The sequence below is a fragment of the Neobacillus niacini genome (assembly GCF_023715785.1).
Taxonomy (GTDB): domain Bacteria; phylum Bacillota; class Bacilli; order Bacillales; family Cytobacillaceae; genus Neobacillus; species Neobacillus niacini_E.
In genome coordinates this window covers 115,344-171,662 of record NZ_JAMBOX010000006.1, presented here as the reverse complement: position 1 = coordinate 171,662, position 56,319 = coordinate 115,344, and the positions used below count along the sequence as shown (strand labels likewise).

The 56,319-nt window shown below is 43.9% G+C and carries 66 protein-coding genes (2 of these 66 running past the window's edge); 16 read left to right on the top strand and 50 right to left on the bottom strand.

Annotated elements, in window-relative coordinates:
* The 3 genes from M3234_RS13315 to M3234_RS13305 all read right to left on the bottom strand — a co-directional run.
* Nucleotides 1–425: the start of a magnesium transporter CorA family protein gene (locus tag M3234_RS13315; RefSeq protein WP_262305178.1), read on the bottom strand. The gene continues 514 nt to the left of window position 1, outside the view; the window shows 425 of its 939 coding nt (coding positions 1–425); it begins with the start codon at nt 423–425; its stop codon lies off the left edge, out of view.
* A 288-nt stretch (nt 426–713) separates the two neighbouring features.
* Nucleotides 714–1,610, bottom strand: coding sequence for a cation diffusion facilitator family transporter (locus M3234_RS13310; RefSeq protein ID WP_262305177.1), 897 nt, complete (start codon nt 1,608–1,610; stop codon nt 714–716).
* 31 nt (nt 1,611–1,641) lie between these two features.
* Complete coding sequence (locus M3234_RS13305; RefSeq protein ID WP_262305176.1) at nt 1,642–1,779, bottom strand: hypothetical protein; 138 nt, start codon at nt 1,777–1,779, stop codon at nt 1,642–1,644.
* 99 nt (nt 1,780–1,878) lie between these two features.
* Here M3234_RS13305 and M3234_RS13300 point away from each other — a divergent pair, with 99 nt between their 5' ends.
* A complete protein-coding gene (locus tag M3234_RS13300; protein WP_262305175.1) occupies nt 1,879–2,091 on the top strand; it encodes a YozQ family protein in 213 nt (70 codons plus the stop codon).
* A gap of 54 nt (nt 2,092–2,145) precedes the next feature.
* On the opposite strand, the gene M3234_RS13295 is transcribed toward M3234_RS13300, so the two are convergent.
* Nucleotides 2,146–2,901, bottom strand: a complete 756-nt coding sequence (locus M3234_RS13295) for a TraR/DksA C4-type zinc finger protein (protein WP_262305174.1) — start codon at nt 2,899–2,901, stop codon at nt 2,146–2,148.
* A gap of 202 nt (nt 2,902–3,103) precedes the next feature.
* Between M3234_RS13295 and M3234_RS13290 the strand changes: the two genes are divergently transcribed.
* Nucleotides 3,104–3,265 (top strand): hypothetical protein, encoded by a 162-nt coding sequence (locus M3234_RS13290; RefSeq protein WP_156431306.1) that lies wholly within the window; start codon nt 3,104–3,106, stop codon nt 3,263–3,265.
* Nucleotides 3,266–3,335: 70 nt separating this feature from the next.
* Nucleotides 3,336–4,682 carry an amino acid permease gene (locus M3234_RS13285; RefSeq protein ID WP_262305173.1) on the top strand — a complete coding sequence of 449 codons (1,347 nt, stop codon included), beginning with the start codon at nt 3,336–3,338 and terminating at the stop codon, nt 4,680–4,682.
* 28 nt (nt 4,683–4,710) lie between these two features.
* Here M3234_RS13285 and M3234_RS13280 read toward each other — a convergent pair whose 3' ends face one another.
* The 4 genes from M3234_RS13280 to M3234_RS13265 form a co-directional block, all read right to left on the bottom strand.
* A complete protein-coding gene (locus tag M3234_RS13280; RefSeq protein WP_262305172.1) occupies nt 4,711–5,337 on the bottom strand; it encodes a LysE family translocator in 627 nt (208 codons plus the stop codon).
* A gap of 162 nt (nt 5,338–5,499) precedes the next feature.
* Nucleotides 5,500–6,519, bottom strand: coding sequence for a glycosyltransferase (locus tag M3234_RS13275; protein WP_262305171.1), 1,020 nt, complete (start codon nt 6,517–6,519; stop codon nt 5,500–5,502).
* Nucleotides 6,520–6,538: 19 nt separating this feature from the next.
* Complete coding sequence (locus M3234_RS13270; RefSeq protein ID WP_262305170.1) at nt 6,539–8,215, bottom strand: DUF6044 family protein; 1,677 nt, start codon at nt 8,213–8,215, stop codon at nt 6,539–6,541.
* Between the two features lie 95 nt (nt 8,216–8,310).
* Nucleotides 8,311–8,484 (bottom strand): aspartyl-phosphate phosphatase Spo0E family protein, encoded by a 174-nt coding sequence (locus tag M3234_RS13265; RefSeq protein WP_262305169.1) that lies wholly within the window; start codon nt 8,482–8,484, stop codon nt 8,311–8,313.
* 210 nt (nt 8,485–8,694) lie between these two features.
* Between M3234_RS13265 and M3234_RS13260 the strand changes: the two genes are divergently transcribed.
* Nucleotides 8,695–9,681: a potassium channel family protein gene (locus M3234_RS13260; protein ID WP_262305168.1), complete on the top strand. Its 987-nt coding sequence runs from the start codon at nt 8,695–8,697 to the stop codon at nt 9,679–9,681.
* Between the two features lie 154 nt (nt 9,682–9,835).
* On the opposite strand, the gene M3234_RS13255 is transcribed toward M3234_RS13260, so the two are convergent.
* From M3234_RS13255 to yugI, 6 genes are all read right to left on the bottom strand, one after another.
* Nucleotides 9,836–10,243: a YugN-like family protein gene (locus tag M3234_RS13255; RefSeq protein ID WP_262305270.1), complete on the bottom strand. Its 408-nt coding sequence runs from the start codon at nt 10,241–10,243 to the stop codon at nt 9,836–9,838.
* 98 nt (nt 10,244–10,341) lie between these two features.
* Nucleotides 10,342–11,691, bottom strand: a complete 1,350-nt coding sequence (locus M3234_RS13250; protein ID WP_262305167.1) for a glucose-6-phosphate isomerase — start codon at nt 11,689–11,691, stop codon at nt 10,342–10,344.
* Nucleotides 11,692–12,022: 331 nt separating this feature from the next.
* Nucleotides 12,023–13,186, bottom strand: a complete 1,164-nt coding sequence (locus M3234_RS13245) for an iron-containing alcohol dehydrogenase (RefSeq protein WP_262305166.1) — start codon at nt 13,184–13,186, stop codon at nt 12,023–12,025.
* 48 nt (nt 13,187–13,234) lie between these two features.
* A complete protein-coding gene (locus M3234_RS13240) occupies nt 13,235–14,506 on the bottom strand; it encodes a Glu/Leu/Phe/Val family dehydrogenase (RefSeq protein WP_262305165.1) in 1,272 nt (423 codons plus the stop codon).
* Between the two features lie 65 nt (nt 14,507–14,571).
* Entirely contained in the window at nt 14,572–15,771 is a 1,200-nt protein-coding gene (locus M3234_RS13235) for an ornithine--oxo-acid transaminase (protein WP_262305164.1), read from the bottom strand.
* 273 nt (nt 15,772–16,044) lie between these two features.
* The gene (gene yugI / locus M3234_RS13230) at nt 16,045–16,446 is read right to left on the bottom strand and encodes a S1 domain-containing post-transcriptional regulator GSP13 (RefSeq protein ID WP_262305163.1); all 402 of its coding nucleotides are present in this window, start codon (nt 16,444–16,446) and stop codon (nt 16,045–16,047) included.
* A 221-nt stretch (nt 16,447–16,667) separates the two neighbouring features.
* On the opposite strand from yugI, the gene M3234_RS13225 reads away from it, so the two are divergent.
* Nucleotides 16,668–16,889 (top strand): helix-turn-helix domain-containing protein, encoded by a 222-nt coding sequence (locus M3234_RS13225; RefSeq protein ID WP_262305162.1) that lies wholly within the window; start codon nt 16,668–16,670, stop codon nt 16,887–16,889.
* Between the two features lie 239 nt (nt 16,890–17,128).
* Nucleotides 17,129–18,292 carry a MalY/PatB family protein gene (locus M3234_RS13220; protein WP_262305161.1) on the top strand — a complete coding sequence of 388 codons (1,164 nt, stop codon included), beginning with the start codon at nt 17,129–17,131 and terminating at the stop codon, nt 18,290–18,292.
* 47 nt (nt 18,293–18,339) lie between these two features.
* On the opposite strand, the gene gndA is transcribed toward M3234_RS13220, so the two are convergent.
* The 6 genes from gndA to M3234_RS13190 all read right to left on the bottom strand — a co-directional run bounded on the left by gndA (nt 18,340) and on the right by M3234_RS13190 (nt 24,032).
* Nucleotides 18,340–19,752, bottom strand: coding sequence for an NADP-dependent phosphogluconate dehydrogenase (gene gndA / locus M3234_RS13215; protein ID WP_262305160.1), 1,413 nt, complete (start codon nt 19,750–19,752; stop codon nt 18,340–18,342).
* Nucleotides 19,753–19,881: 129 nt separating this feature from the next.
* Nucleotides 19,882–21,096, bottom strand: coding sequence for an alanyl-tRNA editing protein (locus tag M3234_RS13210; protein WP_262305159.1), 1,215 nt, complete (start codon nt 21,094–21,096; stop codon nt 19,882–19,884).
* Between the two features lie 124 nt (nt 21,097–21,220).
* Entirely contained in the window at nt 21,221–21,490 is a 270-nt protein-coding gene (locus tag M3234_RS13205; protein WP_262305158.1) for a hypothetical protein, read from the bottom strand.
* Between the two features lie 118 nt (nt 21,491–21,608).
* Nucleotides 21,609–22,118: a superoxide dismutase family protein gene (locus M3234_RS13200; RefSeq protein ID WP_262305157.1), complete on the bottom strand. Its 510-nt coding sequence runs from the start codon at nt 22,116–22,118 to the stop codon at nt 21,609–21,611.
* A gap of 892 nt (nt 22,119–23,010) precedes the next feature.
* Entirely contained in the window at nt 23,011–23,220 is a 210-nt protein-coding gene (locus M3234_RS13195; RefSeq protein ID WP_262305156.1) for a hypothetical protein, read from the bottom strand.
* Nucleotides 23,221–23,288: 68 nt separating this feature from the next.
* A complete protein-coding gene (locus M3234_RS13190) occupies nt 23,289–24,032 on the bottom strand; it encodes a peptidylprolyl isomerase (protein ID WP_262305155.1) in 744 nt (247 codons plus the stop codon).
* A gap of 114 nt (nt 24,033–24,146) precedes the next feature.
* Between M3234_RS13190 and kapB the strand changes: the two genes are divergently transcribed.
* Nucleotides 24,147–24,530, top strand: coding sequence for a kinase-associated lipoprotein KapB (gene kapB / locus M3234_RS13185; RefSeq protein WP_285858442.1), 384 nt, complete (start codon nt 24,147–24,149; stop codon nt 24,528–24,530).
* A 36-nt stretch (nt 24,531–24,566) separates the two neighbouring features.
* On the opposite strand, the gene kapD is transcribed toward kapB, so the two are convergent.
* The 9 genes from kapD to M3234_RS13140 all read right to left on the bottom strand — a co-directional run bounded on the left by kapD (nt 24,567) and on the right by M3234_RS13140 (nt 30,959).
* Nucleotides 24,567–25,187, bottom strand: coding sequence for a 3'-5' exonuclease KapD (kapD, locus tag M3234_RS13180; RefSeq protein WP_262305153.1), 621 nt, complete (start codon nt 25,185–25,187; stop codon nt 24,567–24,569).
* A gap of 171 nt (nt 25,188–25,358) precedes the next feature.
* A complete protein-coding gene (locus M3234_RS13175; protein WP_262305152.1) occupies nt 25,359–25,742 on the bottom strand; it encodes a hotdog fold thioesterase in 384 nt (127 codons plus the stop codon).
* Nucleotides 25,743–25,865: 123 nt separating this feature from the next.
* Nucleotides 25,866–26,138, bottom strand: coding sequence for a hypothetical protein (locus M3234_RS13170; RefSeq protein WP_262305151.1), 273 nt, complete (start codon nt 26,136–26,138; stop codon nt 25,866–25,868).
* Between the two features lie 98 nt (nt 26,139–26,236).
* Nucleotides 26,237–27,745 carry a leucyl aminopeptidase gene (locus M3234_RS13165; RefSeq protein WP_262305150.1) on the bottom strand — a complete coding sequence of 503 codons (1,509 nt, stop codon included), beginning with the start codon at nt 27,743–27,745 and terminating at the stop codon, nt 26,237–26,239.
* A gap of 66 nt (nt 27,746–27,811) precedes the next feature.
* The gene (locus tag M3234_RS13160) at nt 27,812–28,189 is read right to left on the bottom strand and encodes a DUF309 domain-containing protein (RefSeq protein WP_066314217.1); all 378 of its coding nucleotides are present in this window, start codon (nt 28,187–28,189) and stop codon (nt 27,812–27,814) included.
* Between the two features lie 71 nt (nt 28,190–28,260).
* On the bottom strand, nt 28,261–28,869 hold the full coding sequence (locus tag M3234_RS13155; RefSeq protein ID WP_262305149.1) for a 3D domain-containing protein: 609 nt from the start codon (nt 28,867–28,869) through the stop codon (nt 28,261–28,263).
* A 135-nt stretch (nt 28,870–29,004) separates the two neighbouring features.
* Entirely contained in the window at nt 29,005–29,328 is a 324-nt protein-coding gene (locus tag M3234_RS13150; RefSeq protein ID WP_262305148.1) for a YuiB family protein, read from the bottom strand.
* Nucleotides 29,329–29,400: 72 nt separating this feature from the next.
* Nucleotides 29,401–29,526 carry a YuiA family protein gene (locus M3234_RS13145; protein ID WP_262305147.1) on the bottom strand — a complete coding sequence of 42 codons (126 nt, stop codon included), beginning with the start codon at nt 29,524–29,526 and terminating at the stop codon, nt 29,401–29,403.
* Between the two features lie 215 nt (nt 29,527–29,741).
* A complete protein-coding gene (locus tag M3234_RS13140) occupies nt 29,742–30,959 on the bottom strand; it encodes an NAD(P)/FAD-dependent oxidoreductase (protein WP_262305146.1) in 1,218 nt (405 codons plus the stop codon).
* 426 nt (nt 30,960–31,385) lie between these two features.
* Here M3234_RS13140 and M3234_RS13135 point away from each other — a divergent pair, with 426 nt between their 5' ends.
* On the top strand, nt 31,386–32,381 hold the full coding sequence (locus M3234_RS13135) for an NAD(P)/FAD-dependent oxidoreductase (protein ID WP_262305145.1): 996 nt from the start codon (nt 31,386–31,388) through the stop codon (nt 32,379–32,381).
* Between the two features lie 56 nt (nt 32,382–32,437).
* Here the strand turns inward: M3234_RS13135 and M3234_RS13130 are convergent, their stop codons facing one another.
* On the bottom strand, nt 32,438–33,505 hold the full coding sequence (locus tag M3234_RS13130) for an NAD(P)/FAD-dependent oxidoreductase (protein WP_262305144.1): 1,068 nt from the start codon (nt 33,503–33,505) through the stop codon (nt 32,438–32,440).
* A gap of 234 nt (nt 33,506–33,739) precedes the next feature.
* Here M3234_RS13130 and M3234_RS13125 point away from each other — a divergent pair, with 234 nt between their 5' ends.
* Together M3234_RS13125 and M3234_RS13120 are read left to right on the top strand one after the other, a co-directional pair.
* Entirely contained in the window at nt 33,740–33,979 is a 240-nt protein-coding gene (locus M3234_RS13125; RefSeq protein WP_262305143.1) for a YuzB family protein, read from the top strand.
* 139 nt (nt 33,980–34,118) lie between these two features.
* The gene (locus M3234_RS13120; protein WP_262305142.1) at nt 34,119–34,484 is read left to right on the top strand and encodes a HesB/IscA family protein; all 366 of its coding nucleotides are present in this window, start codon (nt 34,119–34,121) and stop codon (nt 34,482–34,484) included.
* Between the two features lie 43 nt (nt 34,485–34,527).
* On the opposite strand, the gene M3234_RS13115 is transcribed toward M3234_RS13120, so the two are convergent.
* The gene (locus M3234_RS13115) at nt 34,528–34,854 is read right to left on the bottom strand and encodes a YuzD family protein (RefSeq protein ID WP_262305141.1); all 327 of its coding nucleotides are present in this window, start codon (nt 34,852–34,854) and stop codon (nt 34,528–34,530) included.
* A 148-nt stretch (nt 34,855–35,002) separates the two neighbouring features.
* Between M3234_RS13115 and M3234_RS13110 the strand changes: the two genes are divergently transcribed.
* A complete protein-coding gene (locus tag M3234_RS13110) occupies nt 35,003–35,239 on the top strand; it encodes a NifU family protein (RefSeq protein ID WP_066314247.1) in 237 nt (78 codons plus the stop codon).
* A 147-nt stretch (nt 35,240–35,386) separates the two neighbouring features.
* On the opposite strand, the gene M3234_RS13105 is transcribed toward M3234_RS13110, so the two are convergent.
* On the bottom strand, nt 35,387–36,376 hold the full coding sequence (locus M3234_RS13105; RefSeq protein ID WP_262305140.1) for a 2-hydroxyacid dehydrogenase: 990 nt from the start codon (nt 36,374–36,376) through the stop codon (nt 35,387–35,389).
* Between the two features lie 51 nt (nt 36,377–36,427).
* Entirely contained in the window at nt 36,428–37,435 is a 1,008-nt protein-coding gene (yutH, locus tag M3234_RS13100) for a spore coat putative kinase YutH (protein WP_262305139.1), read from the bottom strand.
* A gap of 180 nt (nt 37,436–37,615) precedes the next feature.
* Here yutH and M3234_RS13095 point away from each other — a divergent pair, with 180 nt between their 5' ends.
* Nucleotides 37,616–38,116, top strand: coding sequence for a phosphatidylglycerophosphatase A family protein (locus tag M3234_RS13095; protein ID WP_262305138.1), 501 nt, complete (start codon nt 37,616–37,618; stop codon nt 38,114–38,116).
* Between the two features lie 33 nt (nt 38,117–38,149).
* Here M3234_RS13095 and M3234_RS13090 read toward each other — a convergent pair whose 3' ends face one another.
* The 3 genes from M3234_RS13090 to M3234_RS13080 are packed head-to-tail and all read right to left on the bottom strand — an operon-like array spanning nt 38,150 to nt 40,739.
* The gene (locus tag M3234_RS13090) at nt 38,150–38,914 is read right to left on the bottom strand and encodes a TIGR01457 family HAD-type hydrolase (protein ID WP_262305137.1); all 765 of its coding nucleotides are present in this window, start codon (nt 38,912–38,914) and stop codon (nt 38,150–38,152) included.
* 57 nt (nt 38,915–38,971) lie between these two features.
* Complete coding sequence (locus M3234_RS13085) at nt 38,972–39,409, bottom strand: DUF86 domain-containing protein (protein WP_262305136.1); 438 nt, start codon at nt 39,407–39,409, stop codon at nt 38,972–38,974.
* 28 nt (nt 39,410–39,437) lie between these two features.
* Nucleotides 39,438–40,739 carry an EAL domain-containing protein gene (locus tag M3234_RS13080; protein WP_262305135.1) on the bottom strand — a complete coding sequence of 434 codons (1,302 nt, stop codon included), beginning with the start codon at nt 40,737–40,739 and terminating at the stop codon, nt 39,438–39,440.
* A 181-nt stretch (nt 40,740–40,920) separates the two neighbouring features.
* Here M3234_RS13080 and M3234_RS13075 point away from each other — a divergent pair, with 181 nt between their 5' ends.
* Nucleotides 40,921–41,187, top strand: coding sequence for a DUF3055 domain-containing protein (locus M3234_RS13075; protein ID WP_262305134.1), 267 nt, complete (start codon nt 40,921–40,923; stop codon nt 41,185–41,187).
* A gap of 57 nt (nt 41,188–41,244) precedes the next feature.
* Nucleotides 41,245–41,538: a cytosolic protein gene (locus M3234_RS13070; protein ID WP_262305133.1), complete on the top strand. Its 294-nt coding sequence runs from the start codon at nt 41,245–41,247 to the stop codon at nt 41,536–41,538.
* 27 nt (nt 41,539–41,565) lie between these two features.
* Here the strand turns inward: M3234_RS13070 and M3234_RS13065 are convergent, their stop codons facing one another.
* Nucleotides 41,566–41,841, bottom strand: a complete 276-nt coding sequence (locus M3234_RS13065) for a YutD family protein (protein ID WP_066314267.1) — start codon at nt 41,839–41,841, stop codon at nt 41,566–41,568.
* A gap of 117 nt (nt 41,842–41,958) precedes the next feature.
* Between M3234_RS13065 and M3234_RS13060 the strand changes: the two genes are divergently transcribed.
* A complete protein-coding gene (locus M3234_RS13060; protein WP_262305132.1) occupies nt 41,959–42,600 on the top strand; it encodes a YhcN/YlaJ family sporulation lipoprotein in 642 nt (213 codons plus the stop codon).
* 167 nt (nt 42,601–42,767) lie between these two features.
* Here M3234_RS13060 and lipA read toward each other — a convergent pair whose 3' ends face one another.
* Nucleotides 42,768–43,706 (bottom strand): lipoyl synthase, encoded by a 939-nt coding sequence (gene lipA / locus M3234_RS13055; protein WP_311315654.1) that lies wholly within the window; start codon nt 43,704–43,706, stop codon nt 42,768–42,770.
* Nucleotides 43,707–43,998: 292 nt separating this feature from the next.
* Between lipA and M3234_RS13050 the strand changes: the two genes are divergently transcribed.
* Nucleotides 43,999–44,991, top strand: coding sequence for a M23 family metallopeptidase (locus M3234_RS13050; protein WP_396953951.1), 993 nt, complete (start codon nt 43,999–44,001; stop codon nt 44,989–44,991).
* A gap of 27 nt (nt 44,992–45,018) precedes the next feature.
* Here M3234_RS13050 and yunB read toward each other — a convergent pair whose 3' ends face one another.
* The 12 genes from yunB to M3234_RS12990 form a co-directional block, all read right to left on the bottom strand.
* On the bottom strand, nt 45,019–45,810 hold the full coding sequence (yunB, locus tag M3234_RS13045; protein WP_262305130.1) for a sporulation protein YunB: 792 nt from the start codon (nt 45,808–45,810) through the stop codon (nt 45,019–45,021).
* A 106-nt stretch (nt 45,811–45,916) separates the two neighbouring features.
* Nucleotides 45,917–46,219: a YunC family protein gene (locus M3234_RS13040; protein ID WP_262305129.1), complete on the bottom strand. Its 303-nt coding sequence runs from the start codon at nt 46,217–46,219 to the stop codon at nt 45,917–45,919.
* Nucleotides 46,220–46,284: 65 nt separating this feature from the next.
* Nucleotides 46,285–47,637 (bottom strand): bifunctional metallophosphatase/5'-nucleotidase, encoded by a 1,353-nt coding sequence (locus tag M3234_RS13035; RefSeq protein ID WP_262305128.1) that lies wholly within the window; start codon nt 47,635–47,637, stop codon nt 46,285–46,287.
* Between the two features lie 487 nt (nt 47,638–48,124).
* The gene (locus M3234_RS13030; protein WP_262305268.1) at nt 48,125–48,970 is read right to left on the bottom strand and encodes a DUF72 domain-containing protein; all 846 of its coding nucleotides are present in this window, start codon (nt 48,968–48,970) and stop codon (nt 48,125–48,127) included.
* 211 nt (nt 48,971–49,181) lie between these two features.
* Entirely contained in the window at nt 49,182–50,579 is a 1,398-nt protein-coding gene (gene sufB / locus M3234_RS13025) for a Fe-S cluster assembly protein SufB (RefSeq protein WP_066314287.1), read from the bottom strand.
* 72 nt (nt 50,580–50,651) lie between these two features.
* Nucleotides 50,652–51,092: a Fe-S cluster assembly sulfur transfer protein SufU gene (sufU, locus tag M3234_RS13020; protein ID WP_262305127.1), complete on the bottom strand. Its 441-nt coding sequence runs from the start codon at nt 51,090–51,092 to the stop codon at nt 50,652–50,654.
* Nucleotides 51,082–52,311: a cysteine desulfurase gene (locus M3234_RS13015; RefSeq protein WP_262305126.1), complete on the bottom strand. Its 1,230-nt coding sequence runs from the start codon at nt 52,309–52,311 to the stop codon at nt 51,082–51,084. Before M3234_RS13015 ends, sufU begins: the two co-directional genes overlap by 11 nt.
* Nucleotides 52,311–53,612 carry a Fe-S cluster assembly protein SufD gene (gene sufD / locus M3234_RS13010; RefSeq protein WP_262305125.1) on the bottom strand — a complete coding sequence of 434 codons (1,302 nt, stop codon included), beginning with the start codon at nt 53,610–53,612 and terminating at the stop codon, nt 52,311–52,313. Before sufD ends, M3234_RS13015 begins: the two co-directional genes overlap by 1 nt.
* Before the next feature lie 22 nt (nt 53,613–53,634).
* Nucleotides 53,635–54,420 (bottom strand): Fe-S cluster assembly ATPase SufC, encoded by a 786-nt coding sequence (sufC, locus tag M3234_RS13005; protein ID WP_262305124.1) that lies wholly within the window; start codon nt 54,418–54,420, stop codon nt 53,635–53,637.
* Nucleotides 54,421–54,790: 370 nt separating this feature from the next.
* A complete protein-coding gene (locus tag M3234_RS13000; protein ID WP_262305123.1) occupies nt 54,791–55,621 on the bottom strand; it encodes a MetQ/NlpA family ABC transporter substrate-binding protein in 831 nt (276 codons plus the stop codon).
* Between the two features lie 15 nt (nt 55,622–55,636).
* Nucleotides 55,637–56,302 (bottom strand): methionine ABC transporter permease, encoded by a 666-nt coding sequence (locus tag M3234_RS12995; RefSeq protein WP_262305122.1) that lies wholly within the window; start codon nt 56,300–56,302, stop codon nt 55,637–55,639.
* Nucleotides 56,295–56,319 carry the final stretch of a methionine ABC transporter ATP-binding protein gene (locus M3234_RS12990; RefSeq protein ID WP_262305121.1) on the bottom strand. The gene runs 1,001 nt beyond the window's last position, so 25 of the gene's 1,026 nt are visible here — the last part of the coding sequence; the start codon falls outside the window, past its right edge — the gene reads right to left on this strand; the stop codon is at nt 56,295–56,297. The genes M3234_RS12995 and M3234_RS12990 overlap by 8 nt, the downstream gene beginning before the upstream one ends.

Here is a 56,319-nt window from a genome sequence, read left to right as displayed (position 1 = left end):
TAAGATGAAATCAAAAATAATAATTGGAGGGCAAAGCGCGTCTTTTTAAACGTAAAAAATTCCTTTACCCGGTTTTTTCGAAATTCCTCGATAATCGGCGAATCCTTTAAGGAAACGGTAATAATATAATCATCGGTTAAGATAATTCCGATTGGAATCGTTTCATAGACGTCAAGACCTGTTTCATCGCGGACTATATACGGAAAGTCAACGATGATATAAACGCGGCCATCATCACGCTCAATCCTTGGTCGCTCTTCATCGTCCAGTGCGTCTTTGATAATATCGATATCGACCTGAGCATCATTGGACACTCTGGCGATTTCTTCAGCTGTCGGTGCAAACATATTAACCCAGCAGCCCTTTGAAATAGCTTCAACTTTTTCAAGATTTCTAGTTTCGGTGCTTTTAAAAATCTCCAACATGCCAAAACCTCCCCACCTGTTTAATTGAGGAAGCCAACCACCTTTAACAGAGTTGATATTCTTGTGCAGAACCAATTGATCAAATCCAAAATTAGATTGACTCCCCCGGGACTACTAGGGTCCGGGTCTATGGAATAACTCAACAATATCAACTCCTTTTCTCACGCATGTGAAATTAAAATAAAGTCGGCCGCTATATTAAGCAATACCTATCCATGCGGCGGCCGTGCATATCCACTACTATGATAAACCCAAATACTCGAAAGTACAAACCGGATTTTTTGGAAATTACGTGTCTTCCTGAAAATATGGGTTTAAGTGAGTAAGCACCTCTTCAATGTTATCAAATTGGTCCATCAAACGTCTTTTAATTGACTTGGCAAGGTCATGGCCTTCCTTGATGGTTTTAAAATGATCAATCGAAATGCGTAAATCCACCAAAATATAATGCCCGTGCTCTCTTGCGCGGATGCGGTCAATCCGCTTCACTTCAGGGAAGTCATTGATAATAGCAATATATTCTTGAAGCGTCTCATTGTTAATATTCCGTTCGAGCAAAATATCAAACGCTTCTGTCAGCATATCTTTAGCTATTTTAAAAATAAGGTAGGCTACAAAAATACTGGCAACCTTATCGCCAAAAAGCAGGAGCATGACATCAAATTTTTCACCCAAAATGGACAGCAGGACGCCTATAGCGGCGGCGAGAGAGGCAACGATATCCGCTTTATGGTCAAAGGCAATGGCTTCAATCGCCTTGCTGTTATGCTGCTTCGCCACCCCTAAAGAACTTCGGTACAAAATAACCTTTGACACAAAGGAGAATAACGCCACCCACACTGCCAGTAAACTCGGCAGCTCCACTTCATGAAAGAATCCATCAATTCCTTCATAGACAACATACAAGGAAACGAGGAAGAGCAAGATGCCGACGACGCCTGATACAATGACCTCTGCCTTGCCATGGCCATACGGATGCTCCTTATCAGCAGGTTTATTGGATATTTTTATGACCAACAGAACGATGACCGAGGCGACCACATCGGCGGCGGAGTGGATACCATCGGCAAATACGGCATCACTATTTCCAAGCCAGCCAATAATGATCTTGCCTGCCGTCAGGATTATATTACTAATTAAGCTAATCCAGGCGATTTTTTTCGCCAGCGATTCCCTTACAACCATGCTTACCATCCTTTGTTATGAAAACTTCACCTTATTCTTGATGCCCCTCCTCCTCCTTTTTATTCATTTCCATTTCTTCTATTACAGAAATCTTGTTAATTTGATCGTGCAAAAAATGAAAGGCTTGATCCAATTCTTCTCTTGATGGATAGTCATTTCGTTTCTTCATAATGTAGTGCCCCTTTCAAAGTAATTTTTTTTTAAGAGTAATCTTTAAAAAAAAACAAAAAATACTCCTGAAGTGATTTCATAAAAAGGAGTGTTACTAATGGAAAAAAATGAACCGAAAAAAGGTAATGAGGTTGCCGGAAGTATTTACCATACAAGCGACTATCAAAGTAATGACCCGCTTTCCCAAGGACTCGCCACTACTCATGAACAGGTGAGTGACGCCTATATGGAAGGTGAGATTGGTGCAGTCATTGATGATGTAGACGGCAAAGACATCCCTATTCCCCGCAAAGGTTTTGAGGAAGAGTAAGGTAAGAGAAAACAGCTCTCTTTTATGAGAAAGCTGTTTTCTTTTTGCCTGCTTTTATTTATCATCCTCCACATAAGGGTCATGTTCATATGCCGGCAAATCCCCAAAACTGGTCATGATTCCTTCTTCATCCAAGGCATTCTCATATTGCTCATGCTGCGGATTCGGATATACGGTTATATTTTTCCCGTACATATCATTGCCGACAAAGTTTTCAAAATCCTCCACATAACCTTCATTTTCCTCCGCCTCGTTGGACACATCATTATAATGATCCTTGGTGAAGGCAAAGTCGGATGGGGTTTCTGACGTCCCCCATTGAGACACAATCTGCCAGGCATCCTCAGCATCAAAGGCGACGTTTTCATCCTTTTCATCCATATCAAATTTACCGAATGGCGGCAATAATACCCCTTCTTCCTGGGGACGACTATTGGAAGTGCGCTGATCAGGGCTATGTTCAATGCAGCAGGTTGTATTCGGCAGGGCCTCCAAGCGTTCCAGTGGAATTTCCTTGCCGCACACCTCGCATTTACCATATGTTCCATTTTCCATAGCATTTAATGCTTTATTAATATTGTTAAGCTGCAATTTATAATGCTCAAGTAAAGCATTGTCCTTTTCTCGTTCAAAGAGCTCTGTTCCCTCATCGGCCGGATGGTTATCATAGCTGGACAATTCACCGACTGATTCATGATAATGAGCCCGGTCAAAGCCAAGATTGTCATTCTGGTCCAGATGCTCCTCTAATTCAGCTTTTTCCTGCAATAATTGTAAGCGCAAATTGGATAACTGCTCGGTTGATAACATAGTTCTGCTCCTTCGTAAAAATCTATTCTAACCATGTTTTTTCACATTAACTAGTTCCTTTATAGTTTCATTTGTTTCATGGCTCTTTATGTAATAAAAAAATAATTCCATTAAAAACCTAACTTCCGCTTGGCGGGAATTTGTATAAGAAAATTCATTACGAGTATCTTAAAAATAAAGTGAATCAAAAGGGGAGTTTAGCGTGGTAAATTGGAACTTTGATAAATTCAGGAAGGCACAAGAGAAACATCAGGGGGAATATTTGGGGACAGATAGAAAACAGCCGCCCGGTTTAAACGACAGGGAATACAATAACCAAAGCAATACGGATAAATCTCCAGGGGCAACCGGACGTAATTTATAAACATTTTTTTACTGATAAGGTTGGGGTTCCTCTCAACCTTTTTAAATGTCCTAGTAGGAGGATTATTTTCATGGGTAAATCAACGCCCGGTGACATGAAATGGTGGCAGCTTTCCCTATTCGGTGTGGGCTGCACGATTGGAACCGGTTTTTTTCTTGGTTCGAGTCTAGCTATAAAAATGACGGGACCTTCCATTTTAATTGGTTATTTTATTGCAGCAATTGGGACTTACTTTGTTTTCGATGCCCTTTCAAAAATGACGGCAAAGGAGCCGCTTGAAGGGGGCTTCCGTTCTTACGCTAAGAAGGCATATGGACGTTGGGCCGGTTTTACCAGTGGATGGGTTTACTGGTGCTCGGAAGTGCTGATTATGGGCAGCCAGATGACGGCCCTGTCGATTTTTTCCCGATTTTGGTTTCCCAATGTCCCGCTTTGGGTGTTTGCGGCGGGCTACGCACTCCTCGGGCTCGTGGTTATTTTAATCGGTGTCGGGATTTTAAACAAGCTTGAAAATATCCTAGCTGTATTAAAGGTATCCGCCATCTTGATGTTTATTATTATTGCTTTACTGGCGTTATTTGGGGTAATCGATGGCGAACGTCCGATTCAGTACCCGGACTCTAAAAGGGATTTCCTTCCCGGCGGTGTTTTGGGCTTGTGGTCAGCGGTGATTTTTGCCTTCTATGCCTTTGGCGGAATTGAGATTCTTGGGTTAATGGCGACAAAATTGAAAAACCCAAAGGAGGCACCGAAAGCAGGCCGGGTCATGCTGTTTTCATTGATGTTTATCTACGCTCTATCGATTGGGCTGGCTGTGACCATGGTGCCCTGGAACAGATTTAATGCCAAAGAGAGTCCGTTCGTGATTGCCCTAGATGCATACAATCTTTCTTTTGTCCCCCATATTTTTAACGGGGCCTTAATCATAGCCGGGTTTTCAACGATGGTAGCTTCGCTTTATGGAGTAACGAGTGTCCTCGTTACTCTGGCCGAGGAGGGAGATGCCCCGGAAAGCTTTGCGAAGAATGGCAAGCTGAAGGTTCCTCTGCCAACCTTAATTCTGACGATGCTTGGGATTGCCTCTTCAGTAGTATCTGCTCTGGTGATGCCAAATAGAATTTACGAGTATATTACAACAGCAGCCGGGTTGATGCTGTTATACAATTGGATGTTTATTCTGGCCTCCCCAAGGAAGATCCTTAAAACCAAGGCGCGGGATCGTATGAAATATTACCTGGGCATGGTTTTAATCCTCATTGCAGTGAGCGGAACATTATTTCATGATTCAAGCCGTCCCGGATTCTTTATCAGTTTGGTATTTCTTGGGATCATCGGTTCTATTACATTAATCATGAATGCAAAATGGAAAAAGCACGAGAAACGGAAACGAGTACTGAAGCCATGGCCGACGGCGTAGCTGGCGTGATACAACCGCCAGCTTTTTTTTAACCAAATAATGTCTGGAACGCCTGAACCCCAAAGTAAACGCCGAAGCCAATCATTGAAATCCCTGAAAATAGCGAAATCACCACCAACAGCCGCGAAGTCAAAAACTTGCGGAAGCTGCTGGCAACGCCGGCCATTGTGATATCCCATAGCAGCAACCCAATAAAAATGGCACTACTGTATAGCACCAGCTGGCTTGTGTCATAAGTGGCTGCAGTCTTCGCCAGCACCGATCCGTAGATTCCCAGCCAAAACAAAATCGTTAATGGATTGGAAATCGACATCAAAAATCCGGTTAGAAAGGATTTGGTTAATGGCTCCCCGCCCCGATGCTCCGCCAAATGAATTTTTCCCGCGTTTATGATTGCTTCTATGCCGGTATAAGTGAGCACAAAAAAGCCAAACAGCCAGAGAAATGTCTGCATGAACTCCGTTTCCAGAAAGTTGACTACTCCTATGTAAACAATCAACATATATACACCATCGGCAAGCACGGCGCCGACCCCTACCAGCCAAGCATGCATAAACCCGTTGCGAATCCCCCTGTCAATCTGGGCCGCATTAATGGGGCCAATTGGTGCGGCAAGAGATAGTCCCAACAATATATAGCTTAAAAATACATTCATTCTAATCTGCCCCCCAACAGTTATGGCGTTCCAAGCCGCATGTTAAAAATTAAGCCTGTCTACCCATATGTATTCAAAAACAGGGGGGTGTACGACTAAAAATTAATTAAACCGCCCTTTTACTCAAAAAATAAGAGCCCCCCAAGCCGGGAAGCCCTTTTACTACTGACTCGTCTCAGATACTTTTCGATAATCTAATTCTTGGTCAAGAAAATGGCGTCTTGGCAACGGCAAATTTAACGTATCGATATCAACGATAAATTTAGGACGCTGCTTCGTTTCTTTATATATTTTTCCGACATACTCGCCAATTAAGCCGATTGCAATCAACTGTAAGCCGCCAATCAGCCAGATAGAGGTAATTAGCGAGGTCCAACCGGTCTCAGTATTCCCGGTGAATTTAAGGGCCAAGAAATACCCTCCGAACACCATACTCATCAGAAAGGAAACAAATCCTACAACTGACACCATGCGAATCGGCGATACAGAAAAAGAGGTGATCCCGTCAAAAGCAAACGCAAGCATCTTTTTTAACGGATATTTTGTCTCACCCGCCTGCCGTTCAAGACGGTCATAGTACACGATATCTGTGTGAAAACCGATGAGGGGCACGATTCCCCGCAAAAATAAGTTTACCTCTTTAAATTGCTCCAGTTCATGCAATGCCCGCTTGCTCATTAGCCTGAAATCAGCATGGTTATAAACGAGGTCGACTCCGAGCCTTTTCATGATTTTATAAAAGCCTTGGGCGGTGCTTCGCTTAAAGACTGAATCACGATCACGGCCTTTGCGGACGCCGTACACAATGTCACAGCCTGCATGGTATTTCAAGATAAACTCGCGGATGACTGTAATATCATCCTGCAAATCGGCATCAATGGAAACGGCGCAATCCGAGCGTTCTTTGGCAGCACTTAGTCCGGCCAGCAGCGCATTCTGATGTCCGACATTGCGCGAGAGTTTCAGGCCCCGGACAAAGTCATTTCGGAGCCCCTCTTTATAAATCAATTCCCATGTCCGATCCTTACTCCCATCATCGACAAACAGAAGCTTGCTTTGCCCGGAAACAAGCGATTCGGCAATCAATTCCTCCAACAAAAGCGTAAGCGTGGCCATTGTTTCCGGCAAAACTTCTTCCTCGTTATAACATGGGACAACAATAGTCAGAACTGGTTCCGTCATCTGTCAAATACCCCCGATGTCAATATGTCTTATATAAGTACACTTTCCAAGCTGACGTTTTTGATTGGAACACCCGCTCAAGGGTCAGCTGATTTTCTGCGGCATTATCAATGGGAAGAGCGGAAAAAATATAGCGGCCGCCCATTTCTTTAAACACATCGGTATTCAATTCCAAATTTTTCAGCCGCCGTTTCGAGTCTTTCTTGATCATGTATCTTTTTCCCAGCTGCGCCGTAAACAGGTAGCAGCGGCCGCCCCATTGGTCAAAATATTTTCGAATCGCCTTATTTTTGACCAATTCCTTTTCAATTATTTTCCGAAATTGATGTTTATAGCTTAATGGATAAAAATTGTTATAGGTATCGAGCGTGTAAAAGCCATTATACTGGGCGATAGCCGGGTGGAGTCCGATACTGGCAACTCGATACTCTTCTGGCGGAAGGGCAATATGATTTTTTATTTCTGTGAACAGTTCCTCGGCATAAAATTCTTTTACGGATGGTTTATTTCGGTAGATAATTTCATCATTATATAATCCCAAAAACAAGATTTGCATAACAGCCAGCCACTTCGCTGTTTTCGCCCAACTGCCCCCTTGAAGCACGATGATCTTTAATGCCAAGGCAAAGCTCGCGTAAATCACCATCGGCCGCAAAAAATGATAGCGGGCGAAATTGAACGTATCCAGAAAATGAAACTTTTTTGTCAACGGCAGCCAGCCCTCATAAAACCAGAACGCATACCAAAGCGATAAAAGGAAATTCAAGCTAAAAAGAAATACATAGATTTTCTCTTGCTTCCACAGCTTTTTTGAATAAACAAAATAAATGGCAATGAATGTGGCAGGCAGAATAAATAATGTATGCAAGGTCATCACATGGGTATGGCCAAGAACATAGTTTTTAAAGGTCAGCCGGACTGCCCGCCAAAACGGCAGATGGGCATGAAAGTATTCATCGCGGCTATTCGGCTCTCCTTTGAAGAGGAACGAGTAAACCAAGCGGTACTCCACCAGCATAAAGACAAATGTCATATAAGCAATTGCAGCTAGAAAGGGCAGATTCCAGCCTTTTTTGCGAATCACATCCGTCAGCCAAAAGATCCCCATTGCACTCAAGAAAAAGAAAAAGCCCAACACGATACTGGCATAGAACGGGATTAGTGTGAGAACTACATAATCCCTTACCGAGCCTTCACCGCTTCGGATATTCAAGAATGCCCAAAGCGCAAGTGGCATCCCCAATGTGCTCAGCATGCCGGATGGCCAGAATGGGGTCAAGGCAAAGGCAAGCGAGGCCGTAACATTTAGCGTGAGCCATTTTTCACCGGGTAGCAGATGTTTTTTCAGGAGCATATACATCCCGAAAAAAGCAACCACCCTTGTCAATGCCTGGCTTACCCCATAGGCAACCATGGTTGGCAGAAGGGAGTGGAGCCAGACAATCACGCTATACTCGGTTCCAAATGCATTCCGTGGCAGCACCCCATTAATGATTTGCGGGATGACCCCTTGGACACCTCCGAATATTTCTCCGCTCCGTGCCAGAACCTTATACCAGGCCAGGTTTGAATCAAGATTATCATGGACACGGATATGGGCATTTTCCTGCAGAATAAATAATGGAGAAAGATAGACCGCCAGTACAAGCAAGGCAAAAAGGATAAATCTTCGCTCTTTGGTTGTTTCCTTGATCACTTCGCTGCACCTCATAAGAAAATCGTTCATTTTCCCTTTAACGTTCGCAAAACATCTGGAATTTATTCCTTTGCCTGGATACAAAAAAACCTTCCCTAACGACGGGAAGGCTTATCGGCTGTATGATTATATGAATTTAATAGTGTATCAAGTTTTTGGCTGCATTGTACCACAGCCGGGTTGGTGTACCCGTGCTGAAAAGCCAGTTGAATCATTTCCATTCTAGTTTTTTCAATGCTGGTTAACAGGGAGTTCATACTAGTTTCCATGTCTCAACCTCTTTTCATATTTAGGACTATATCCATGTTATTAAACATAATTTACAAGTTTTGGGCAGATTATACAAGCTGGTTTTTTGAAAAGTTTCGAAGGTTTTGTGACAACAGCGCCCATATTGAAAAATAAGCCGCGGAATCTTATTAGATGATTTTTTTTCGTAAATAATAATGGAATGGATGCTGGAAATGAGGTGATTGCCCATGACAAATCGAATATTTATCAACTTCCTGCGGATGCCGCTTCTTACTCGAATATTGCTGATTGCCATTCTTGTTTTTTTGATATTTGGAATCTCCATTCATTTCCTTGAGCCTGACACCTTCCCAACGATTTTTGATGGAATTTGGTGGGCCATCATCACGGCATCAACCGTAGGTTATGGCGATTTTGTTCCTCATTCCATCTTAGGTAGACTTACCGCATTAATCCTGATATTAATTGGAGTCGGCGTTGTTTCCTCCTATTTTGGGACGCTCGCTGCTGCGGCCGTCACAAAGCAGGATGCCTTTGTTGAAGGAAAAATCCCGTTTAAAGGCAAGGGGCATATTATTATTATTGGCTGGAATGAACGATCCCGGGAGTTAATAAATAAACTTACAAAAATGCCTTATCCACAAATGATTGTCCTGATTGATGAAACCCTGGACGAAAACCCGGTGGTGTCAAGGTTTGTCCATTTTATCAAAGGGAAGGCACACGTTGACGATACGATTGTTAAAAGTGATATTAACCATGCAGAAAAGGTGCTAATTACTGCAGACCGCGGCAATAACGAGCTGCAGGCAGATATGAACAGTATTCTTACCTTGCTGACGATTAAAGGCTTATGTGCCAATGTAAAATGTATTGTTGAAATATTAACAGCGGAGCAGGTAATAAATGCAAAACGAGCTGGGGCGGATGAGGTGATTCAATCCAATAAGCTAACGAGTGTGTTTATGGTCAACAGCCTGCACACGGGCGGTGACGGGCTGCTTTCGGAGCTTGTGAACGAGCTGGAGGAAAACCGGGTCACTGCCGTTTCCCTTTCCGAGAAGGAGATTGGAAGGTCCTTTAGAGAATTGTGCGCAGCAAAGCTAACGGAAGGCTTTGTGATAGTCGGAATCAAAAGAGGGGAGGAAACCATTTTGAATCCTCCCCATTCGTTAAAGCTCGAAGAAGCCGATCAGCTGTTATTGATAAAGTGAAACTTCAATCAGTGGGAGTTTTTTCCATACCCCACTGATTGTTAGTTGAACCAATCGGACATTTACGGGCAGTTATCCCCCACCTATACTTCTTCGATTTGTCTAAGTATTAAGGTGGGGGTCTTACAGCCCGTTAATGTGGGATAAAATAAGGTTAATCCGATAGAAGCACCGACTCCAATTCTGCAACAAGAGCCTGGCCGATCTCTTGATAGCGGTCAGGGAGATTTGCATCTTTGTCTTCAGGCTCCTGAAACTGACTAAAACTGCCTGAGAACACGCCGGCAGTTCCCTGTTGGTCTATTCCTGCCTCAAACTGGTGAGACAGCAAAAACGGCCTTCCAAGCTCCACCGTGCAGCCTCTCATATCAAGCTGGCCATCGACTGCCGTAAACGGCAATCTTAAATATTGATAGCCATCATGCTCATTGATTTTGTAATCAAAGAAGCCTCGGTCATAATCCCAATTCCCGCCAATCGAATACCCGATTGGTTTTAATTTTTGTTCCAGTTTATACAAATCAAACTGTTTGCTCTCAACTTTTGATGGCAATTGAATCATCAGCAATCCCCCCTTTAAATCAATCATTTTAGTTTTCCCCATTTTGAAAAATAAAAAAAGTGCCGGCCTAAAATGGCCAAGCACTTTTTACATAGATGTTATTTCAATCGTTTTTCAAGTTCCGCTTTTTTCTCTTCAAAGCCTGGTTTGCCAAGGAGGGCAAACATATTGACCTTGTATGCCTCGACGCCTGGCTGGTCAAATGGATTGACTCCGAGGAGATAGCCGCTCATCGCGCAGGCTTTTTCAAAGAAATAGACTAGATAGCCGAAGGTATACTCATCTACAGCTGGAATTGTTACGATCAAATTCGGCACGCCCCCATCTGTGTGGGCAAGCATGGTTCCTTCAAATGCTTTATTGTTGACGAAATCAACCGTCTGGCCGGCAAGATAATTAAGGCCGTCGAGGTCGTTATCCACTGCCTCAACGGTCAGTTCATGGCGCGGCTTTTCCACCTTAATAATGGTTTCGAATAAATCGCGGCGCCCTTCTTGAATGTATTGTCCTAAAGAATGCAGGTCGGTCGAAAAGTTGGCCGATGAAGGGAAAATCCCTTTTTGGTCCTTTCCTTCACTTTCGCCGAACAGCTGCTTCCACCACTCAGAAAAATATTGCAGCCCCGGCTCATAGTTAATCAGCATCTCAATGGTTTTTCCTTTGTTGTAAAGAGCATTTCTGACCGCGGCATATTGATAGGCGAGATTTTCCTCAAGCTCGGAATGTCCGAAATCCTCCTGAGCCTTTGCGGCACCCTCCATCATTCTTTCGATATCGGCACCGCTCACAGCAATCGGCAATAAACCGACAGCTGTTAAAACGGAATAACGGCCGCCAACATCGTCAGGAATGACAAATGTTTCGTAGCCTTCCTCAGTTGCCAGTGTCTTTAACGCACCTCTGGCCTTGTCTGTAGTGGCGTAGATACGTTTGCGCGCCTCCTCGGCACCATATTTTTCTTCCAAAATTTTTCGGAAAATCCGGAAAGCAATCGCTGGTTCTGTTGTAGTACCTGATTTAGAAATGACATTGATGGAAAAATCCTTCCCATCGAGGAGATCCATGACATCTCTCATATAAGTAGAGCTAATATTATTTCCGGCAAATACAATTTGCGGAGTGGAGCGCTTTTCTTTTGGCAGGGCATTGTAAAAGCTATGCTGCAACATTTCAATTGCAGCGCGTGCTCCCAAATAGGAACCGCCGATGCCGATTACGATAAGGATATCCGAATCAGACTTGATCTTTTCCGCGGCCTTTTGAATCCTGGCAAACTCCTCTTTGTCATATTCGGTTGGCAATTCAATCCAGCCTAAAAAGTCACTGCCTGCCCCCGTTTTTTCATGCAGGGAATGATGCGCCACTTTTACCGCATCGCGTAAGTATGTAAGTTCATGTTCTCCAAAGAAGGAGAGTGCTTTTGAATAGTCAAAATGAACGTGTGTCATGCATGATCCTCCATATTTTTATTTTCATTAACAACTTTATACAAAGCGGGACAGATAATCAAGGCGAAGCCCCTTGTGTAAGCGTGCCCAATTTCGATGATTTTTTTACAAACTGTCGTGTGGGGGGCTTTATTCGCGTATAACTGGGTTTTTCTGTCGTATAACCCAAGTTTACTGTCGTATAATCCAGTTTTTCTGTCGCATAACCCTAGTTTACTGTCGCATAACACTAGTTTACTGTCGTATAGTCTAGTTTCTCTGTCGTATAACCGAGTTTTTCTGTCGAACCCCGTAAAAAAGGCCCAGACCAACCAGCCTGAGCCTCTCCACTTTATAATGCAGCCCGATAAATCGCCAGGCAATCTTCTTTGTTGAGCTTAGTAAAATTGCCAAACTCTCCGTAGACCATAGCACGGTCGGCCATTAATTCAAGCTTGCTGTCATCGATGTCGTAATCTGCCAGTCTGGATGGGGCATCGATGCTGTTCCAGAACTCACGCAGCTTGCGGATGCCTTCCAGGCCTGCCTCCTCAGCGGTCTTGCCCTCTGGATTGACACCAAAAACTCTTACGGCAAGCTGCTTAAAGCGCTCCGGCTTGACATGGAGATTATGCTCCATCCAATGCGGGAACAGAATGGCCAGTCCGCCGCCGTGCGGAATGTCATAAACAGCCGACACCGCATGCTCAAGGTTGTGGGTGGCCCAGTCTCCCCGATAACCCATGTTCAACATGCCATTTAACGCCATCGTGCCACTGTACAGGATTGTTGCCCGATGGTCATAGTTTTCCAAGTCATCCAGCAGTTTCGGGGCCGTTTCCATGACAGTAATCAATAGCGACTCGCACATACGGTCCTGAAATTCGGTTTTTTCTTCGAGATGGAAGTAATGTTCAAAAACATGCGACATCATGTCAACGATACCATAGATGGTTTGATTTCTAGGGACAGTAAATGTATTAACCGGGTCAAGGATTGAAAATTTCGGAAAGGTCAGTGGACTGCCCCAGCCATATTTTTCATTACTTTCCCAGTTGGTGATGACAGAGCCGGAGTTCATTTCAGAACCGGTTGCAGCGAGTGTTAATACAGTGCCAAATGGAAGGGCCTCTTTGGCAGAAGCTTTTTTGATTACAAGATCCCATGGGTCGCCTTCATATTTTGCTCCGGCCGCAATCAGTTTCGTGCAATCGATCACGCTGCCGCCGCCGACAGCGAGGATGAATTCTACTCCTTCTTGTTTGCAAATATCCACACCTTTGCGTGCTGTTGTTACGCGCGGATTCGGTTCCACTCCGGAAAGTTCAAAAACCTGAGCATCGATTTCATTTAAAAGGGACATCACCTTTTCATATAGACCAGACCGCTTGATACTGCCGCCACCATAGACGAGCAGCACCTTATTTCCGTAGCGCGGAATCTCTGTTTTCAAATGAACCAACTGGTCTTTTCCAAAAATTAATTTGGTGGGATTTTGAAAAATAAAATTTTGCATATTCGACACCATCCTTAAATCTTCATTTGGTTCCATGCGGTAAAAAGTTTAAACCCAGCTGCGGAACAGGGAGGCTTCTGACATTTTACTCACACCGACCATGTAAGCCGCAAGCCGCATATTAACCTTCCGTGTTCTGGCTGTTTCATACACGACGTTAAAGGCATCAACCAATTTCTGCTGTAACCTGCCGGCTACCTCATCACTGTCCCAATAATAGCCCTGATTATTTTGGACCCATTCAAAATAGGAGACCGTGACGCCCCCCGCCCCTGCAAGCACATCGGGTACAAGCAAAATCCCCCGCTCCGTAAGAATTCTTGTCGCTTCCAAGGTGGTCGGCCCGTTTGCCGCTTCAACCACAATTTCCGCTTTAATATTGCGGGCATTTTCAGCTGTAATTTGATTGGAGACAGCAGCAGGAACCAAAATATCGCAGTCTTGCTCAAGCAGTTCCTCATTGCTGATGACTCCATCGAAAAGCGTCGTTACCGTGCCAAAACTATCGCGGCGCTTTAATAAATAGCCGACATTTAATCCATCGGGCTCATAAAGAGCCCCGTAAACATCCGATATTCCGACAATAACAGCTCCGGAGTCTTGGAGAAACTTGGCAATATAACTCCCGGCATTGCCAAAACCTTGGATAATGACCCGGGCACCCTTTAATCTGGTTCCATAATTCTTGGCGGCCTGCTCTATACAAATCGCAACGCCTTTTGCACCGGCGATTTCCCTGCCTTCGGAACCGCCGAGTACAAGCGGCTTACCGGTGATAGACCCAGAGGAACCATGCTGCCGCAGGCGGCTGAATTCATCCACCATCCATGCCATAATTTGTGGATTGGTATACATATCCGGTGCCAGGATATCCTTGGCCGGACCAAGAATCTGGCTAAGGGCCCGTACATATCCCCGGCTTAGCCGCTCCAACTCTCCCATCGACATTGTCCGCGGGTTACAGATGACGCCGCCTTTCCCTCCCCCAAACGGCAAGCCTGCAATCCCGCATTTCAGACTCATCCAGATGGCCTGCGCCTTTACTTCCTCTTCATTTATCTTTGGATGAAATCGGACTCCTCCCATAGTGGGTCCAAGCGCATCATTATGCTGGGCTCTAAACCCGGTAAACAGCTTCGTTGAGCCATCATCCATTCGAACAGGAATCCTCACTTGTATTGTGCGAAGCGGTTCCGCTAATAATTGGTACATACCCTGATGATAGCCAAGCTTTTTAATTGCCTCATGTACCACAACCTGCGTTGATGTAAGAAGGTTAAGCAGCTCTTTTTCTTGTCCATCCCCATCAATATTCCCCATATGATCGGCACCCCTGGTATTTCTAGATTCGTTTACATTTATTCAGGATGGCAAATCGGAACTGGTTACCCCAATACCTTTTCAATCCGTTCAATTGCCCAGTCAAGCTCATCCTTTGTAATCACTAGCGGCGGCGCAAATCGGATCACCGTGTCATGGGTTTCTTTACATAACAATCCAAGTTCTTTTAATTGTTCACAGTATTTGCGCGCTGCCTCAGTCAGTTCGACTCCGATAAATAAGCCGCGGCCGCGAACATCCTTGATGATTGGATTATTGATTTCCTTTAATTTGCTGATAAAATATTCACCAAGCTCCAATGATCGTTGAGCAAGCTTTTCCTCAACCAAAACATCCAAAGCTGCAATGGATACCGCACAAGCCATTGGATTTCCACCGAACGTGGAACCGTGTGAACCCGGATTAAAAACTCCTAAAATATCTTTATTTGCGACGACACAGGAGATTGGGAACACCCCTCCACCAAGGGCCTTGCCGAGAACATACATATCAGGCTGTATTCCTTCCCATTCACAGGCAAACATTTTTCCGGTCCGCGCCAGCCCAGCCTGAATTTCGTCGGCAATGAACAACACATTGTTTTCCTTGCATAGTTCATATGCTGCCTTGATATAGCCCTCAGGAGGAATGATGATGCCGGCCTCCCCCTGGATTGGCTCGATTAAAAATGCAGCGGTGTTTGGGGTAATGGCTGCCTTCAATGCCCCCAAATCCCCATATGGCACAAGCTTTATGCCCGGAAGCATCGGGCCGAATCCCCGTTTATATTCCTCCTCTGAAGATAGCGAAACAGCGGTCATGGTCCGGCCATGGAAGTTGCCGATACAACCGATAATTTCCGCCTGGTTTTCAGTGATTCCTTTTACGTCATAGCCCCAGCGCCGTGCTGCTTTAAACGCTGTCTCTACCGCTTCAGCACCGGTGTTCATTGGGAGGGCCATTTCTTTATTTGTCATCTTGCAAATTTTTTCGTACCAAGGGCCAAGCTGGTCATTATGAAACGCCCGGGATGTCAAAGTAACTCTGTCCGCCTGGTCTTTTAAGGCCTGAATAATTTTCGGATGACGATGGCCTTGATTTACTGCCGAATAGGCGCTGAGCATATCCATATATTTATTGCCTTCGGGATCCTTTACCCAAACTCCTTCCGCACTTGAAATCACGATTGGCAGCGGATGATAATTGTGGGCACCATACTTTTCCGTTTGTTCAATAATTCCCTGGGTATTAACATTTGTCGTCACAGCAGCTTCCCTCCATTTTTAATTTTTATGTATGCACATATTTATTGTAGCCTAGCGCAATAAAAGAATGAACAGTTATTAGAAACTTTTTGTTATTCAAAACATAAATGAAAACTTGCCGACTGGCGAGTCCGTTAGGACGAAGACAGAGGCGTAGTTGAATTTATGCGTTAAGAAAGTATAAAATTGGACAAAATTTTATACTTTCTTATTAGCCAAAAAAAGCCTGGTCCCTTATTATATATGCAGGGTCCAGGCTGTGGGCAAAATGTATTATTTTTTTATTAAATCTTCACGCTGTGACTGGTCAATCCATTCTTGAAGTTTATCCTTTAAGGTGTTAAAACCTTGCTGGCCCTCAATTTCTGGAACGATAGCAGCAGCCTGGCGCTTTCTTGGGCGCTTCGCCTTCACCACTTGTTGTGCTGGCGGCTCTTCTGTTGCCTTAATGGACAGGCCGATTTTTCCGGCAGCTTCATCAACTGATAAAACCTTCACCTGTACCTCGTCGCCCACCTTAAGATGGTCATTAATATCCTTTACATATCCGTGCGTAATTTCCGAAATATGAACAAGACCTTGTGTATTTCCGTCCAATGCGACGAACGCTCCATATGGTTGAATTCCTGTAACCTTACCCGTTAATATACTTCCAGTTTCGATTTTTTCTGTCATGAAAACACTCCTAAGTAAATAAATTTATACCCTTTTATACGCATTATAAAATTATACCACAAAGTGTGATTGGAATCAAAAATAGAAGCAGCCTAAGATGATAAAAATAACAACATGTCGAAAAAACTTAACATAATGTTCAATTTTGAGAATGTAAAAATAATAACTTTCCATGATAAAATAATAGTGAGAAACTATCTTTTCTGGAAGAGGTGGACAGGATGAAATCGATTGGTCAAACGATTAAAGATGCGCGTGAACAGCAGAATCTGACCAAGGAAGAACTGGCCCAAAAGGTTAGGGTAGGAACACATACGATTGAAAAGTATGAATCTGGGGAACAAATTCCCAGCACTCAAACCATTCTAAAATTGTCTACTGTTTTAGATATACCTGCTGCTGAGCTATTAGCTAAACAACCTGCAGTACCTTCACAAGATTAATCATGACAAAAGCGGAAAAATGATCCGCTTTTTTATTTTTCCAAAGTATAGAAGGGGAAAAATCTGGATAACCTGAAGACATAAGCTTTCTAGTATTCCCCCCTTTTTGAGCGGACCGCCGTGATGGCAGTTCCGCTTTTTTTTATTGAAATATATAGCTCCTATTATTTTCCGAATTGCAGAAAATATTTTATCATAATAGATAAGCACGATTAAATTTAACAGGTGGTGGAGCATTAATGTCTATGTTTGATGAAAGGATTAACCGTATCAATACCGCTTCCGTCAAATGGGAGCTAACTAAGCAAATCTTTGGCGAAGCGGATTTGTGGCCGATGTGGGTGGCAGATATGGACTTCAAGCCGCCTCATGCCGTCCTTGATGCGTTACAAAAGCGGGTTGAACATTCTGTTTTTGGCTATACCTTCGTTCCCGACACGGCGGCAAAGGCGATTGCAGACTGGCTTGATAAGCGGCACCAATGGACTATCCAGCCGTCATGGCTCACCTATTGCGGCGGGGTTGTTCAGGCCATCAGCACGGCGATTCAGTCATTTACGAAAGAAGGAGACAGGGTATTGCTGCAATCCCCCGTTTACACACCTTTTTTCAATATGATTGAGAAGAATAACCGGGTTGTTGTCAATTCACCGCTTGTACTCGAAGGAAACAGATACAAGATTGATTTTGAAAGTTTTGAGAATGCCTTAAAGGAGGGCTGTAAACTGTTCTTGCTATGCAGTCCGCATAATCCGGCCGGACGGGTATGGACCAAAGAGGAGCTTCAAAAAATCGGGGAATTATGCTTGCAATATGATTGCTTGATCCTTTCCGACGAGATTCATTCCGACCTTATTTATAAACAATACAAGCATATTCCAATTGCATCGTTAAATGAGGAATTATCGGAGAAAACCATTACTTTTATTGCGCCAAGCAAAACCTTTAATCTTGCCGGCTTGCAGGCTTCTGCTGTGGTGATTAAAAACGATGCATTAAGGAAGCAGTTTAATGCCACCTTAAATCGTCAAGGATTTTTTTCATTAAGTGCGTTGGGCATCACTGGGATGGAAGCGGCCTATCGTGACGGAGAAGCTTGGTTGGACGAGCTAATTGATTATTTGCAGGAAAACAAAGACTATTGTTTGTCTTTTATCCAAGAGCATCTGCCGGAAATCACCTCTATCGAATCGGAAGGGACCTATTTGCTTTGGCTTGATTGCCGCAAGCTCGGATTGACAGACCAGCAATTGCAGGATGCGCTGATCCAAAAAGGCAAGCTCGTACTAGAGCCGGGACCTAAGTACGGGCCAGGCGGAGAAGGATTTGTTCGGGTGAACATTGCCTGCCCGAAGGCTGATGTAATCGAAGGCATGAATCGCCTAAAAAAGGCTTTAAAATAAATGCTTCAATAGAAGAACCCGCATCGTAATGTGCGGGCTCTTATCATTTATTTTTCCAGCCATTCTGTATGGAAGGTACCTTCCTTATCAATGCGCTGGTACGTATGAGCGCCGAAATAGTCGCGCTGTGCTTGAAGCAGATTGGCCGGCAGCACCGCAGACCGGTAGCTGTCATAATAAGCCAAGGCACTTGATATTCCCGGAACCGGAATACCGGCTTTAACAGCAGTAGCAACCACTTCCCTTGCGGCATCCTGGTAGTCCGCTGTCACCGATTGGAAATAGCTGTCGAGCAGCAAATTATCCAAATCAGGATTACGGTCATAGGCATCCATAATATTCTGGAGGAAGCCTGCCCGGATAATGCAGCCACCCCGGAAAATCTTCGCAATTTCACCCGGCTTTAAATCCCACTCGTATTCACGGGATGCGACCTTAAATTGAGTGAAGCCTTGGGCATAGGAAATAATTTTGCTAAAGTATAAGGCTTTGCGGATTAATTCAATAAACTCCGATTTGTTTCCAATGGATTTATTCTCGCTCGGACCCTTTAAGACCTCACTTGCTTTCACCCGTTCCGCCTTCATTGCAGATAAGAAGCGCGAGAATACAGATTCAGTAATCATCGATAACGGTACCCCAAGGTCAAGCGCACTTTGGCTGGTCCATTTGCCTGTTCCCTTTTGGCCGGCCGTATCTAGGATAACATCAACCAATGGCTTGCCTGTTTCCTCATCGATTTTTGAAAAAATATCAGCGGTAATTTCAATCAAATAGCTATCCAGCTCGCCTTGGTTCCAGTCGTTAAAAACCTCATGAAGCTCTTGTGCCGATAGCCCGAGCAGTGATTTCATTAAATGGTATGACTCGCAAATCAACTGCATATCGCCGTATTCAATGCCGTTATGCACCATTTTCACATAATGCCCGGCACCATTTGGCCCAATATATGTACAGCATGGTTCGCCGTTTACCTTGGCAGAAATCGCCGTCAGCAGCGGACCGACATGCTCATATGCTTCTTTCTGTCCACTCGGCATAATCGCCGGTCCGGTAAGCGCCCCTTCTTCCCCTCCGGAAACGCCGGCACCAATAAACAAAATTCCTTTATGTGCAAGCTCTGCATTGCGGCGGATTGTATCTTTGTAATAGCTGTTTCCTCCATCAATCAGGATGTCGCCATGATCTAAGTGGGGCAGCAGCGATTCAATTGCCTTATCGGTTATTGGGCCCGCATTGACCATTAATAAAATCTTCCGGGGCGTCTCCAGCGACTGGATAAACTCTGCAATATTGGCTGTACCAACAATATTTTTCTCGTGATGGTGCTCTAAGATTTCATTCACTTTTTCTGCGGAGAGGTCATATACCGCCACAGAAAAGCCTTTGCTTTCAAAATTCAACGCCAGGCTCCGGCCCATGACGCCGACTCCGACTACACCTACCTGTTGTTTTTTCAATTCTATCATCCCTTCTAGGTGCTAAAAATTCTACATAAAACATAATTATAAGCGATTATATTTTTACTATAAAATGATAACACTTTTCAACTTTAGTATTTGCCCAAAAAGAAAGCTCATCCTTCCAGATTAACGAGAGACTTCCTGATTTGCCATCAACGACTGTGTTAAGTACTGAAGCAGCTCGGAACCGGAAATTTGTGCAGGTCCGCCGCCCTGTGCAAAGGAATCATTGCCGCCGCCTTTCCCATTAATCAGCGAGAAGGCAGATTGGGCCAAGCCCCTCATATTTTCCGTTCTTGCGGAACCCCTGGCGCATACAAGTTGTAATCTGTCGTCCTGCTGTGATACAAGCAGGGCTGCTGTATTTTCATTCTTTCCAATTATCATGCGGGCAAGCTTTTGCAGCTCCTGTATCGAACGATTCTGAAACACTTCGCTGACGGCACTTGCCGCCTGATGTTTTTCGATTAGTTCCTTCGCCTCGTATTCGAGAAGTTCCTCTTTGAGCTGTTCAACCGACTTGTCCATAACCTTACGTTGTTCCAGCAGCCTTACAACAACCTGCTCCATTTCCTGCTCCGGAGCATTAAGAAGCTTGGTCAGTTGGAGCAAAACCTTTTGCTTCTGGCCCAACTGATTAATTACGCGGTCACCACAAATAAATTGCAGCCTCACCTTTTTCTTTTGGCGCTCCCAATCAAGGATTTTAAGCGCACGGACCTCGCCAGTCGCTTTCGGGTGGGTTCCGCCGCAGCCGTTATAGTCAAAATCAGGGATTATGACAAGCCGGATATTCTCCTTGACCTTTGTCTCCTTGCGCAACGGATATTGGGTCAATTCCTCTTGTGTCACCCATTTCACTTCGATTGGCCTATTTTCCAAAATAGCTTGGTTGGCAAGCGTCTCGACTCTTTCAATTTCCGTTTGTGTCAGCGCTTCGGTTTCTAAGTCAATCGTAACAATCTCATTGCCCAAATGAAAGCCAATGGTTTCGAAATCATACAATTGCTCAAAAGCAGCAGATAAAATATGCTGGCCGAGGTGCTGCTGCATATGATCAAAACGGCGGTGCCAATCAATTTCCCCCTCAACCCGGCCGCTTGTCTCGGACAGGGGTGCATTAAGATAATGCCTTATTTCTCCGTCGATTTCTTCAACATTGATAACCTTTTGACCGGCGATCGTTCCTGTATCGAATGGCTGACCGCCTCCGGTTGGATAAAAGGCAGTTTGATTTAATACTACATACCAGTTGCCTTCTTGATCTTTTTCCTGCTTTAATACTTCAGCATCAAATGATTTTATGTATGGGTCCCTGTAATATAATTTGGAATTCAACATATTTTTTCTCCAATCTTAGTTTCCTACCCTCATTTTCGTTAAAAAAGCAAAAGAAATCAAGCTTAAAAGCCTGCCCCTCAATAAGAGGAACAGGCAGATTCTGTACCCGGATTATGATTTCTGTTTATTTCTTATCCTTTTTCCGCTGTCCCATAAATGGACTCATCATTTGGCCAGGGTAGCCCTGCTGGAAACCGCCCATGTGTGGATAGCCATACTGCCCGTAGCCCCCCATATGCGGATATTGCTGGTACCCCCCCATGTGAGGGTATCCTCCCATATGCGGGTAACCTCCCATTTGCGGGTAGCCGCCCATTTGCGGATAGCCGCCCATGTGTGGATAGCCCATTTGCGGCATCATCCCTGCAGGAGTGCCGAATTGTCTTTTTTCCATTAATAATCCCTCCTATTAAGTCTCATGGTAGTGTATGTACATTTTTTGGGATGAGCATAGATTGATACCTATAAAACAGAAAAAAGGGCTAATCCTCTGCAGGAATAGCCTAACCTTACTACTTTTTTATTTCTCCACAGGCAATGCGTTTTCCTGAATTTCCTGAAGGCTGGGTCATGCCATCGTCTATTCCTTCGTCAATGACAATGGAAGTGCCGTCCTTTTGGAATAATGACTTCATCCCATCCTTTAAGGTGACATTTGAGGCCAAAAGTTCCGCCTTTACAGACCCATCATCCTCAACGATTAGATTCGGCAAATCCCCGGCATGGGCCCCCTTTGGGTGAAGCAGCCCATGTTCCTTTTGCTCCGGATTAAAATGATTCCCGGCGGATTTAAAATCAGGTGGTGTGCATTTACCTTTTTCATGAATATGTATCGCATGTTCACCGGAAGGAAGCCCTTTAAGATTCACCTTTAATTGGACCCCGCTTGACAGCTCCTGCATTGCAATTTTCCCAAGCGAATCACCGACATCATTGTACATTTCAACATCTATTTTTGTAATGGTCTTTTCCATACAGCCCGATAGAAACAACAACAAGGCAATCAACCAGACTTTGTTCATCACTATCCCCCCGCAATAAACAATTTGCGATTAGTATGAACAACCGAGATGGTGACTATTCGGAGACTAATGGCCATCATAGAAATCGAGGCCCTATAAAAAGATCTTAATCGACCGAGGCCATTCAAAAAAAGCGCGTCGGTCGTTTAAAGAGGTTCTTATCGACCGAAGCCATTCAAAAAACCGCGCGTCGGTCGTTTAAAGTGGTTCTTATCGACCAAGACCATTCAAAAAACCGCGCGTCGGTCGTTTAAAGAGGTTCTTATCGACCGAAGCCATTCAAAAAACCGCGCGTCGGTCGTTTAAAGAGGTTCTTATCGACCGAAGCCACTCAAAAAACTGCGCGCCGGTCGTTTAAAGAGGTTCTTATCGACCGAAGCCATTCAAAAAACCGCGCGTCGGTCGTTTAAAGTGGTTCTTATCGACCGAAGCCACTCAAAAAACTGCGCGCCGGTCGTTTAATGTGGTTCTTATCGACCGAAGCCACTCAAAAAACTGCGCGCCGGTCGTTTAAAGTGGTTCTTATCGACCGAAGCCACTCAAAAAACTGCGCGCCGGTCGTTTAAAGTGGTTCTTATCGACCGAAGCCACTCAAAAAACTGCGCGCCGGTCGTTTAAAAAAGGTTCTTATCGACCGAAGTCAACAAAAAACCGTGCGTGAGCGGATTCGAGGAAGTAATTCAGTGTCCTGCGGGAGTACGGTACAAGGGAGACCCCGCAGGCGAGGAACGCGCTGAGGAGGCTTCCCGAACCGCCCGCGGAAAGCGAAGCACCTGGAGCGGAAATCAACAGGCCCCTTAGCAGGGCAATTTAAATAAAATTAGCAATTCATTTTCCAATAAAAAAATTGCCGAGAAATATACCCTTTCTCGACAATCTGAGGACAGTATTATTAACTGTTCTTTTGCGTGGCTTCGTTTTGTTCAATTCGTTCTTCAAGTTCTTTTGCTTTTTCCGCTTCCCGTTTCGAAATCTTGATGATAAACCGCATCGTAAAAATGCAGGCAATAAAGAAAATCGTAAAGCTGATGGCGGCAGGAAAATATTCGGACTTATCCTCCGGAAAGTATAAGAATAATGACAGGATGAAGGATTGAAACATGGATATCTTTCCTTTCTTTAGAGACGTGCTCTAAAGAAATTATAGCAATAAAAATGGGTTGGGACCAATTATTTTAACACGTTTATCTTTTTAATGATGACATCGGTCTCAGGCTTGTCCTTCCCATCTACAGGTGTATCAGCAATCTTGTCAACAACGTCCATTCCTTCAATGACTTGTCCAAACACAGTATGGCGTTGGTCAAGCCAAGGCGTGCCGCCTCTTTCTTCATAGGCCGCGATGATCTCTTTTGTATAATAATCGATTTTTTCCATTTGTGACTTTAGCGACGGGTCAAGCTTACTGCTTTGGACGATAAAAAATTGGCTGCCATTTGTGTTTTCACCGGAATTGGCCATTGACAAGGCTCCGCGGAGATTGATTAGATTCTTCGAAAACTCATCCTCAAACGGGGCACCCCAAATGCTTTCGCCGCCGGTCCCATTGCCGTTAGGGTCGCCACCCTGGATCATGAAGTCCTTGATAACCCTGTGAAAAATCAGTCCGTCGTAATAACCGTCCTCACTGTGTTTAATAAAGTTTTCGACTGCCTTTGGTGCAGCTTCCGGAAACAGCTTAATTTTGATATTCCCCATTGATGTTTCCATTTCCACTAGCCGCTCATTCTCAGCTACCTCAGTAGTAAGCTGCGGATAAACCGAATTTGCCACTTGCTGGTCTCCTTCCTTTTGTTCTGTTTTAGACGGAGCGCTTTGCTGCTTCGGTGCATCGTTCTTGTCGGCAGTACCGCATGCCGCCAAAACCAGAACAATTGATAGTGACATAAATAACATTTGCAAACTCTTTCTCATTTATCTTCCCTCCATTTTTTCACTTTAATGTAATAGAAAAATTTTGCACTATGTTTTTAATTTATCCTACTTTCTACTAAAATGGAATTAAAGATATCGTTAGGAGTGTTGATTTTGACGGAATTGCAATTAGGAGATAAAGTAACAGGAATTTATAAAACGGGGAAATATGTTGGGGAAATTACCGATATTCGCCCTCAAGCTTACTTGGTAAGAGTATTGGCGGTTGCCAAGCATCCCATGCAAGGGGACCTGCATAATCCCAAGGATGCCGATGTTTTGATTTTTCATGAACGAAAAGCGCTAAGTTTCAGGGAGCAGGCAAATGTTCCAAAGCAAATGGTCAAGCCATATGATGGAGAAATCCCGGATTATTTACAATCGCTGCGTGAAGCTGTAGAGAAAATGAAAAAGGAACTGACGGAAATGGACACGAAATGGGCGGAGATGAGCTTAAACTGTTTGGCTTCATTAGAAAAGGATTATTTTCGCCAATAAATTGTTTAGGCCAAATCCGGTTCGGTATTTGGCCTTTTAAGCGAATTCATTTAATAACTTTGAAAAATCAACCCGATCACCAATTGTAGTTGGCTTTGGTTTCTCCAAGTAGCGTTTATCCTTTTCCACCAGTTTGAATATATTGTAGGTAGTCAAGGCATCATCGAGGGCCCGGTGGTGCCGTCCGGTTCCTTCTTTGCCATATTCTTGGACCGCTTTCCAAAGACCTGTTTGATTCTGGTCACCGAAAAACCGTTTATATTCCATCGAGAGGTCCAATTCTTTTGCGTTAAACGGAAATGCTGTCCCTGCAGCCAGACAATTTTGGCGCAGCACCTTCATGTCCATATTTCCCCAGGTAACGATGGTGGTATCAAGAATTGGTTTATTAAATTCTTCTAGCTTTCGAATAAATTCAAAAAATGACAGTCCCATGTCCACTTGCTGCTGGGAAATATGTAAGAATGACTTACAACGTTCGGATAATTTTGGGAACTTAAGCGGAGTCACAAAGGAGGAAAACTGCTCCGTCACCACGTCATCAACGACCGCAACAATCCCTACCTCGATAATTTCCGCAAAAAAATCTTTCATTCGGCCATTTCGTTCCGGCATCGTAAACTCAAAATCAATAAATAAATGCTGCCGCTTTGCCATCCCCAGATTCACCACCTTTCCTTAGAGTAAGTTTATTACATTATATAGAGAAACCTGTACAAAAAATTGTGCTTATTCCTTACATTATAACACGAATTTCAAGTAAATTTTTTAAATTTTTTCACAATATAGCCAAAAAGGAGGAGGGAAATTCATCCACCTCCTTTCGGGTTAATTTTTCTTTTTTATGACTGCCATTGTACATCTCGAAATGCAAATCAGGCGATCCTGCTCATCCGTAATCTTTATATCCCAAACCTGTGTCGTTTTGCCCTGGTGGAGTACAGTTCCTACGGCAGTAACGACTCCTTCACTTTTAGGGCGGACATGGTTTGCATTTATTTCGAGTCCGGCGACAATTTCTGTCTCCTTGTCAACTAGTTCAAATGCCCCCATACTCGCCACTGTTTCCGCGAGTGCAACGGATGCGCCGCCATGAAGAATTCCGTATGGCTGACGCGTCCGCTCATCCACCGGCATGGTTGCCACTACTTTCCCTTTTTCAAAATAGGTTATTTCAATTCCCAATGCATGAATCAATGTGTTTTCAATCATGATTTCCCCTCCATATGTATTATAGTAATTGTATTCGATTATTTTCAGAATTTTCCTTTTTGCTTTTTAAAAAAATGTTTGCCTATAGAAAAAACAGCCCTGCATGAGCTGCTTTTTCTGTGTTCAGTAATAATATGGCGCTCCAAATCCCGGTGCTCCGAATCCTGGAGCCCCAAAGCCGTAGCCGGGATATCCGAACCCTGGAGCCCCAAAGCCGTAACCGCCATATCCGAACCCTCCAAATGGAGGGCGTAAAGCTAAAGACGCACCTAGACCCCCGCCGATTAATCCGCCTAAAAAGCCAAGTCCGCCAATTGCCAGCGGCAAGCCCAATCCCCAACCTCCGATAAATCTTTGATCTGCCACAGGGTATGGGCTTCGATAATAGGGATACATAAAGGCCCTACCTCCCTTTCTATGCTAATTACCTACACTATTTCATATGCGAAAAGGGGGTGTTTGGAGTGGGCGGGCTTAGCCTAAGAAGTTATTTATCACTTTTCAATTGGCTCAAACCGTTCCACAAACAAAGCTAGGGTGCGAGTCATGACCCCGGTTGCTCCCGCCGGGCCAAGGTCGTGTGCTTTGGAAGAAGTTGCAGTCCCGGCAATATCCAAATGCACCCAAGGGGTACTCTCGGCAAACTCACCAATAAATGCACCCGCAACAATCGCATGCCCCTCGCTGCCAGGAGAGTTATTCAAATCAGCCACCTTACTGGTGCGGACTCGCTCTTTCTCGCTTTCAAATAACGGCAATTGCCACATCTGCTCTCCAGCCTCATGGGCAGCCTCCAATACCTGCTCATAAAGCGGCTCGTTATTCGTCATTGCCCCGGTTGTATTAACCCCAAGCGCGGTAATTACGCCACCAGTCAGGGTAGCAACATCGACTAAATATTCGGCGCCATGATGCTTGGCATAGGTGACAGCATCTGCCAGCACGAGACGGCCTTCAGCATCAGTGTTTAATACTTCAATTGTTTTGCCACTCATCGAGGCAACCACATCATCCGGCTTGAACGCATGTCCGCTAATCATATTATCAGTTGAAGGAATGACGGCAACGACATTCTGCTCCGGTCGCGTTTCTCCGATGATTTCCATCGCGCCAAGAACAGCGGCAGCACCGCCCATATCGGTTTTCATACCGACAATGCCTGTTTTCGTTTTAATCGAATAGCCCCCGGTATCAAACGTAATCCCTTTGCCTACCAAACCGATGACATCCTTCCACTCATCCTTGCCCTGGTATTTCAAGACAATCATTTTCGGCGGTTCGGTTGAACCTTGGTTTACCGCAAGAAATGCACCCATTCCCAATTTTTCAATGTCCGCTTTATCGAGAATTTCCACTTCAAAGTCATACTTCCCGGCCAGCTCAACCGCATAATTGGCCATATCTGTTGCAGTCAGCATATTTCCAGGTGTGTTAACGAGCGTACGTGCCGAATTGGTGCCTTTTCCAAATGCATATCCAACCGTAAGCGAGGCAGCAACCTCGTCTTCAGGAACAGTATCGCAATAAACAGTCAGTATCTCCAGCTTCCGTTCCGGTTCATTTGACTTCTGCCGATAACCATCAAATTGGTATGTTGCAAGCAACAACGCCTCACTAACAGCATGGGCGGCATCCAAGCCATCTACTTGATCAGTTAGGAAGGAATCCAAATAAACGGCAGCTTCCGTAACCTTGCTTCCTTTGATTTCTTTAAACAGTTTGCCTAACGCTTTTTCGAGCTTGTGAAAGGTAAACTCCTTTTCCTTGCCAAGTCCGACAAACCAAATCCGCTTGGCTCCGATTTTCCCAAAACTATGTACCTTATTAATTGCATTTAATTTTGCCGATATATCACCAGCTTTGACGAGTTCTGTCAGCTGTCCTGAAAACTGCTCATCCAGCTTGGCAAGCTGCCTGCCAAATTTCTCAGGCTTGTCAAAAAGTCCAACCACCAGTCCTTCATGTTTCTGTGTAAGTTCCCAACCATTTTTCACCTGAAACATTGTTGCCCACACCTCCAAATTTTTACGAGTTTAATTATAGCGAAAACGCAAAAATATTTCGACTATCTAATCATCCTCCAGATACAGGACTAATTCCGGCAGCTTTGGAAGTTCATTCACCTGCTCAAACGGCACTCGGTCGATATCGAGAGGAATTGTCATCAAACATTTTTCAATAAACGGGTAGACCTTTTCCAAATCAAGGCCCCAATACTTCGGGCGATAGGCCTGCAGATAGTTATAAGCCGTAAACATCATCATTCTGGCGCCTTTTACATTGCCATACTCATAATGATAAATCGCCACACTCATCTGCAATAGCCCTTTTAAAAAAAGATTATCCTTGTCGGTCATCCACATTTCCTCAAGCAAATCGTGACAGGTATAGTAGTCGCCTTCGTTAAAGCTGACAAAAAACTCATAGTATTCCATTGGGTAATCCATATCCAGCTTCCCCTTTAGTTTTTACTACTATTGTAATGAAATTTATAAACAAAAAACAGGCTCGCGGCCTGTCATTTCTTTTCTGAAGTTATAAATTGCTGGCGGAAAACCTGCAGGGATTTGTCTTCATTTAGCGCTTGAAGCTGTTCCTCGGTCAATCTGCCATCGCCTTTTTGCACTAAATAAACATCAACCGTCTTTTTGCCCCAGTTCCGGTAAACATCCTCTACCGTCTCATAATATAGGTCCAGTTTATTTCCCTTAATGGCCCCGCCTTTATCGGCCACAACCCCATAACCATACCCCGGGATAAACAAGATGGTGCCGATTGGATACACCGTTAAATCGGCGGCAATTGTTGAAAATAAATCACGCTTTACTTTTACACCTGAAAAAGTAATACCATACTCGGGATGTCCCTGATTTTTGCCGGTTGATTCTGCTCCAGCAGTATAACCGGTAGCTGTTACGGTATGTTTCGGATATTTTGACCAGTCTACAGAATTTTCTAAAGTAGGTGCTGACCCGGATGCAGGCTCGCTTTGGGCAATTGTATTTGCCAGTGCTGTGACAAACGTTTGGGCCTTAATTCCCGTAATAGATTGGAACGTAACGATTAAAGCCAATAGGAAAAGGCATGTCATTATAAAACGCTTCGTCCAATTTTTCATTTTATGCATTTTATTTTTTCACTCCTCCCAAAATATTCATTCCCAAGATGCAATGAAATATTCAAAAAAGGAGTGAAAAAAATTTCCAGGTATCAAACCTATCAGTTATGGCAAAAAAAGACCCTCTAGCCATCGCTAAGGATCTTAAAACATTTGGTATCCACTTTTTCGTAACAGTTTTATGGTAAATCCGGCGGCAACCGCTCCGGCCAGACCACTTGATAGAATCAGGATATCAGCTGTCGCGAGCGAGGTAATCCGGATGCCCAGATCCTGAAAAGCAGCCCCGCTATCAGTAAAATATTCAACAAATTGAACCCTGTCGATAATTAGAATTGCCACAATCGGATAAACGAACGACATAATCCAGGACATCCGAAGCAGCATATTCAAAATAAAACCGATTCCAAAAAATAATACAAAAAATAATAGCATCGATATAATCAAGACAACAATGCTCATCTGCATTGAAATTCCCCCTTCACATCAACATTTAGTGTACTTAATGTGAAAGAGGGAGTCAATAAAAACACTATTAAATCAGTCCTTTTTCTTCCCGGTGCCGCCACAGCACGCACAGGTTTCCGATCCACCTAGCACTAATTGGAAATAACCGTTCCCCGAGCAATAATAACAATTTTTTGTATCTACGCTTTTTACTGTCATCTCTCTCAACTCCTTAATTAATTAACTTAATTTTCTGATAATATATCAATAATTTCAAAAAATGAAAAGAGCGAAAATCGCGCAAAATGACACAAGAAAGCGGATACAAGTTAAATTTTCTTACATTTTCGAATTGTTACTCAAATTTTCAAAAAATTTAAAAAATGTTTACAGATAAATTAAAAAGGACAGGCAAAAACCTGTCCTTTCTTCCATTAAAATACATTAAACTTTCCTTTTTTCAATACGAGACCGGCGCCGCCAATCATGAATAAAGAGCGGTTATCCACGACTTTTTTCATGAAGGATGCACTGGTTCCGGTTAATTTCTTGCCGAAGACAACCCCAATCGCATCATGTTCACCTAACGAACAAACAGTCCCTTTATTATCGAACTTAAATTCTTCAAGATCTTGTTTGTTACGGATCAAGGCTGCAAGATTGCGGGCTGTTAGTTCTCCCTGCTGCATGGCAATTTGCGCAGTTGGCGGGTATGGACGATTGATTTCTTCATTGATTACCAAAGAGCTGTCGCCAATAATAAATACATCCTCATAGCCCGGCGCACGAAGATCTGGTTGCACTTTTACGCGTCCCCGCATCGCCTCAAAGCCTGATTTTTCAATGACGGAGTTCCCGCGGACACCCGCAGCCCAGACAACTGTACCTGCCTTGATTTCATAAGGCTCTTCCTCACCTTTGGCAACGATAATTCCATCAGGAGTACATTCTTTGATGGCAGTTCCAATCCTAAACTCGACGCCTTTTCTTTCTAATTGTGAAACAGCGTAATCGACCAATTCCTGATCGAACCCAGGAAGAACGGTCGGGGCTGCCTCCACACAGATAATTTTTACTTTATGGGAATCCACATCATATTCATGGCATAATTCTGGAATCCGGTTGGTCAGTTCGCCAAGAAACTCAACTCCTGTAAACCCGGCACCGCCGACAACAATCGTCAAACGGTTATCATTCTTTTCTTCTTCCGTGCTGTACGTTGCAAATTGGTATTCAATATGCTCACGCAATAACCGTGAAGAGTTGACATTGACAATTCCGAACGCATATTCCTTTAACCCTTTAATGCCGAAGGTTTCCGGCTCGCCTCCTAGAGCAATGACAAGATAATCATAATCTAGCTCACCATTATCCAAGATAATCTTTTTGTTTTCCTTGTCAATTTGTTCAACATTCGCTTGAACAAAGTCAACCTTGCTGCGGTCAATGACATCCCGTATATCATAACGGACTTTGTCATGGTGCAGCGTACCCGCTGAAGCTTCATGCAGCCAAGTAGTTTCGTAATGATAATCGTGTTTATTAACCAGAACGATATCGGCTTCGTTCACGCCAAGATGTTTTTGTAAACGAACAGTTGTCATCAATCCGCCATATCCAGCACCGAGAATAACAATTTTTGGCTTTCTCATCTTGATCACTTCCACCCTTTTATTTTTTCTATTTCTTTTATCTTCCTCAGCTTTGATGATTATTATTTTTTATGAAACAAAAAAGTATGTGATATAATTCACGAACGAAGATAAAATAAAGCAGCTAATTGGAAAGTTAATTTGCCTTCCAACATCGCCGTTATTTTGTGAAAAAACAAACATAAATTGTGCTAGTTTTGTCACAAAAACTTAACAATATATCCACAATACATATTATGCTACTTCTTCCGGAATATCAAGCAATTTAACCAATATAGTTACCAAAAATATCATGTTAATTATTTCAAGTCTAAAAATTTTTGTTATTCATTGAAGGACTTGTTTTTTCCAGAAAAATGTGAGGATTTTCATATTTTGTGATATTATAATGAATGGAGTTGTTACTACAAGTTGGGGGGGTACGGTGTGCAAGAGCCAAAAGTTTATGACATTACCATCATCGGCGGAGGTCCCGTCGGTTTATTTACCGCCTTTTATGGAGGAATGAGACAAGCGTCAGTAAAAATAATTGAAAGCTTGCCTCAGTTGGGCGGCCAATTATCAGCACTTTATCCGGAAAAATATATTTATGATGTAGCCGGGTTTCCAAAAGTCCGTGCACAGGAATTAATCAATAATTTAAAAGAACAAATGGCAAAATTCGAACCGACCGTTGCTTTGGAGCAATCTGTTGAAAAAGTGGAAAAGCAGGAAGATGGCACATTTAAGCTTACCACCAATAAAGAAGTTCATTTTACAAAAACTGTTATTATTACAGCCGGGAACGGTGCATTCCAGCCTCGCCGTTTAGAACTTGAAAGCGCTGTCCAATACGAAAGAAAAAATTTATACTACTTCATTGATGATCTCAATCAATTTGCCGGTCAAAAAGTAGTTGTATTCGGCGGGGGAGATTCTGCCGTTGACTGGGCATTAATGCTTGAGCCAATTGCCGAGCAGGTTTCCATTGTTCACCGCCGTGACAAATTCCGTGCCCATGAACATAGTGTTGAAAATCTGTTTAATTCCAAGGTGAATGTGAAAACACCGTATGTTCCAGCTGAATTGATTGGCGATGAAAACGGAATTAAGCAAGTTGTCATTGCTTCCGTAAATGGGGAAGAAAAAGTAACAATCGACGTTGATGCCGTCATTTGTAACTATGGTTTCGTTTCGTCCCTTGGACCAATTAAAGAATGGGGACTGGAAATCGAAAAGAACTCGATTAAGGTTAACTCCAAAATGGAAACGAATATACCGGGAATTTATGCTGCCGGTGACATTTGTACCTATGAAGGCAAAGTGAAACTAATCGCCTGCGGTTTCGGTGAAGCGCCAACTGCTGTTAACAATGCAAAAGCGTTCATGGATCCAAAAGCAAAAATCCAACCTTTACATAGTTCATCTATGTTTGACAAGTAATTTAATAGGTAAAATAAAGGCGTCACTCAAAGCAGGACGCCTCTTTATTTGTGTTATTAACCATTATGAAACTTATACATCCACAGCACACCGGATTTGATGAGACGAGCGACTCGACCTGTAACCGGCAAATCTGCCACCATAGCAAATCCATGCTTTTTCCCAAGTGAACCGAGCACGCCTTTTAACTTGATCTGCGGGAAGGCTTCCGGCAGTTTTTCGCCGGCCCACCGTTTCTTCAGCACCTCGACAATTTGAACCGCTTGCCCTTCTGCCAGTTGCGCGCTTGGGGCATGCGGCAGGCTCGCGCAGTCACCGACGACAAAGATATTTTCATCATGCGGCAAGTGGTGATGCGGTGTTAGCAGCAGCCTGCCCGAATGATCCTTCTCCCCTTCCATCTCGCGGACAAGCTTATTCGCTTGAATCCCTGCAGTCCAGACAATTACATCACAATAAATCGGTTGGTCATGATTATATAGAGTATTTTCTTCCACCCTGGTGATATTGGCATTATTGATGACTTCGACATTATGACTGTTAAACCATTCTTCCACATACTTGCTTAAGCGGTCCGGGAAAGCGGAAAGGATATGCTTGCCGCGATCAAATAATTTTACCTTCAGATCCTCCCGGCTTTCGCTTAATTCACTGGCTAGTTCCACACCGCTGAGGCCAGCCCCAACAATGCCGACTACGGATCCCGGCGGAAGATTATTCAATGCGGAATAGGTGGCTCGGGAATTTGCGATACTCTGAATGCTGTAAGTAAATTGGTGGGCACCGGGCACTCCATGGTATTTATCCTCACAGCCCAAGCCGATAACAAGGTCATCATAAACAATCGGTTCTTTATCTTTTAGCAGTACCTTTTTTGCATCTGTGTCAACCCCTATTATTTCCCCATACTGAAACCGTACCCGTGGATGCTCAGGGAACGCGACCCTGACTTCAATGTCAGAAATCGTCCCTGCGGCAAGTGCATAAAACTCCGTTTTCAAACAATGATAGGGAACCCGGTCCACAAGTGTAATCGTTACGTCCTCAGGCAAGTCATTGGGCAGAAGTTCGCTCATTATCTTCATCCCGCCATATCCACCGCCGAGAATCACTAGATTTTTCATGCTAATTATCCCCTTTGAAAAAACTATTCTTGGTATGTATGCTTGTTTAAAGTTTGAAAATATTGTTGATACATCTATAGTTGTCCAGTTTTTTCACACAAATTAGAGTATATCGAAAATATGGCAAAATAACAACATATATATCCGTGCCCTTGACAGAACTGCCATAAACATGGTATTTGACGAAGCTATTCAAAAGGAGTAGGATAAGTAAATAGTGGAGAGGTGAGAGCAATGATTCAGCCGATCATAGAATTTTGTGTCAGCAATCTTGCCAATGGCGGACAAGCAGCACTTGAAAAATTAGAAAAAGATCCTAATTTGGATATTATTGAATATGGATGTCTCGGCTATTGCGGTAAATGCGCAACCACTCTTTATGCTCTAGTCAACGGTGAGGTTGTCACCGGAAAAACAGCAGATGAACTGGTCGAAAATATTTATCAGTATTTGGAAGAGAATCCAATGTTCTAAATTTAAAGGGAGCGTTTGCCGCTCCCTTTTTCAACTATATGGCATACCCTATTCATAGAAGTCGAATAGGTTGAGTAGTTTCTAACATGAGTTTATACTAATGATAAAAGCCTCAAATTTTTGAAGGAGGGGATTTCTCATGAGTCAGGATTTCGTCATTTTAACAGAAGCGGCCTCGTTGCAAATTAAAGATATGATGAAGCACAATGAAGAAGAAGGTGCGTTCTTACGCGTCAGCGTAAAGGGCGGCGGCTGTAGCGGCCTGTCATATGGAATGGGCTTCGACCATGAAGCGGGCGAGGATGACCACCAGTTCGAGCAGTTTGGCATTAAAGTTCTTGTCGATAAAGAAAGTGCACCAATTTTAAACGGCACTAAAATTGATTATAAGCAATCGATGATGGGCGGCGGATTTACGATTGATAATCCGAATGCGATTGCATCTTGCGGCTGCGGATCTTCTTTCAGAACCGCAACAGCGACAGGTACTCCTGAGGAATGTTAAGCAAAAAATAGACTGAGCCCGATTTAAAGGGTCAGTCTATTTTTTAGGCTCCTTTATATCCATATTTCTCAAGCTCGGCATAAATTGTTTTTAGCCGCGGGTTTCCTTCGCCTACCACCTTATCCTTAATGACGACGACCGGATAAAACATATCTTCCTCGATCACACGTCTGGCAAACTTGGATTTCTCGGTCTCTTCCGGGGGCAGGAAAATATCAACATAGGTCATTTTAAACGGCTGATCGGGAAACTTTCTGGCGATGGCCGCTTCCAGCCACTCAAAGGTTTCTTTGGATGAAGGCAAATTCACGCAGCTCGGGCATAATTGCTCGGCACCGTAAAGGACAATTTCCACTTTGGTAAATTCCATAGCTACCCTTCCTTACTGTTTTCTTTTATTTTATACTATCCAAATGATAAAAACGATGAAAATGCTTTTTGTGCGTTTCCCCAAATTCTGATAATGGATTTTTACTATTGACCTCAGTATAATGTAAGTAGGAAAGGAGTCGATCATAATGTCAGAACAAGTAATGTTTGAACAAGTACAGGAAGTATTAGATAAATTACGTCCGTTTCTTCTTCGCGATGGCGGAGATTGCGAATTAGTCGATGTGGAGGACGGTATTGTAAAACTTCGTTTGCTGGGTGCTTGCGGTTCTTGCCCAAGCTCGACCATCACACTAAAAGCAGGTATCGAACGCGCACTGTTGGAAGAAGTTCCTGGCGTTGTTGAAGTAGAGCAGGTTTTTTAATAACATCATAGGAAAAGCGATTGCTGGATGAAGAAGCAATCGCTTTTTTGTTGGGGTTGAGCATAATTGTCGTTTAAATATCGCCAATTGTCCTTCAGCCTTGCTCAATTGTCGCACAGCCTTGCTCAATAGTTGCGCAGGCTCGATTCATGACCCCACCCTCGTCAACCATTCTCTATTCACAAGCGTTTTCGGTGACCTTCCCTCCAAAATCGCTTCAATGTTCTCGACACACAGCTGCATCATGTCTGTTCTGGCATCGAGGGTGGCGCTGCCGATATGTGGCAAGGCAACGACATTCGGAAGCGTAAGAAGCGGATGATCCGCCCCAATCGGCTCTCTTTCAAACACATCCAGGCCGGCACCGGCGATCTCCCCCGCAACTAATGCCTCATATAATGCCGTTTCGTCAACAACTGCTCCCCTTGCTGCATTAACGAAAATTGCTGACGATTTCATTTTTTGAAAAGCCTCACGGGAAAACATGCCTCTAGTCTCCGGAGTTAAAGGAGTCAAGCAGACAACATAATCGGACTCAGCAAGGAGTTTATCAAATGAAACATACACCGCTCCCAACTTCTCTTCCGCCTCGGGCTTTCTCGTTCGGTTGTAGTAAAGAATGTTCATGTCAAAGCCAGTAGCCCGTTTCGCTACCGTTTCGCCAATTTTCCCCATTCCCACTATCCCAATTGTTTTATGATGGACATCCTTGCCAGCCAGGAATAATGGGCTCCAGTTTTGCCAGTTTCCCTGTTTAACCAGCTCCGCCGCCTCCACAATCCGCCGGGCCGCAGTCATCAGCAAGCCAAAAGTCAGATCGGCCGTCGCATCCGTCAATACTTCGGGCGTATTGCAAATTGCAATTCCCTTCCTAGTAGCCGCGGCCACATCGACATTGTCATAACCAACCGCCATGTTGGCGATGACCTTCAAGTTTTTCCCTGCCGTTAAAAGTTCCTCATCAATAGCCTCAGTCAACATCGTAAACAGCGCATCCGCCTTGGCGGCTTCCTCCAGCAGCACATCACGGGGAACAGAAATGGCTTCGTGTTCCCACATATGCACTTCGAATTTTTCAAATAATGGTTTAATGGCTTCCTCTGGTAGTTTCCTTGTTATAAAAACATATGGTTTCATTACCGCATCCCTTTCCTCAACCTGTTTCCTCGCTTTTTAGTTTAACATAAATTAAATAAACAGCCATTCAAGCTGAGGAAGGTTTACCCGGTTAATCGGCGCTCCAGAAATTTGAAAGAAGCCAGCTAGAAAACGTTCATACTCTGGTGATTGGCGCAATATTTTCGCCAGTTGCTCCTCCATCAGCTTTTTTTCCTGTTCGGAGCGGGTAATGTAGTAATTTTCCACACATTCGAAATAATGGAGCGGGAAAACCAGGCGGGCATACAATAGCCGCCAGGAAAAAGGAGATAACGGAACAACGCTTTGATACTCAGCGAAAAATTGCTTCACCTCAACATCATAGGTCTGGTTATTGCGAAAATACCGTTCCCTCGTCCATTCGGCCAAATCACGGCTCCGGTGGTCGAAAACCCAGTCAAATGGATTTTTGAAATAGCGGCTGCCCCAAGTCACCTCCGTAAACCGTTCGTGGCAAACGGTCCCGCTGTCAGTCTCTAGCGGCGAATCATCGATTTCCGTATCGACCAAGTATTGAATCGCATTCTCTGTCAACCCCATGTAATAAGGAAATGAATCGACAAACATTTTTTCAAACTCATCCTCCGGCGTTTGAAACAGAAGACGGTTCCACTCCCGCTCCATTTGCTCCAGCCGCTTTTCCCAGATTCCCTTCCATTGGCCGATCCGGCTTGACCGCTGAATTTGAAATGGCACTCTTCTGCCGCGCTCATGAAACTTTGCCAGTTTTCTGCCGATCTTTGTTTTTCGCTGTTGCTGTTCCAGCTGCCGATTGGCAAGAACACAATATTTATTTTGCTCCCAGGTGGCGATGTATGAACCATCCTTCGTCGGCAAAAACATCGGGACACTCTTGTCTCCGAATTTCCTTAAATGCTCGGCAATGCTGCCCAATTCTTGAATATCGGCTTCTTCACGATTGCGGATTGCCGCAATTAGGTAAAGCCAGCCATTGCCTCTCAGCGCATCAAACTGGTCAATTTTTAGCTGTTCCTCGGCCTTGACCCCATAGTGAGTCTCAAGCAGTTTCTGCAGCATCTTTTCACCCCATTTCCTACCCTCTTCTAAGACATTTATATGTATCGATGCCTAAAAACTTGTTGTCTTCTGCTTTATAAAAAGTAAGACATTTTATTTGATTGTCTTAAAGAAATTTGCATATCATAAGCTAATGGAGTATATATATAGAAAAATTCACAGAAAAAGGTGATCCGAGGAATGGCAGCTGACAAAAAGATTAATCACGTAGAGGATAAAGCACGCAAATGGTTGAAAGAAAGGGGCGTTGAAGTACAGGACATCGCCGATTTAGTTTTCTATTTGCAGGAAAAATACCACGAAAATTTAAAAATGGAAGATTGCATCGAAAACGTGGAAAAAGTACTTTCAAAACGCGAGGTGCAAAATGCGATTATCACGGGCATCCAGTTAGACATTCTTGCAGAGAAGGGCATGCTTGAGGAGCCGCTTCAATCGATCATTGCCACCGACGAAAGCCTTTATGGAGTCGATGAAATCCTCGCATTCTCCATTGTGAATGTGTACGGTTCAATCGGTTTCACGAACTACGGCTACATCGATAAACAAAAACCTGGAATATTGGCTCATTTAAATGATAAATCTACCGGCGAGTGCCATACGTTTTTAGATGACATTGTCGGCGCGATTGCTGCTGCGGCATCGAGCAGATTAGCGCACCGTGCAGCGAATGTTGAATAAGTTATTAAAAAGGATGGCGATGTGCCATCCTTTTTATGGTTCCCAATGGTCCAAAGTGTCAACTGTATAAGTTGGCTGTTGCTCGTAACCCTTCAACAATTCTTTCGTTGTGACTCCGGTATGAACCAATAAAGTATCCATTCCGGCATTCATGCCCGCAAGAATGTCGGTATCGTAATAATCGCCAACCATCAATGTATCTTCTTTGGCTGTTCCCAACACCTTTAACGCCTGTTCCATAATGATGGATTCAGGCTTTCCGATAAAGATAGGCTTAGTTTGTGTGGAAACGGCAATGACAGACGTCAATGATCCATTTCCCGGAAGGAGCCCACGCTCTGTCGGAATCGCAATGTCACCGTTAGTCGAGATAAATGTCGCCCCATTGCGGACGGCAAGGCAGGCCACGGCCAATTTTTCATAACTGATTTCCCGGTCTATTCCGACAACAACAAAATCGGCATCTTCCCCGGCGAACTGGAACCCTTTTTCCTCGAGCGACGTTCTAATTCCCTCTTCCCCAATCACATAGACTGTACCACCTGGGTTTAACTCATATATGTAATTTGCTGCTGCCTGGCTTGTCGTAAACACAAGCTCCTCGGAAGCCGGAATGTCAAAGTCGAGCAGTTTTTTGGCAACCTGGGCCGGCGTCCGGGATGAATTGTTGGTCACAAACAAGTAAGGAATCCCTTTTTCTTTTAACTTTTTGACAAAATCGGAAGCAGCCTCAATCCGCTCTGTGCCTCGATACATCGTCCCGTCCAAATCAATTAAATAGCCATTATATTTTTTCAAATAAAATCACCTCTGAAATTAGCTTCTCCCATAAAAGAAAAAGACCGTTCGGCGGTCTTAGTTTTTAAAAGCGGATACCGGTCCTAGTTCATTTGTCAAATAATCACGGACATTTGCCGCAAAAAGACCCAAGGCCGGCAAATTCTTAGAAAATTGTCGGATTAGTTCCGAATGATCTATTTCTGTATAAAATTGAACAAGCATTTTGCGAAACCCAATCAAGGTTTTCAAGCTGCTGCCAGTTTCTCCACTGATAACTTTTTCATCCATTAAAATGTCAATGATATCTTCATAGCTTCCCGGGTCACGCATGATAAATCCGTCAATCATGGAATTGCCAACATCCAATACGGACTCCAGCATCATCTGCGCCACCCGCTCCAAAGCGGCTGTTTCTAGCGGTGTGGACCATTCCTTGACCTCCGAGAAAAGCTTAGTTTGCGTTTCCAAATACACTAATGTAGTTTCAATTTTTTCCCGGTCTACAAAATACATGTACTCCACTTCCTTCATCATCATCAATCTACGTTGCCATTTCCCTCATCAACACCGTTGGCGGAGCGTAAAAATTGCCTTGGGCGAGGTCAACCTTATTGCGGGTCAGGACTGAGGCTTCCTCCTCACTTTCGATTCCTTCGGCAACAACGAGGGAACCTGCTTCCCTAGCCACCAGCAATAACCCCTTAAGCATGGATTCCTTTAAAGAATTTTTATCGATATCTGAAATAAGGGATCGGTCAATTTTAATGATATCAGGCATAATCTCACTAATCGTACTCAAATTGGAATATCCGGCACCTGTATCATCAATTGCAATTCGGAACCCCATTAATCGTAACATTTTTATATTATAAATGAAATCTTTGAGCCCTTCGATTGAATCATTTTCCGTTACTTCAATGATGATCTGTGTCGGCAGAATGGTGCGAACGCGCTGGAGCAGAATTTTTACATCCCTGGTGAAGCGAATGTTCCCAAGTGTGATCGGAGTAAAATTAATGAAGACATCATCACGGCATTTGGCTGCCTTTATTTGTTCCAACGCTTTTTCAAGGACAATCATTTCTAGTTCATAGAGCGTCCCAGTCTGTCTGGCAACGGAAAATAACGGCAAAGGACTCTCCAACGCCGTTCCTTTTGGACCGCGGGTCAGCATTTCCCACGCCCGGATTTCATTTGTGGCAACATCAATAATCGGCTGTGCCAGCAGCTTAATATTCTTTTGGGAAATAATTTTATTGATTGTATAAAACATGCTGTCATATTTGGCGGCAAGTCTTTTCTCGGCCATGGCAATCGCCTGCCGCTGCGCTTTTTCCATCGATTCCTGAATCGAGTAATGTTTTTTGTCAACGAACATATAACCCGTTTCAAACTGAAGCTGAATCGATTGGTAAAGCTTATGCAGCCTTTTTTCCACCTGGTTTGTCAAGTTCTTCATGATTCGGTCCATTTCGGATATGTAATGGCAATCATGATCCACCTGAACGACTAAGGTAAGTCCATCCCCATAATAATCATGAAGGGAGATAATATCCTGTTCATCCAGTTCTTCTATTACAACTTCCCTAAATGCCTTCTTAATCTGCCTTTGCAAATGACGATGCTGGTTCTCCCCAAGCTGTTCGGCCAACTCGGCGACATTTTGCAGATTAAACACAATAACGGCCACCTCATGTCCCGTTTGAAAAGCGGTGACGACTCCCTCTAATACTGGATTTCGCAGCACGAATTTAGGCGGATAAAATCGTAATGAAGAAAGAGGCAACAGAAGCTTTCCCCATTGCATTATTTCTTTCACTTTGTCGATGGAGCGGCGGATCATAAGTTTCCCTCTTTAGCTTCAGACATCATAGTTAGGTATATTGTAACATATTTTTACATTATTCTATTTTTTTTACAGCATTTTTTTCAGACTATGTTGGGAAAATCCTCAAAGCTTCCCTTCCTCAAGATTATTTTGATATGATAGAAGGTGTTCAATAGGACTGATAAAGGAGACTGTTATGGTAGATCGTTTTTTCTTATATGATGATACGGAAAATACAAGGACAAGGTTTGTCAGCTTTGTGGGTGAAAACCAGCGCTATGATTTAGCCATCATCAAATCCGACCGCCATTATGGCAAGTCGCTTGTTTTAAATATGCAGGGAAACCGTTTTGCGATTATTGGCCAGGATGACTTGCAGGAAGAGGGCTACTTGGAGTATGCCTTTCAATTGAATGAAGAAGAAGCAGAGGAATTGAAATCTTTTCTGATTGAAATCATCTAAATAAGCTCATGCTTTCTCGCTCCTTTAGAGATACTATAGAAAAAAGGAGTGAGCCACATGGCTGAAAAGGATGCTGAGAAGTACGGTGATTTTTCCAATGTGGAAAAACAGCGGAATTATCTGACTGCTGAAGAATTCCCCGACGGGCCCTTTGGGTCGCCATTCAGGCAAAATGAACCCGTTGAATTGAAAAGCACCCCTTGGAAGGAAGGGCAGCGCCGCTACAGCAGCTTTAATTACGAATTTAAATCGCTGCACCAAGATCTCCCTCGGCAAGTGCCAGGCGCCCATCCACCGCATGATAATAAATCAACCGATGAACAGGCACCGTATAATAATAATGAAGCGTAAAAAACGAAGGAGCATTTGCCCTTCGTTTTATTTTTTTACCTTTTTCAACACAAAATAAGCACAGCCAAAATTACAGTATTCATAAAGGTATTCGCTTAATGTACTGATTTTTGTATCAAAGGTTGCTTTTTGGTTTTGGTCATCAAAGAAGCCTTTCAGGCGAAGCTGGCCGTATCCCCAATCACCGACAATGTAGTCATATCTGGACAGAATATCGCTATACCTGGCTTTCAGCGCATCCTCGTTAAAGCCGTCGCGAAACTCCTGCACCAGTTCGTAATGTAAATTATTGATCGTTACCATACCTTGTCACCTCTTTTTTGCCAGCGGTTCTAAACTCCATTATAACCGATTCACCATGAATTACTAAGAAAAAAAACATCCCGTATGGAAATTCTAATAAAAGGAGGTGTTTTCACATTGAAAAAGCTAGTCGTAATCGCGGGACTGTGTACGCTGACAGCGCTCGCCGGCTGCCAGAAGGACACGGCCAACCGCGATGTCTATGAGGAAAGCGGCAATACCATTAATGTAAACAATAAACGCCACGAACTTTACCGTGAGGGAGCAGCAAAGGATGTTCGCAACGTCAGTACCTCCTATGGGTTTGTCCGTCATCAGAAAAGCCCTTTGATGAACGACAACACCGCCAATGACACCTATTCAGCGCTTGACCGCGAACAGGTAGCTAACGTTATCAGCAAGTTAAGTGTCAATATTCCACATGTCAGCGATGTTGCGACCCTTGTTACCGACCAGGAAGTATTGGTGGCCTATGATACCAATTCAAAGGATCGCAAAATGACAGCCGATCAGGTAAAAAGAACCGCCATGTCTGTCGTCCCAAGATTTTACCATGTGTATGTCAGTGACAATAAAGCCTTAATGCAGGATGTCGAAAATTTGGCAAGCTTTGATTCAACCAATAGAAAAGCGCGCGACTCGGTCAATCAGGTAATAAAACAAATGAAAAAATCACCGCAGGGCTACCGGATGAACGACAGTGAGGACGAAAATGGCCTAACACCGGATGATTCTAACCGGACAATGACAAATCGATAATTTAAAAAGCGGAAGCGCCTCGATCAGCCCCGATAAGCTTAAGACGTAACCCGCAGGATGGGCCTGCCCTCGAGGGGGACGGCTTAAGACCTCGAGGGGCTAGGTGCTGGAGCTGGATTATAAAAAGGAGTTCTGACCCGAGTAATGGGCCGAACTCCTTTATTTCTTTATGCTTCCTGGGCGTTTTGTGTATGCTCTCCAAGCATCTGTTTATGCTTTGCAGCAGCATTGACTTGCTCATCGGCGTGGTATGAAGAACGGACGAGCGGACCTGCTTCACAGTGACTGAAGCCTTTGCTGAGAGCAATCTCCCGCAGTTCATTAAATTCAGCTGGGCTGTAATATTTTTCAACCTTTAAGTGACCTTTGGTTGGCTGCAGGTACTGGCCAATCGTCATGATATCCACATTGTTCGCGCGCAGGTCGTCCATGACCTCGATAATCTCTTCCTTTGTCTCCCCAAGGCCAATCATCAGGCTGGATTTAGTCGGGATGCTTGGCTGCATTTCTTTGGCGCGGCGCAGGAACTCAAGAGAACGATCATATTTGGCCCGGGCGCGGACTCTTGGAGTTAAACGTCTGACAGTTTCAATATTGTGATTCAGAATATCCGGCTTCGCATCCATCAGCATTTTCAAATTTTCTTCTTTTCCGCCCATATCTGACGGAAGCACTTCAATGCTGGTAAATGGATTCTTGCGGCGAATTGCCCTGATGGTTTCTGCAAAAACGGCTGCACCGCCATCCTTCAGGTCATCGCGGGCCACAGCAGTGACGACCACATGCTTCAGGTTCATAAGCTGAACCGAGTCTGCAACCCGTTCCGGCTCCTGCAAATCAAGTTCGGTCGGCAGGCCAGTTTTTACTGCGCAGAAACGGCAGGCTCTGGTACAAGTGTCGCCAAGAATCATAAACGTTGCCGTCCTTCTTGCCCCCCAGCATTCATGGATATTCGGGCAGCGCGCTTCCTCACATACCGTATGTAGATTTTTTTCCCTCATTAATTTTTTTAAGCCAGTGTAAGACTCATTTGTATTTAGCTTTATTTTTAACCATTCCGGTTTTCGTAAAATTTCTTCTTGCTTGCTCATGATTACACCCCTTATATGATCAAAAACAACATCTTCTTTTGTCACTTTAACATACCGGGGATGGAACGACAAGCGAAGGGGTTTGTTTGCGGGGCTTCAAAAGAGGTTTGGCAAATACGATGTGAATTCGACGAAATACTCCATAAGTTCGGCGAAAACATCCTCAAGTTCGGCGAAAATACGCCTAAGTTTGGCGAAATACTCACCAAATCCGGCGAATACCTTTTGATTACCATATATTAACCATTATGAAATTTCCTAGGTTCCATAAACTAATTTTGTACATTTAAAGGGAAGGATGATTCCTGTGAGGGCTGTTCTGATGATTGGAACGTTCCTTTTGTTCTTTACTTCAATAATTGTTCCAAGAAATGCTTATGCCAGTGAAATCGACCCTTATTGGGAACGAATGGAGCTTTATAAAAAAGTTGAAACAGTTACGCAAATTCCATGGTACTACCTGGCGGCAATTGATCAATATGAACGAAATGTGCGTAACGTTCGTCGTGACTTGCCTAAGCCGGATCGTCTTATCGCCATCTATTTTAAGCCTGAGGTATGGGTAGGATTGACCAACCCGAACCTTGCCGAGGAAGACCCTGCAATCATCTCTTTTTTTCATGGAATGGGTGTTGATGGGGATGGTGATGGAAAGGCTAGCCTCAAAAGCGACGAGGATGTCTTATATGCATTTGCCAAGTACCTTCTTTCTTATGGTGTTGACCATGATAATATTAAAATCGGGTTATGGAATTATTACCGCCGCGACCGAACAGTAGGCAGCATTGCCAATTACGCAAAAATCTACCGCCATTATGGACGGCTTAATTTGGATGCAAACGTATTTCCTGTTCCGCTCCGCAGCAATCATAGCTATCGCAGCACGTGGGGAGACGCCCGCGGCTGGGGGGGACGCAGAATTCATGAAGGCACCGACATTTTCGCCGGATACGGCGTTCCGGTCAGGGCCACCTGTTACGGTGTCATTGAAATCAAGGGCTGGAACAAGTTTGGCGGCTGGAGAATCGGAATTCGAGATATTAACAACAACTATCATTACTTTGCCCATCTAAGCGGCTTTGCGAAGGATTTGAAGGTTGGGCAAATTGTTGAACCTGGCATGCTGATTGGCGGAGTAGGAAGCTCCGGCTATGGACCACCAGGAACCTCCGGGAAATTCCCGCCGCATTTGCACTATGGGATGTATAAGGACAACGGAATTACCGAATGGTCTTTTGATCCGTATCCGCATTTGGCAAAATGGAAACGGCTTGAACGGGCCCGTGCCGTGAAGAAATAGGACTGTCCGCACAAAATGGACAGTCCTTTATTCTCCTCCTGATTTTTTTGTTGGTTTTGCTTTCTTTTCCGGAACAGGAATGGAAAGCGTTGAATCTCCGCCGCTATTATAAAATTGCGGGACTTCCCCCTGTATCAAGGTGCCGCCCACAGGTATGGTCTGCTTTAGCTTTGTAATCTCTGTTGCAAATGGGGTAATAATTTGCACAGATACTTCGATCTCTACCGAAACTTTAATCCACGTGTTGTTGATTCCAATTGGCTCCGTTTCGATATGAACATCAGGTTCAACCTCACCGATAGCATGAAATTTAACTGGGATTTTCGGACCGAGGTTCCCCAATAAAGTGATATTGGTGGCTTGCCCGAGCGGAACATACCATACAATCCCATCTTCTGACGAGGTGTCTTCTGTCTCAATTTCCACGTCGGTTAACTGCTCCAATGAGGCAATATTGCCTGCTTTGGCAGACTTTAAGTTTTTTTGAATTTGTGCTGTTGTTTCAGCTAAAACCCTATTAATCAAATCTGTATTTAATTGCGCATTTTCTTTCGAGCCATCTGCACTGGGGATAATTTGGATGACATTATTATTTTCCCCCACATTGGTTGTTCGTTTTGTAATGGCTCTATTAATAACAAGGGATGCAATATTTCGGGTTTCAGATGTTGCATATCGCATCAAAGTCGGTTCGATTCCCTTGTTGACAAGCAAGATTCCAATAGCGGTCGTAAACAGAAAAAATACGATTGTTATTAGAATGACATAGCGGAAGGGCAATGGTCCACGCTTTGATAGCCTTCTGCGAAACTTTGCCAAAAAAATCACCCCTTCAAGCTATATGTATGCTTTAAGGAGGTGGTCTAGCCCACTAATGTTTGAACAAGTAGGGTAAAAATAAAAGCCTGCCTTAAAGGCAGACTTTTTACAGCATTTTCAGCAAGGCGTCCTTGCCGATCATCCCTTTCTTGATTCCCAAATTTTCTGCCTCGAGTGTTACAGACTCCAGCGGAGCATCTAACAGCTGCTCAATCGTCCGCACGCCAACAGCCCTGCCAGCAATGACTTTGAGGTCCTTTAACTTTTCATTCAGTAACCCGACATCCAAAGCACCGCACATAATATATCCTTTTTCGCTTGTCACGACAAGCAGGGTAGTTTTAGGAAGTAACACCGAAACGGCCAAAAACGTATGGCCTTCAATTTCAACTGGTGATAGATTAATCAAAGGATTCCACACTCCTTTCCCTACTAACACAGTATGAAAGCAGGTTAAAAAGCGTGTGTCCCAATTTAGGACATTGACTGCAGCTTCCATTTCAGCAGATCGCGCATGAATTCCGGCAGAAAATAATTTTTGGCCTTTTGCGGAATAACCCTCTTGAAAAAATGGCCGAATGTAAACATATCAGGCAAAGCTAAGGTGTATGTTTTTTCTGGAGCAGGCTCCATTCCTCCAATTAGGACCCTTCCCTCCACGAATTCAACCCCGTCATAAATGAATATCCCCAATTTATCGCCTCGGAATCCCAGGCCTTTTATATGCCGATGATGGAGGGTTTCATCTAATGATTCTTCGATAACAGCGATTAATTCCTCCCCGGTTATCTCGACAACACATGGATTGATCGGATGCGGGCAAATTGTGAGCAAATCATACTTCGTTACATCGCCTGCCAGCGGCCCCAACAGCAGCCCTGCATTAATCATTGCACAATCAGCCTGGCACCATTCCTTTACCGCGCGGCATAACAACAAGCCCAAGTCCGTTTTCTTAAAAGGTTCAGCTGCCAACGGCCTCTGGAGAGTCGTAATGGTCTGTGATAACAGATCTTTTCCTTTATCAAAAAATAACTGAATCTCTCTCTCCTCATTTTTGACAGGCGGGAGGTCGTTCACGTTAAAAAGTAAGGCACTTTTACTGCTGATCGTCCTTTGGTCGTTTATCTCGAGTATGACCTGGCCAACGTAATAGCCATACTTACCCGCTGCCCCGATAAGAGTGTCGCCGACCATCTCTCCGGTCTCCAGCACATGATGGGTATGGGCGCCCAAAATGACATCAATTTCAGGGAACTCGGAAGCAATCCTCTCATCGTCCCGAAGGCCCAAATGTGATAGAAGGATTACCAAATCCGACTCCTGTTTAAGCTGTTTAACCCATTTTTTTAATTCCTCGATTGGTTCTGTCAGCTCCCAGTCCAGTTGATCGTAAAGCTGGGCAAACATGGCCGTTAACCCGAGAACACCGACTTTTGTTCCTGTTGGCGTCTGATAAATTTTATAAGGCTTTACCCAGTCAGGATAAGAGCCGTCTTTATTAAAGAAATTCGCGACAAGGACATCAAAGTCGGCATGCTTATAAAGCTTGTCCAAATCGTCGTGAGGCAGATTGACGCCCTCATTATTGCCAATTGTGGCGGCAGTATAGCAGCATTCATTTAATAGCGCTATATTTCCTTTGCCCATTGTTGCCTCCGTATATGGATGCCAGCGGTCGATGAAATCACCGATGTCAAACAGGAAACTGTCTTCCCCGCTTTCCTGGTGCAGCTTTTGCTGTTTTTGTAAAAATTGCTTGATTCGCGGCCAATTTTCCAAATGGCTATGTAAATCATTGGTATGGTAAAGATAAATTTTTTCCATTAGCCTTCCATTCCTTGATGAGTTTTTCGAATCCCGACAACCAGCAGGATAGCCCGTAAAATCCAGACTATTCATTTGCATTTAGACGGGTATTGAGATAGACGCCGACCCCTTCTTATCGACCGAGCAGCTCCATTCTTTCACTCTTCGGTCGTTTAAAACCCTTCTTATCGACCGAGCAGCTCCATTCTTTCACTCTTCGGTCGTTTAAAACCCTTCTTATCGACCGAGCAGCTCCATTTTTTCACCCTTCGGTCGTTTAGAACCCTTCTTATCGACCGAGCGGCTCCATTCTTTCACCCTTCGGTCGTTTAAAACCCTTCTTATCGACCGAGCAGCTTCATTTTTTCACCCTTCGGTCGTTTAGAACCCTTCTTATCGACCGAGCAGCACAATTCTTTCACCCTTCGGTCGTTTAGAACCCTTCTTATCGACCCGTGCAGTACTTTCTTTCACCATTTGGTCGTTAATCCTTATTAAGCAAACATCAAAATAAATCCAGCTGGCGGGGAGCAAGCCCATCATATTCAATATGTAGTAACTCTATCATTTGCTTTGCGTTGTCTGCCGCATCGCCGCCGGAGTTGTTATTAAACAGAAGAAAGACGTCTTTGCATACTTCCTCCAATGAACGAACATGGCCTGCCCATTCCTTCAGTTCCTGTTGATTATACCTGTAAAGGTAGCGCACCTCACGCCAATTATCGGCATTGCGCTTTTGCCAGCCATGTAGATTCCGGCCGTGAAACCGGACAAGGACCTTTTCGGGATGGGTTGACTCCAACACAGTCGGAACCGAGCCTTCTCCGGATTGTGGCTCATCACAAATGCTGTGAATCCATTTTTCTGCCCTCATAAAATCGAGTGTTTGCTGGCGGTACTGGGGAACAAACCATGATTGGTGCCGGAATTCTAGTGCACATGAGACATCCTCCATTTCCTGCTTGCACCAGCGCAAATAATCGACATTTTCTCTTTTTAAATCAAACCAAGGGGGAAATTGAAACAAAACCATCGCAAGTTTATTTTTCTCTATATAGGGATCTAATGATTCCTTAAACGCTTGAAACATGATTTTTTTATTTTCAAACGGGATTTCGCCACGAAGATGGCCAGTCATCCCTTGATAGGCTTTGACAACGAACTGGAAACCTTTGGGAGTTTCATTGACCCATTTAAGGGAATTACGTTTGGGTTGTATGGCGTAAAACGCTGTATCAACTTCGACTGTTGGAAAATGCCCGGCATATTCTTTCAGCTTATCTCTTGGCGAGATTTGTCCAGGATATAAACTGTCGTGATCACCCCAGCCTGTAACACCGATATAAATCAACAAATCACCTCCATTTATTACTAATATAGCATAACCCTTTTGTAATTTTGAAAATTCTCGTTTTGCAATTAAGCCCGGACATAACGTATTCGCCAAAAATGCTTCGATATTCGCCGAACTGATGGAGTTATTCGCCGAATTCCTCAAAGTATTCGCCAAACCCCAAAAAACCCGCCTGCCATTCCCAGCAAGCGGGTCATTTTTCAAAATATTAACCGATGGATCCTTCCATCTCGAACTTGATCAATCGATTCATCTCAACGGCGTATTCCATTGGCAGTTCTTTTGTAAACGGCTCAATGAAGCCCATGACGATCATTTCGGTTGCTTCCTGCTCGGAAATGCCGCGGCTCATTAAGTAGAACAACTGCTCTTCGGAAACTTTGGAAACCTTCGCTTCGTGCTCAAGTGAAATGTTGTCGTTCAAGATCTCGTTGTAAGGAATTGTATCAGAAGTTGATTGGTTATCCATGATCAGCGTATCGCACTCGATGTTGGAACGGGCGCCATCGGCTTTGCGGCCAAAGTGGACGATGCCGCGGTACGTTACTTTACCGCCATGCTTGGAAATCGACTTCGAAACAATCGTAGAAGACGTATTCGGCGCCAGGTGAAGCATTTTCGCTCCAGCATCCTGGTGCTGGCCTTTACCGGCAATCGCAATCGACAATGTCATACCGCGGGCGCCTTCGCCTTTTAAAATAACCGCAGGATACTTCATCGTCAACTTGGAACCGATATTACCGTCAATCCATTCCATTGTCGCATTTTCTTCACAGACCGCGCGCTTGGTAACCAGGTTGTAAACGTTGTTTGCCCAGTTTTGGATGGTGGTATAACGGCAGTAAGCGCCTTTTTTAATAATGATTTCAACTACAGCACTGTGAAGTGAATTCGTTGTATAAACAGGAGCGGTACAGCCCTCAACATAGTGTACATGTGCGCCTTCATCAACAATGATCAGTGTTCTTTCAAACTGACCCATGTTTTCTGAGTTGATACGGAAATACGCCTGTAACGGAGTATCCACTTTAATGCCTGGTGGAACATAAATGAACGACCCGCCGGACCATACAGCAGAGTTAAGCGCAGCAAACTTGTTATCTGTTGGCGGAATAACCGTAGCCCAGTGCTTGCGGAAAATTTCTTCGTTTTCCTTAAGCGCAGAATCGGTATCTTTAAACACGATTCCAAGTGCTTCAAGGTCTTCCTTCATGTTATGGTAAACAACTTCAGACTCATACTGGGCAGAAACCCCGGCAAGATATTTTTGCTCGGCTTCAGGAATTCCCAGCTTGTCGAAAGTCGCTTTGATTTCTTCAGGCACTTCGTCCCATGATTTCTCTGATTTCTCAGATGGTTTTACATAATAGGTAATTTCGTCGAAGTTTAAAGAGTTTAAGTCGCCGCCCCATTGTGGCATTGGCATTTTATAAAAATGCTCAAGAGATTTTAAACGGAAGTCAAGCATCCACTGCGGTTCGTCTTTCATTTTTGAAATCTCTTCGACAATCTCACGGGTCAAACCACGCTTTGAGCGGAATATGGAAACGTCTTTATCGGCAAAACCATATTTATAATCACCGATCTCCGGCATTTTCTTCGCCATCGTCGTATTCCTCCTATTTTACGAGAGGGAAGCACCAGGTCGGCAAGCACCCCGGCCACTTCCAAATTCGTATTATTCTTGTTCCTTTTCTTTTAGGCTCTTTTCCATCGCCTTCCAAGCCAATGTTGCGCACTTGATTCTGGCCGGGAATTTGCATACGCCCTGAAGTGCTTCGATATCGCCTAAATCTACATCTTCTTCATCATAGTCTTTGCCCTGCATCATATCGGAAAAAATCTTGGACAGCTTTAGTGCCTGTTCAATTTTTTTGCCTTTGATTGCCTGGGTCATCATTGATGCTGAAGACATAGAAATCGAACATCCTTCACCTTCCTGCTTAGCGTCAACCACTATGCCATCTTCCACCTTTAGGGTCAACTGAATGCGGTCGCCGCAGGTTGGGTTATTCATGTTAATCGTATGATTGCCATCCTCCAAAACCCCGCGATTGCGCGGATTTTTGTAATGGTCCATAATTACTCTTCGGTATAATGCATCTAAATTAGAAGACATCGCTGAAATACTCCTTCGTTTTGACAAGCCCTTCAACAAGTTTATCAATATCTTCTTCGGTGTTGTAAAGGTAAAAGCTGGCGCGTGCTGTAGCCGAAGCCTTCAGCCATCTCATCAGCGGCTGGGCGCAATGATGGCCGGCACGGACGGCAATTCCTTCCGCATCCAATACAGTGGCGACATCATGCGGATGAACATCCGCTAAATTGAACGTCACCAGACCGGCTCGCTTTGCGGGGTCAAGCGGACCATAAATGGTCATGCCTTCAACCGTTGCCATTTTTTCAAGCGCATAAGCTGCCAGCTTATGCTCATGCTCCGCAATGTTGTCAAGGCCGACTTCAGTTAAAAAGTCGATCGCCGCACCGAGACCAATAGCACCTGCAATAATCGGTGTTCCGCCTTCAAATTTCCACGGCAGTTCTTTCCATGTCGATTCGTACAGTTCTACGAAATCAATCATTTCGCCGCCAAATTCAACCGGCTCCATGTTTTCAAGCAGCTGTTTTTTGCCATAAAGAACGCCGATTCCAGTTGGACCGCACATTTTATGGCCAGAGAAAGCAAGAAAATCACAATCGAGATCCTGCACATCAATCTTCATATGCGGAGCGCTCTGTGCACCATCGACGACCATCACAGCACCATGCTCATGGGCAATTTGGGCGATTTCTTTTACGGGATTAATGACGCCGAGTACGTTGGATACCTGCATCACCGAGACAATTTTTGTGTTAGCCGTGATGGTGGCCCGGACATCATCCAGTGAAATGGTTCCATCCTCTTGAAGGGGGATGTACTTCAACTGGGCCCCGGTCCGTCTTGCCACCTGCTGCCACGGAATGATGTTGCTGTGGTGTTCCATGTAGGTAATGACGATTTCATCGCCTTCCTTCAGGTTGGCGGCCGCGTAGCTTGCTGCCACCGTGTTGATGGAAGTCGTCGTTCCTCTTGTAAAAATAACTTCTTGAGTGGACTTGGCATTGATGAACTTACGCACCTTTTCACGGGCACCTTCGTAAGCATCAGTTGCTCTTGTTCCTAGTGTATGCACACCGCGATGGACATTTGAATTATATTCGCGGTAGTATTTTTCAATCGTTTCGATTACCTGAATTGGCTTCTGCGAAGTGGCAGAGCTGTCCAGATAAACGAGCGGCTTCCCGTTAACCTCTTGATGTAGTATCGGAAATTGGCTGCGAATATCGTGGATATTCATTATCTTACTTTCCTTTCGATGACTTCCGTTAATTGTTTCTTTACGTGCTCAATCGGAAGTTGGTTTACGACTGGTGCAAGGAAGCCATGAATGACTAGGCGCTCTGCCTCTGTCTGTGGAATCCCCCGGCTCATTAGATAATAAAGCTGAACTGGATCCACACGGCCAACAGAAGCTGCGTGTCCTGCCATAACGTCATCTTCATCAATTAACAGAATTGGGTTGGCATCCCCGCGTGCTTTTTCACTAAGCATTAGAACACGAGAAGTTTGCTCGGCATCGGATTTTGAAGCACCATGCTCAATTTTGCCGATACCGTTAAAGATAGAAGTCGCACTATCTTTTACAACTCCATGGTTTAAGATGTTTCCTTGCGTGTGTTTGCCAAAATGAACAACCTTGGTTGTAAAGTTCTGGGATTGATCTCCACGGCTGACAACAACCGTCTTGGTATCGCCATAAGAACCGTCACCAAGCAGGTTGGTCGTATTTTCGGAAATAGTATTGCCTTCATTCATCAGGCCAAGTGCCCATTCAATCCGGGAATCTCTGCCGGCAACACCGCGACGGTTCACATAGGTGGTCATTCCCTTGGCCAGGGTGTCCACAGCACCATATTGTACTCTTACGTTTGTATTGGCAATAACTTCAGTTAAAATATTCGCCAAGGTATCTGATACTTCCATCGTGGAAATGTAGTTTTCTACGTATGTGACAGAAGAATTGTCGTCAGCAACTACGAGCACATGGTTAAACAAATTCGCTTGGGCATCATCATGCACATAAACAGCCTGGATTGGTTCGGAGATTTCCACGTTCTTTGGTACGTATAAGAACACCCCGCCATTCACCAGTGCCGCATGAAGCGCTGTTAACTTGTGCTCATCAGCATTAATCGCCTGTGTCATGTAATATTTTTTCAAAAGATCGCTATGCTCTCTAGCAGCAGTAAATATATCGGTAAAAATAACGCCTTTATCCTTTAACTCCTGTGACAATGACAAAAATGCTGGAGTCTGGTTGCGCTGGATATATAAATTCTGGTTTTTCGCTTCAAGGTCGACTAAAGCTTTTACCTCTTCAGGAAATTCCTCAAACGAAGCATAGGCAGCACTTGTAACAGTATGTCGATTAAATTTGGTAAAGTTCCATTTATCAATTTTCGTTTTATCCGGTTTAGGCATCGGCAATTCTTCCAATTGCGTCAATGCCTTAAGGCGAAGCTCTTCAAACCAAGCAGGTTCGCTCATCCCTTTTGAAAAAGAGCTAACAAAACCAGTATCAATAGTTTCGATTGTCATGTTAATCCTCCTAACTCAAGCTTTAAGCTTCTTGCCCAACTGTTTCATCTTCAATTCCAAGCTCTTGCTTGATCCAGTCATACCCTTCTGCTTCAAGGCGTTGTGCGAGTTCTGGCCCGCCTGATTTAACGACACGGCCTTGCATCATAACATGGACATAGTCAGGAGTGATGTAATTTAATAAACGCTGATAGTGAGTGATGATTAAGCAGCCAAAGTCTTCACCGCGCATTTGGTTGACACCCTTGGATACAACTTTAAGTGCATCAATATCAAGACCGGAGTCAATTTCGTCCAATATAGCGATTTTTGGCTCAAGCATCATAAGCTGCAGAATTTCGTTACGCTTTTTCTCACCACCGGAGAACCCTTCGTTGAGGTAACGCTGCGCCATATCGAGATCCATTTCAAGGTATTCCATTTGCTTATCCATCTTACGGATGAATTTCATTAATGAAATTTCATTGCCTTCACCAAGACGGCTGTTAATCGCCGAGCGAAGGAAGTCAGCATTGGTTACACCATTAATTTCACTTGGATACTGCATCGCTAGAAATAGACCGGCACGCGCACGCTCATCCACTTCCATTTCCAGAACATCTTGACCATCTAAAGTAATGCTGCCACTGGTCACTTCGTATTTTGGGTGACCCATGATGGCAGCGGATAATGTAGATTTCCCTGTACCGTTTGGACCCATGATTGCGTGGATTTCTCCGCCTTTTACTTCAAGGTTGACACCTTTTAAAATTTCTTTCCCATCGATCGCAACATGCAGATCCTTAATTGTTAAAGTCGATCCAGCCATTTTAATACCTCCGCAAAAGAATGTTTTGTATCGTGTCGACACCGTCGATTTGAAAATTCATTCTCAATCTATTCTCATTACAATCTTATAACAAATGAAATCTATTAGCAACCTTTATGCAGTGATAACTAGTCTATATTTTCACTAAAGCGTTACCAATTGAGAATGAATAAGAATTGTTGAAAGAAAATTCTGATAAGAATTATGTAAAATAAACTCGATTAAAATCATACCTTATTTTACAGGGAAATGCCAATGGTTGAAATTGATCATCATCCATTCTATTTTTTACTTAAGCAGGGTGTTTAATGTATAGGGAAAAGAGGCTGTCTGCGACAGCCTCTTTAACCGCTTTTCTTCATATTTAATATTACTCAGAAACCGTGATGACGGCGCCTTGGTATTTTTCCTTAATAAAGTCTTGAATTTCTTTAGAGCGAAGAACCTCTACAAGTGTTTTGATTTCTTCACGGTTTTTATCCTCGGAACGAACGACTACTAGGTTTGCCGGTACAGCATTCGCTTCTTCAAAGGCAATACCATATTTTTCAATATCGATTTCGCCTTCGAGTGCATAGTTAGTGTTAATTGCCACTGCATCGCCTTCACCGTTCTCAAAGGAAGAAGCCAATAATTTTGCTTCAATTAATTTAGGGAACTTCAGGTTCTTTGGATTTTCAACAATATCGTCGATTCGTGCGTTAGCACCAACGCCTTCTTTAAGCTTGATTAATCCTGCTTTTTCAAAAATAGGCAGGATACGGCCATGGTCACTCAGGGAATCACTCATAATGATGGTCGCACCGTTTGGAAGATCTTTTAGGCTTTTATACTTTTTAGAATAAATGCCGATTGGTTCTTTATGAATCCCACCAACACTGACAAAATCAAAATCCTTATTTTCTTTCATTTGCAGGTCTAAATACCCTGGAGTTTGGAAATAGTTTGCATCCAAATCTTTATCTCTTAACGCGACATTCGGAAGGACATAATCTTGGAATACCTCGATTTTTAAGTCGATCCCTTTATCCTTTAATAAAGGTTTTGCTGCTTCAAGTACTTCTGCGTGCGGCACTGCAGATGCACCCACCACTAATGTTTTGTTGCCATCCTTGTCCGCGGAATCATTTTTTCCTCCACCGCAAGCGGCTAAGGCAAATACAGTAAATGCAATAAAAATCAAACTAAGAACTTTTTTCATGTTATTCTCCTCCTGTTATCGTTTATCTGTTTTCTTTGTAAAATAATCTCCAATAAATTGGATAATAAATACTAAAATTAAAATTGCAATCGTTGCTGTTAGCGTAACAATTGGCCGATTTCGCTGAAAGCCTTCGAGGTAGGCAAAATGACCTAGCCCTCCGGCTCCAATCACCCCTGCCATTGCCGTGAAGCCAACAAGTGAAATCGCCGTAACAGTAATGCCAGAAATTAAAGCTGGCATTGATTCCGGAATTAATACTTTGAAAATAATTTGGCCATGTGTCGCTCCCATCGATTGTGAGGCTTCGATGACACCTTTATCGATTTCCCTAAGGGCGATTTCCACCATTCGAGCATAAAACGGAGCTGCCCCAATGATCAGCGCCGGCAATGCCGCATTGGCACCAAGCATTGTTCCAACTAGTATCTTGGTAAAAGGGATTAATAAAACAATTAAAATGATAAAAGGAATCGATCTAAAAATATTGACAAAGCCAGCGATTATCACGTTTATTGCCCGATTTTCCCACATGTTTCCTTTACTTGTCAGAAATAACAGCAGGCCCAGCAACAAACCTAATATAAATGTTGCCAGCACAGAAATCGATGTCATATAAATGGTTTCACGTGTCGCGAGCATCAAGTTGTCCCACTTGACCATTTCCATAAAGTCAGCCATGACTGATCACCTCCACG

Bases quoted from the DNA above. Each gene is read 5' to 3' on its own strand.
- M3234_RS13310 (WP_262305177.1), bottom strand. From the start codon at position 1,610: ATGGTTGTAAGGGAATCGCTGGCGAAAAAAATCGCCTGGATTAGCTTA.
- M3234_RS13305 (WP_262305176.1), bottom strand. From the start codon at position 1,779: ATGAAGAAACGAAATGACTATCCATCAAGAGAAGAATTGGATCAAGCC.
- M3234_RS13300 (WP_262305175.1), top strand. From the start codon at position 1,879: ATGGAAAAAAATGAACCGAAAAAAGGTAATGAGGTTGCCGGAAGTATT.
- M3234_RS13295 (WP_262305174.1), bottom strand. From the start codon at position 2,901: ATGTTATCAACCGAGCAGTTATCCAATTTGCGCTTACAATTATTGCAG.
- M3234_RS13285 (WP_262305173.1), top strand. From the start codon at position 3,336: ATGGGTAAATCAACGCCCGGTGACATGAAATGGTGGCAGCTTTCCCTA.
- M3234_RS13280 (WP_262305172.1), bottom strand. From the start codon at position 5,337: ATGAATGTATTTTTAAGCTATATATTGTTGGGACTATCTCTTGCCGCA.
- M3234_RS13275 (WP_262305171.1), bottom strand. From the start codon at position 6,519: ATGACGGAACCAGTTCTGACTATTGTTGTCCCATGTTATAACGAGGAA.
- M3234_RS13265 (WP_262305169.1), bottom strand. From the start codon at position 8,484: ATGGAAACTAGTATGAACTCCCTGTTAACCAGCATTGAAAAAACTAGA.
- M3234_RS13260 (WP_262305168.1), top strand. From the start codon at position 8,695: ATGACAAATCGAATATTTATCAACTTCCTGCGGATGCCGCTTCTTACT.
- M3234_RS13255 (WP_262305270.1), bottom strand. From the start codon at position 10,243: ATGATTCAATTGCCATCAAAAGTTGAGAGCAAACAGTTTGATTTGTAT.
- M3234_RS13250 (WP_262305167.1), bottom strand. From the start codon at position 11,691: ATGACACACGTTCATTTTGACTATTCAAAAGCACTCTCCTTCTTTGGA.
- M3234_RS13245 (WP_262305166.1), bottom strand. From the start codon at position 13,186: ATGCAAAATTTTATTTTTCAAAATCCCACCAAATTAATTTTTGGAAAA.
- M3234_RS13240 (WP_262305165.1), bottom strand. From the start codon at position 14,506: ATGGGGAATATTGATGGGGATGGACAAGAAAAAGAGCTGCTTAACCTT.
- yugI (WP_262305163.1), bottom strand. From the start codon at position 16,446: ATGACAGAAAAAATCGAAACTGGAAGTATATTAACGGGTAAGGTTACA.
- M3234_RS13225 (WP_262305162.1), top strand. From the start codon at position 16,668: ATGAAATCGATTGGTCAAACGATTAAAGATGCGCGTGAACAGCAGAAT.
- M3234_RS13220 (WP_262305161.1), top strand. From the start codon at position 17,129: ATGTCTATGTTTGATGAAAGGATTAACCGTATCAATACCGCTTCCGTC.
- M3234_RS13210 (WP_262305159.1), bottom strand. From the start codon at position 21,096: ATGTTGAATTCCAAATTATATTACAGGGACCCATACATAAAATCATTT.
- M3234_RS13205 (WP_262305158.1), bottom strand. From the start codon at position 21,490: ATGGAAAAAAGACAATTCGGCACTCCTGCAGGGATGATGCCGCAAATG.
- M3234_RS13200 (WP_262305157.1), bottom strand. From the start codon at position 22,118: ATGAACAAAGTCTGGTTGATTGCCTTGTTGTTGTTTCTATCGGGCTGT.
- M3234_RS13195 (WP_262305156.1), bottom strand. From the start codon at position 23,220: ATGTTTCAATCCTTCATCCTGTCATTATTCTTATACTTTCCGGAGGAT.
- M3234_RS13190 (WP_262305155.1), bottom strand. From the start codon at position 24,032: ATGAGAAAGAGTTTGCAAATGTTATTTATGTCACTATCAATTGTTCTG.
- kapD (WP_262305153.1), bottom strand. From the start codon at position 25,187: ATGGCAAAGCGGCAGCATTTATTTATTGATTTTGAGTTTACGATGCCG.
- M3234_RS13175 (WP_262305152.1), bottom strand. From the start codon at position 25,742: ATGATTGAAAACACATTGATTCATGCATTGGGAATTGAAATAACCTAT.
- M3234_RS13170 (WP_262305151.1), bottom strand. From the start codon at position 26,138: ATGTATCCCTATTATCGAAGCCCATACCCTGTGGCAGATCAAAGATTT.
- M3234_RS13165 (WP_262305150.1), bottom strand. From the start codon at position 27,745: ATGTTTCAGGTGAAAAATGGTTGGGAACTTACACAGAAACATGAAGGA.
- M3234_RS13160 (WP_066314217.1), bottom strand. From the start codon at position 28,189: ATGGATTACCCAATGGAATACTATGAGTTTTTTGTCAGCTTTAACGAA.
- M3234_RS13155 (WP_262305149.1), bottom strand. From the start codon at position 28,869: ATGCATAAAATGAAAAATTGGACGAAGCGTTTTATAATGACATGCCTT.
- M3234_RS13150 (WP_262305148.1), bottom strand. From the start codon at position 29,328: ATGCAGATGAGCATTGTTGTCTTGATTATATCGATGCTATTATTTTTT.
- M3234_RS13145 (WP_262305147.1), bottom strand. From the start codon at position 29,526: ATGACAGTAAAAAGCGTAGATACAAAAAATTGTTATTATTGCTCGGGG.
- M3234_RS13140 (WP_262305146.1), bottom strand. From the start codon at position 30,959: ATGAGAAAGCCAAAAATTGTTATTCTCGGTGCTGGATATGGCGGATTG.
- M3234_RS13130 (WP_262305144.1), bottom strand. From the start codon at position 33,505: ATGAAAAATCTAGTGATTCTCGGCGGTGGATATGGCGGGATGAAGATA.
- M3234_RS13125 (WP_262305143.1), top strand. From the start codon at position 33,740: ATGATTCAGCCGATCATAGAATTTTGTGTCAGCAATCTTGCCAATGGC.
- M3234_RS13120 (WP_262305142.1), top strand. From the start codon at position 34,119: ATGAGTCAGGATTTCGTCATTTTAACAGAAGCGGCCTCGTTGCAAATT.
- M3234_RS13115 (WP_262305141.1), bottom strand. From the start codon at position 34,854: ATGGAATTTACCAAAGTGGAAATTGTCCTTTACGGTGCCGAGCAATTA.
- M3234_RS13110 (WP_066314247.1), top strand. From the start codon at position 35,003: ATGTCAGAACAAGTAATGTTTGAACAAGTACAGGAAGTATTAGATAAA.
- M3234_RS13105 (WP_262305140.1), bottom strand. From the start codon at position 36,376: ATGAAACCATATGTTTTTATAACAAGGAAACTACCAGAGGAAGCCATT.
- yutH (WP_262305139.1), bottom strand. From the start codon at position 37,435: ATGCTGCAGAAACTGCTTGAGACTCACTATGGGGTCAAGGCCGAGGAA.
- M3234_RS13095 (WP_262305138.1), top strand. From the start codon at position 37,616: ATGGCAGCTGACAAAAAGATTAATCACGTAGAGGATAAAGCACGCAAA.
- M3234_RS13085 (WP_262305136.1), bottom strand. From the start codon at position 39,409: ATGTATTTTGTAGACCGGGAAAAAATTGAAACTACATTAGTGTATTTG.
- M3234_RS13080 (WP_262305135.1), bottom strand. From the start codon at position 40,739: ATGATCCGCCGCTCCATCGACAAAGTGAAAGAAATAATGCAATGGGGA.
- M3234_RS13075 (WP_262305134.1), top strand. From the start codon at position 40,921: ATGGTAGATCGTTTTTTCTTATATGATGATACGGAAAATACAAGGACA.
- M3234_RS13070 (WP_262305133.1), top strand. From the start codon at position 41,245: ATGGCTGAAAAGGATGCTGAGAAGTACGGTGATTTTTCCAATGTGGAA.
- M3234_RS13065 (WP_066314267.1), bottom strand. From the start codon at position 41,841: ATGGTAACGATCAATAATTTACATTACGAACTGGTGCAGGAGTTTCGC.
- M3234_RS13035 (WP_262305128.1), bottom strand. From the start codon at position 47,637: ATGGAAAAAATTTATCTTTACCATACCAATGATTTACATAGCCATTTG.
- sufB (WP_066314287.1), bottom strand. From the start codon at position 50,579: ATGGCGAAGAAAATGCCGGAGATCGGTGATTATAAATATGGTTTTGCC.
- sufU (WP_262305127.1), bottom strand. From the start codon at position 51,092: ATGTCTTCTAATTTAGATGCATTATACCGAAGAGTAATTATGGACCAT.
- M3234_RS13015 (WP_262305126.1), bottom strand. From the start codon at position 52,311: ATGAATATCCACGATATTCGCAGCCAATTTCCGATACTACATCAAGAG.
- sufD (WP_262305125.1), bottom strand. From the start codon at position 53,612: ATGACAATCGAAACTATTGATACTGGTTTTGTTAGCTCTTTTTCAAAA.
- sufC (WP_262305124.1), bottom strand. From the start codon at position 54,420: ATGGCTGGATCGACTTTAACAATTAAGGATCTGCATGTTGCGATCGAT.
- M3234_RS13000 (WP_262305123.1), bottom strand. From the start codon at position 55,621: ATGAAAAAAGTTCTTAGTTTGATTTTTATTGCATTTACTGTATTTGCC.
- M3234_RS12995 (WP_262305122.1), bottom strand. From the start codon at position 56,302: ATGGCTGACTTTATGGAAATGGTCAAGTGGGACAACTTGATGCTCGCG.